Annotated in this window: 54 protein-coding genes and 3 pseudogenes (1 of these 57 cut by a window edge); 30 read left to right on the forward strand and 27 right to left on the reverse strand. The window is 60.9% G+C overall.

Going from position 1 to position 56,683, the window contains the following annotated elements:
- The coding region (locus GR197_RS26045; protein WP_164014835.1) for an IS4 family transposase at positions 1–739 on the forward strand (739 nt) is incomplete at its 5' end.
- Positions 740–890: 151 nt separating this feature from the next.
- Here GR197_RS26045 and fhuB read toward each other — a convergent pair.
- From fhuB to GR197_RS26060, 3 genes are read right to left on the reverse strand one after another with little or no spacing between them, the layout of a single operon-like run.
- Positions 891–2,858, reverse strand: a complete 1,968-nt coding sequence (gene fhuB, locus GR197_RS26050) for a Fe(3+)-hydroxamate ABC transporter permease FhuB (protein ID WP_164015011.1) — start codon at positions 2,856–2,858, stop codon at positions 891–893.
- Positions 2,858–3,688, reverse strand: coding sequence for an ABC transporter substrate-binding protein (locus GR197_RS26055; protein ID WP_164015012.1), 831 nt, complete (start codon positions 3,686–3,688; stop codon positions 2,858–2,860). Before GR197_RS26055 ends, fhuB begins: the two co-directional genes overlap by 1 nt.
- Positions 3,689–3,720: 32 nt before the next feature.
- A complete protein-coding gene (locus GR197_RS26060) occupies positions 3,721–4,212 on the reverse strand; it encodes a GNAT family N-acetyltransferase (protein WP_164014837.1) in 492 nt (163 codons plus the stop codon).
- A gap of 164 nt (positions 4,213–4,376) precedes the next feature.
- On the opposite strand from GR197_RS26060, the gene GR197_RS26065 reads away from it, so the two are divergent.
- Positions 4,377–5,036, forward strand: a complete 660-nt coding sequence (locus tag GR197_RS26065) for a sigma-70 family RNA polymerase sigma factor (protein WP_164014839.1) — start codon at positions 4,377–4,379, stop codon at positions 5,034–5,036.
- On the opposite strand, the gene GR197_RS26070 is transcribed toward GR197_RS26065, so the two are convergent.
- The 3 genes from GR197_RS26070 to GR197_RS26080 are packed head-to-tail and all read right to left on the reverse strand — an operon-like array spanning position 4,927 to position 8,517.
- A complete protein-coding gene (locus GR197_RS26070; protein ID WP_164014841.1) occupies positions 4,927–6,114 on the reverse strand; it encodes a PLP-dependent transferase in 1,188 nt (395 codons plus the stop codon). The two genes, GR197_RS26065 and GR197_RS26070, sit on opposite strands and share 110 nt — an antisense overlap.
- A 10-nt stretch (positions 6,115–6,124) precedes the next feature.
- The gene (locus GR197_RS26075) at positions 6,125–7,531 is read right to left on the reverse strand and encodes an MATE family efflux transporter (protein WP_164014843.1); all 1,407 of its coding nucleotides are present in this window, start codon (positions 7,529–7,531) and stop codon (positions 6,125–6,127) included.
- Positions 7,528–8,517, reverse strand: a complete 990-nt coding sequence (locus tag GR197_RS26080) for a GNAT family N-acetyltransferase (protein ID WP_204330399.1) — start codon at positions 8,515–8,517, stop codon at positions 7,528–7,530. Before GR197_RS26080 ends, GR197_RS26075 begins: the two co-directional genes overlap by 4 nt.
- 194 nt (positions 8,518–8,711) lie before the next feature.
- On the opposite strand from GR197_RS26080, the gene GR197_RS26085 reads away from it, so the two are divergent.
- From GR197_RS26085 to GR197_RS26095, 3 genes are read left to right on the forward strand one after another with little or no spacing between them, the layout of a single operon-like run.
- The gene (locus GR197_RS26085) at positions 8,712–8,930 is read left to right on the forward strand and encodes an MbtH family protein (protein ID WP_164014847.1); all 219 of its coding nucleotides are present in this window, start codon (positions 8,712–8,714) and stop codon (positions 8,928–8,930) included.
- A 20-nt stretch (positions 8,931–8,950) separates the two neighbouring features.
- Complete coding sequence (locus tag GR197_RS26090) at positions 8,951–12,940, forward strand: non-ribosomal peptide synthetase (RefSeq protein WP_164014849.1); 3,990 nt, start codon at positions 8,951–8,953, stop codon at positions 12,938–12,940.
- A complete protein-coding gene (locus GR197_RS26095) occupies positions 12,937–14,295 on the forward strand; it encodes a lysine N(6)-hydroxylase/L-ornithine N(5)-oxygenase family protein (protein WP_164014851.1) in 1,359 nt (452 codons plus the stop codon). The genes GR197_RS26090 and GR197_RS26095 overlap by 4 nt, the downstream gene beginning before the upstream one ends.
- On the opposite strand, the gene GR197_RS26100 is transcribed toward GR197_RS26095, so the two are convergent.
- Entirely contained in the window at positions 14,268–14,987 is a 720-nt protein-coding gene (locus tag GR197_RS26100; protein WP_164014853.1) for a 4'-phosphopantetheinyl transferase family protein, read from the reverse strand. The two genes, GR197_RS26095 and GR197_RS26100, sit on opposite strands and share 28 nt — an antisense overlap.
- A gap of 323 nt (positions 14,988–15,310) precedes the next feature.
- Between GR197_RS26100 and GR197_RS26105 the strand changes: the two genes are divergently transcribed.
- A complete protein-coding gene (locus tag GR197_RS26105; RefSeq protein ID WP_164014855.1) occupies positions 15,311–17,188 on the forward strand; it encodes a HAMP domain-containing methyl-accepting chemotaxis protein in 1,878 nt (625 codons plus the stop codon).
- A 163-nt stretch (positions 17,189–17,351) separates the two neighbouring features.
- Here the strand turns inward: GR197_RS26105 and GR197_RS26110 are convergent, their stop codons facing one another.
- A complete protein-coding gene (locus GR197_RS26110; protein ID WP_164014857.1) occupies positions 17,352–17,996 on the reverse strand; it encodes an NrsF family protein in 645 nt (214 codons plus the stop codon).
- A complete protein-coding gene (locus GR197_RS26115; protein WP_164014859.1) occupies positions 17,993–18,541 on the reverse strand; it encodes a sigma-70 family RNA polymerase sigma factor in 549 nt (182 codons plus the stop codon). Before GR197_RS26115 ends, GR197_RS26110 begins: the two co-directional genes overlap by 4 nt.
- 185 nt (positions 18,542–18,726) lie before the next feature.
- On the opposite strand from GR197_RS26115, the gene GR197_RS26120 reads away from it, so the two are divergent.
- The 8 genes from GR197_RS26120 (at position 18,727) to GR197_RS26155 (ending at position 26,146) form a co-directional block, all read left to right on the forward strand.
- Positions 18,727–18,975, forward strand: a complete 249-nt coding sequence (locus tag GR197_RS26120) for a pentapeptide MXKDX repeat protein (RefSeq protein ID WP_164014861.1) — start codon at positions 18,727–18,729, stop codon at positions 18,973–18,975.
- A gap of 146 nt (positions 18,976–19,121) precedes the next feature.
- Entirely contained in the window at positions 19,122–19,964 is an 843-nt protein-coding gene (locus tag GR197_RS26125) for a cytochrome b/b6 domain-containing protein (protein WP_164014863.1), read from the forward strand.
- Entirely contained in the window at positions 19,961–20,737 is a 777-nt protein-coding gene (locus tag GR197_RS26130) for a molybdopterin-binding protein (protein WP_164014865.1), read from the forward strand. The genes GR197_RS26125 and GR197_RS26130 overlap by 4 nt, the downstream gene beginning before the upstream one ends.
- Before the next feature lie 388 nt (positions 20,738–21,125).
- On the forward strand, positions 21,126–21,884 hold the full coding sequence (locus GR197_RS26135; RefSeq protein WP_164014867.1) for a FadR/GntR family transcriptional regulator: 759 nt from the start codon (positions 21,126–21,128) through the stop codon (positions 21,882–21,884).
- 28 nt (positions 21,885–21,912) lie between these two features.
- Complete coding sequence (locus GR197_RS26140) at positions 21,913–22,887, forward strand: sialic acid TRAP transporter substrate-binding protein SiaP (RefSeq protein ID WP_164014868.1); 975 nt, start codon at positions 21,913–21,915, stop codon at positions 22,885–22,887.
- Between the two features lie 230 nt (positions 22,888–23,117).
- Entirely contained in the window at positions 23,118–23,690 is a 573-nt protein-coding gene (locus tag GR197_RS26145; RefSeq protein ID WP_164014870.1) for a TRAP transporter small permease, read from the forward strand.
- A gap of 4 nt (positions 23,691–23,694) precedes the next feature.
- Complete coding sequence (locus GR197_RS26150; protein WP_164014872.1) at positions 23,695–25,101, forward strand: TRAP transporter large permease; 1,407 nt, start codon at positions 23,695–23,697, stop codon at positions 25,099–25,101.
- 10 nt (positions 25,102–25,111) lie between these two features.
- Entirely contained in the window at positions 25,112–26,146 is a 1,035-nt protein-coding gene (locus GR197_RS26155; RefSeq protein WP_164014875.1) for an L-idonate 5-dehydrogenase, read from the forward strand.
- A 21-nt stretch (positions 26,147–26,167) separates the two neighbouring features.
- On the opposite strand, the pseudogene GR197_RS26160 reads toward GR197_RS26155, so the two are convergent.
- Positions 26,168–26,419: pseudogene (locus GR197_RS26160) on the reverse strand (FAD-dependent oxidoreductase); the annotation flags it as partial.
- A 139-nt stretch (positions 26,420–26,558) separates the two neighbouring features.
- Here GR197_RS26160 and GR197_RS26165 point away from each other — a divergent pair.
- Positions 26,559–26,759 carry a hypothetical protein gene (locus tag GR197_RS26165; protein WP_164014876.1) on the forward strand — a complete coding sequence of 67 codons (201 nt, stop codon included), beginning with the start codon at positions 26,559–26,561 and terminating at the stop codon, positions 26,757–26,759.
- Between the two features lie 34 nt (positions 26,760–26,793).
- Here the strand turns inward: GR197_RS26165 and GR197_RS26170 are convergent, their stop codons facing one another.
- Positions 26,794–28,095: a GGDEF domain-containing protein gene (locus tag GR197_RS26170; protein WP_164014879.1), complete on the reverse strand. Its 1,302-nt coding sequence runs from the start codon at positions 28,093–28,095 to the stop codon at positions 26,794–26,796.
- Positions 28,096–28,236: 141 nt separating this feature from the next.
- On the opposite strand from GR197_RS26170, the gene GR197_RS26175 reads away from it, so the two are divergent.
- The gene (locus GR197_RS26175) at positions 28,237–29,883 is read left to right on the forward strand and encodes a sensor histidine kinase (RefSeq protein WP_164014881.1); all 1,647 of its coding nucleotides are present in this window, start codon (positions 28,237–28,239) and stop codon (positions 29,881–29,883) included.
- 349 nt (positions 29,884–30,232) lie between these two features.
- A complete protein-coding gene (locus tag GR197_RS32895; RefSeq protein ID WP_204330397.1) occupies positions 30,233–30,553 on the forward strand; it encodes a hypothetical protein in 321 nt (106 codons plus the stop codon).
- A 175-nt stretch (positions 30,554–30,728) separates the two neighbouring features.
- On the opposite strand, the gene GR197_RS26185 is transcribed toward GR197_RS32895, so the two are convergent.
- Positions 30,729–31,193 (reverse strand): Lrp/AsnC family transcriptional regulator, encoded by a 465-nt coding sequence (locus GR197_RS26185; RefSeq protein ID WP_164014883.1) that lies wholly within the window; start codon positions 31,191–31,193, stop codon positions 30,729–30,731.
- A 130-nt stretch (positions 31,194–31,323) separates the two neighbouring features.
- Here GR197_RS26185 and alr point away from each other — a divergent pair, with 130 nt between their 5' ends.
- The 3 genes from alr to GR197_RS26200 are packed head-to-tail and all read left to right on the forward strand — an operon-like array spanning position 31,324 to position 34,792.
- Positions 31,324–32,457 carry an alanine racemase gene (gene alr / locus GR197_RS26190; RefSeq protein WP_164014885.1) on the forward strand — a complete coding sequence of 378 codons (1,134 nt, stop codon included), beginning with the start codon at positions 31,324–31,326 and terminating at the stop codon, positions 32,455–32,457.
- Positions 32,458–32,487: 30 nt separating this feature from the next.
- Positions 32,488–33,738, forward strand: a complete 1,251-nt coding sequence (locus tag GR197_RS26195) for a D-amino acid dehydrogenase (protein ID WP_164014887.1) — start codon at positions 32,488–32,490, stop codon at positions 33,736–33,738.
- 34 nt (positions 33,739–33,772) lie between these two features.
- Positions 33,773–34,792, forward strand: coding sequence for an AraC family transcriptional regulator (locus GR197_RS26200; protein WP_164014889.1), 1,020 nt, complete (start codon positions 33,773–33,775; stop codon positions 34,790–34,792).
- 69 nt (positions 34,793–34,861) lie between these two features.
- On the opposite strand, the gene GR197_RS26205 is transcribed toward GR197_RS26200, so the two are convergent.
- Entirely contained in the window at positions 34,862–36,196 is a 1,335-nt protein-coding gene (locus tag GR197_RS26205; protein ID WP_164014891.1) for an aspartate aminotransferase family protein, read from the reverse strand.
- Between the two features lie 142 nt (positions 36,197–36,338).
- Here GR197_RS26205 and GR197_RS26210 point away from each other — a divergent pair, with 142 nt between their 5' ends.
- Positions 36,339–36,887 (forward strand): cupin domain-containing protein, encoded by a 549-nt coding sequence (locus tag GR197_RS26210; RefSeq protein ID WP_164014893.1) that lies wholly within the window; start codon positions 36,339–36,341, stop codon positions 36,885–36,887.
- 13 nt (positions 36,888–36,900) lie between these two features.
- Here the strand turns inward: GR197_RS26210 and GR197_RS26215 are convergent, their stop codons facing one another.
- The 10 genes and pseudogenes from GR197_RS26215 to GR197_RS26260 form a co-directional block, all read right to left on the reverse strand.
- On the reverse strand, positions 36,901–37,350 hold the full coding sequence (locus GR197_RS26215) for a DUF5086 family protein (protein WP_164014895.1): 450 nt from the start codon (positions 37,348–37,350) through the stop codon (positions 36,901–36,903).
- A 5-nt stretch (positions 37,351–37,355) separates the two neighbouring features.
- Positions 37,356–38,141 (reverse strand): pyrroline-5-carboxylate reductase, encoded by a 786-nt coding sequence (locus tag GR197_RS26220; RefSeq protein ID WP_164014897.1) that lies wholly within the window; start codon positions 38,139–38,141, stop codon positions 37,356–37,358.
- A gap of 345 nt (positions 38,142–38,486) precedes the next feature.
- Positions 38,487–39,488, reverse strand: a complete 1,002-nt coding sequence (locus tag GR197_RS26225; protein WP_164014899.1) for an Ldh family oxidoreductase — start codon at positions 39,486–39,488, stop codon at positions 38,487–38,489.
- Between the two features lie 374 nt (positions 39,489–39,862).
- Positions 39,863–40,447 (reverse strand): TadE/TadG family type IV pilus assembly protein, encoded by a 585-nt coding sequence (locus GR197_RS26230; RefSeq protein ID WP_164014901.1) that lies wholly within the window; start codon positions 40,445–40,447, stop codon positions 39,863–39,865.
- A gap of 1 nt (position 40,448) precedes the next feature.
- The gene (locus GR197_RS26235; protein ID WP_164014903.1) at positions 40,449–40,979 is read right to left on the reverse strand and encodes a TadE/TadG family type IV pilus assembly protein; all 531 of its coding nucleotides are present in this window, start codon (positions 40,977–40,979) and stop codon (positions 40,449–40,451) included.
- Positions 40,976–42,337, reverse strand: a complete 1,362-nt coding sequence (locus GR197_RS26240; RefSeq protein ID WP_164014905.1) for a TadE/TadG family type IV pilus assembly protein — start codon at positions 42,335–42,337, stop codon at positions 40,976–40,978. The genes GR197_RS26235 and GR197_RS26240 overlap by 4 nt, the downstream gene beginning before the upstream one ends.
- A gap of 334 nt (positions 42,338–42,671) precedes the next feature.
- Entirely contained in the window at positions 42,672–43,838 is a 1,167-nt protein-coding gene (locus GR197_RS26245) for an ABC transporter substrate-binding protein (protein ID WP_164014907.1), read from the reverse strand.
- Positions 43,839–43,880: 42 nt separating this feature from the next.
- Entirely contained in the window at positions 43,881–44,546 is a 666-nt protein-coding gene (locus GR197_RS26250; protein ID WP_164014909.1) for a class I SAM-dependent methyltransferase, read from the reverse strand.
- A gap of 198 nt (positions 44,547–44,744) precedes the next feature.
- Positions 44,745–45,104, reverse strand: a pseudogene (locus tag GR197_RS26255) (SDR family NAD(P)-dependent oxidoreductase); the annotation flags it as partial.
- A 15-nt stretch (positions 45,105–45,119) separates the two neighbouring features.
- Positions 45,120–46,013, reverse strand: a complete 894-nt coding sequence (locus GR197_RS26260; RefSeq protein WP_164014911.1) for an NAD(P)/FAD-dependent oxidoreductase — start codon at positions 46,011–46,013, stop codon at positions 45,120–45,122.
- Between the two features lie 200 nt (positions 46,014–46,213).
- On the opposite strand from GR197_RS26260, the gene GR197_RS26265 reads away from it, so the two are divergent.
- The 4 genes and pseudogenes from GR197_RS26265 (at position 46,214) to GR197_RS26280 (ending at position 50,196) form a co-directional block, all read left to right on the forward strand.
- Positions 46,214–46,891: a TetR/AcrR family transcriptional regulator C-terminal domain-containing protein gene (locus tag GR197_RS26265; RefSeq protein ID WP_164014912.1), complete on the forward strand. Its 678-nt coding sequence runs from the start codon at positions 46,214–46,216 to the stop codon at positions 46,889–46,891.
- Between the two features lie 443 nt (positions 46,892–47,334).
- Positions 47,335–49,491, forward strand: a complete 2,157-nt coding sequence (locus GR197_RS26270; RefSeq protein WP_164014914.1) for a putative bifunctional diguanylate cyclase/phosphodiesterase — start codon at positions 47,335–47,337, stop codon at positions 49,489–49,491.
- A gap of 104 nt (positions 49,492–49,595) precedes the next feature.
- Positions 49,596–49,815 (forward strand): annotated as a pseudogene (locus GR197_RS26275) (DoxX family protein); the annotation flags it as partial.
- Between the two features lie 195 nt (positions 49,816–50,010).
- Positions 50,011–50,196: a hypothetical protein gene (locus GR197_RS26280; RefSeq protein ID WP_246724695.1), complete on the forward strand. Its 186-nt coding sequence runs from the start codon at positions 50,011–50,013 to the stop codon at positions 50,194–50,196.
- Here GR197_RS26280 and GR197_RS26285 read toward each other — a convergent pair.
- From GR197_RS26285 to GR197_RS26295, 3 genes are read right to left on the reverse strand one after another with little or no spacing between them, the layout of a single operon-like run.
- Positions 50,191–50,898 carry an RNA polymerase sigma factor gene (locus GR197_RS26285; RefSeq protein ID WP_164014918.1) on the reverse strand — a complete coding sequence of 236 codons (708 nt, stop codon included), beginning with the start codon at positions 50,896–50,898 and terminating at the stop codon, positions 50,191–50,193. The genes GR197_RS26280 and GR197_RS26285 overlap by 6 nt on opposite strands.
- Before the next feature lie 39 nt (positions 50,899–50,937).
- The gene (locus GR197_RS26290; protein WP_164014920.1) at positions 50,938–51,258 is read right to left on the reverse strand and encodes a cupredoxin domain-containing protein; all 321 of its coding nucleotides are present in this window, start codon (positions 51,256–51,258) and stop codon (positions 50,938–50,940) included.
- A 7-nt stretch (positions 51,259–51,265) separates the two neighbouring features.
- Positions 51,266–51,787, reverse strand: coding sequence for a DUF4142 domain-containing protein (locus GR197_RS26295; protein ID WP_164014922.1), 522 nt, complete (start codon positions 51,785–51,787; stop codon positions 51,266–51,268).
- A gap of 277 nt (positions 51,788–52,064) precedes the next feature.
- Here GR197_RS26295 and GR197_RS26300 point away from each other — a divergent pair, with 277 nt between their 5' ends.
- The 5 genes from GR197_RS26300 to GR197_RS26320 all read left to right on the forward strand — a co-directional run bounded on the left by GR197_RS26300 (position 52,065) and on the right by GR197_RS26320 (position 56,119).
- Complete coding sequence (locus tag GR197_RS26300; protein WP_164014924.1) at positions 52,065–53,132, forward strand: ABC transporter substrate-binding protein; 1,068 nt, start codon at positions 52,065–52,067, stop codon at positions 53,130–53,132.
- A gap of 112 nt (positions 53,133–53,244) precedes the next feature.
- Positions 53,245–53,649 (forward strand): iron chelate uptake ABC transporter family permease subunit, encoded by a 405-nt coding sequence (locus GR197_RS26305; RefSeq protein ID WP_246724696.1) that lies wholly within the window; start codon positions 53,245–53,247, stop codon positions 53,647–53,649.
- Positions 53,600–53,959, forward strand: coding sequence for an ABC transporter ATP-binding protein (locus GR197_RS26310; protein ID WP_246724697.1), 360 nt, complete (start codon positions 53,600–53,602; stop codon positions 53,957–53,959). Before GR197_RS26305 ends, GR197_RS26310 begins: the two co-directional genes overlap by 50 nt.
- Positions 53,952–55,250 carry a hypothetical protein gene (locus GR197_RS26315; RefSeq protein WP_164014926.1) on the forward strand — a complete coding sequence of 433 codons (1,299 nt, stop codon included), beginning with the start codon at positions 53,952–53,954 and terminating at the stop codon, positions 55,248–55,250. Before GR197_RS26310 ends, GR197_RS26315 begins: the two co-directional genes overlap by 8 nt.
- Positions 55,251–55,543: 293 nt before the next feature.
- Positions 55,544–56,119, forward strand: a complete 576-nt coding sequence (locus GR197_RS26320; RefSeq protein ID WP_164014928.1) for a methyl-accepting chemotaxis protein — start codon at positions 55,544–55,546, stop codon at positions 56,117–56,119.
- Positions 56,120–56,174: 55 nt separating this feature from the next.
- Here GR197_RS26320 and GR197_RS26325 read toward each other — a convergent pair whose 3' ends face one another.
- Positions 56,175–56,683, reverse strand: the final stretch of a protein-coding gene (locus tag GR197_RS26325; protein ID WP_164014930.1) for an aldehyde dehydrogenase. Its footprint extends 937 nt past the window's final position; only the last 509 of its 1,446 coding nucleotides appear in the window; its start codon lies off the right edge, out of view; its stop codon occupies positions 56,175–56,177.

Raw genomic sequence — 56,683 nt, forward strand, 5'->3', positions numbered from 1 at the left:
TGGCATGAAGCTGCACATCGTCTACGATCCCAAGGCTGATTGCCCGCGTGTCCTCGACATTACCGACGCCAATGTCAACGACGCCCAGATCGGCCGCACCATCGCCATCGAAGCCGGCGCCACCTACGTGTTCGACAAGGGCTATTGCCATTATGGCTGGTGGACGGCGATCGCCAAAGCTGACGCCATCTTCGTCACCCGGCCCAAGACCTCCATGGTGCTGGCCGTGCGCGCCACCCGGACGCTCGAAGCGCCCAAGGGCGATGGCTTCCTGATCCTGGAAGACTGCGAAGTCAGCCTTGCCAGTAAGGGCGATTCCAAGCTGCCGGTGCCGCTGCGCCGGCTGGTCCTCAAGCGCGACCAAGGCGACACGATCACGCTGCTGACCAACGATCTCGACCGTTCCGCCGTCGAGATCGGCCAGCTCTACAAGGACCGCTGGCAGATCGAACTCCTCTTCCGCTGGATCAAGCAGCACCTCAAGATCCGCAGGTTCCTCGGCTACAACGACAACGCCATCCGATTGCAGATCTTCGCCGCCATGATCGCTTATGCGCTGCTGCGCATCGCCACCCGCGCCAATGCCATCACCATTCCCATCCTGCGCTTCACCGACCTCGTCATCCAATGCCTGTTCCAGCGTAAGAGCATCGCAGCCATCGACAAGCCGCCCCCCGTCAATCTGAGCCGACCAAAACCAAAAATATCACCAGACCAGATGGTCTTCTCTTATGCCTAAATTTCCCCGGACAGCCCTGCGTTTACGGAGGTCCGAAGGACGGGTCGAGACGAGTGGCTCGACCCCGGTCGGTTAGGGTGAGGGGCTTTCATCGGCACGAGTCAAACGGCCGAAAATAAACCCGCTGGAGCCGCTGATTGCCGACCACCCTTCATGCCCGCCGGCGCAGGACGAGCAGCAGCATCGGGGTTCCCACAAGAGCCGAGATCAATCCAGCTGGGATCTGATAGGGAAAAGCGATCATGCGCCCCGTCCAGTCGGCGATGACGAGAAGGGCCGCGCCAATGAGGGCAGCGGCGAGGAGCTGGGCGGCGGGCCGGCGAAGACCGAGCCCGTGGGCAAGGTGCGGCGCCATCAAGCCGACGAAGCTCAAGGGGCCGACAATGAGCGTCGCCGCCGCCGTCATGATCGCCGCGAGCCCGAACAGCACCGCGCGTGCGGGAGCGATCCTGAGGCCGAGTTCGCTTGCCGTCTCGGTTCCGAGTTGCAGCAGGGCAAGCCAGCGGCTGGCGAGAAAGGCGGCGGCCAGGCAGCCGAGCGCAATGAGAAGAGCGCTTGCCGCCACCGCATTGTCGACGAAATAGGTCGAGCCCGCCATCCAGCGGATGAGCGCCACACCGCGCGGATCGCCGCTTGCGGCAAGGACGCCGATCCCGGCGTCGAGGATCGCGCCGAGGGCGATTCCCGCCAGCAGCACACGGTTCGGGCCGAAGCCGGAACGCGCGCTCAACAGGAAGATCAGGGTCAGCACAACAAGGGCGCCGCCGCCGGCAAAGGCAAGCTGGATCGTCAGGCCGGGTGCCGCAAAGGCGAACATGGCGGCCGCAACGCCGAGCGTTGCCCCCGCCGATACGCCGAGCACCTCGGGGCTTGCCATTTCGTTTCCGGTCAGCCGCTGCAGAATTAGGCCCGTCACGCCGAGCACGGTGCCGGCGCCGAATGCGGCGGCGACCCGTGGCAGCCGAAGCGGAAGAATATCGTCCCATGAGGCGGCCGGCAGCCAGGCCCAGGCTCCATCGGGCGAGCGGCCGAAGAAGATCGCGGCAATTGCTAGGACGATGACGCCGGCGAGCAGAGCAGCAAAGGATACGGTTCTGTTGTTGATTGCATGCTGTGGTGACGCCACGCCGGGCAGCGCGCGCGAGCCCGTGGCGAGGCGTGGCAGAAGCGCGATCAGGATCGGGCCGCCGAGCAGTGCCGTCACTGCCCCCGTCGGCACGAAGTCGCCTGGAGCAACAAGCTTGATCGCCTGATCCGTCAGGAGCAGAAGGCCGGCGCCGGCAATGGGTGACCAGATCAACTGGCTGAGGATGCGCCTGGCGCCTGCGAGCCGCACGATCTGCGGCGCGACCAGCCCGATGAAGCCGATGACGCCGACGGCGCTGGTGACGAGGGCGCTGAGCGCGATGGCAATCGCCAGCATCACACTCCGCGCCCATTTGATCGGCAGGCCGAGGCTTGTTGCGCCGGCATCGCCCAACTGGCTCAGTGCCAGCGGTCTTGTGGCGAGAAGGGCAAGTGCCGCCAGCAGCGCGACTTTCGGCAGCAGCGACGTCGGGATCGCCCAGCTCTGCTGCGACAGCGATCCGGCGCCCCAGATGAAGATCCCTGAGAGATATTGGTCGTTCATCAGCACCAGGACGGCCGCCGCCGCTCCGCACCAGAGGCCGACGATCATGCCTGACAGGATGAGAGAAAAAGGCGAAAACCCGTGCCGGGCGCTGATCGAAAAGATGGCGAAGGCGGCAGCGGCACTTCCGGCAAGCGCGACCGCGTCCCGGCCCCATCCCGTCAATGAGGGAACAGCGAGCATGACGGACACCAGCGCCAGATTGGCGCCGGTGGAAATGCCGAGCGTCGTCGGCGAAGCCAGCGGATTGCGCAGCACCTGCTGCAGGATCATGCCGGAGAGAGCGAGTGCGGCGCCGGCAATCAGCGCCGTCGCCATGCGCGGCAGCGTCGAATAGAGGAGGAGAAGGCGCTCGGCATCATAACCGCCGGACGCCGCCTCGAGATGCGGCAGTGCCGCCCAGATCTCTCGCACGGCAAGGCCAAGTCCTGAAAAGAGCAGCAGCGCCGCAAGTGCGGGCGCCCCGAAACGAGAAAGATCAGCCTTCATCACGCCGCCTTTTCCAGGACATCGACGACGAGCGTCGAAAACCGCAGCGCCTCCTGGACCATTCCGAACATCAGAACGCCTGGTATGACCGAGATCCGCTGCCGCTTGACGAAGGGAAGGCTGGTCCAGAGCGGGCTTTCGGAAAGTTGCGTCAGGATGTCGGATGGAAGCAGCGGCGACACGACAATCAGGTGCGCCTGTTCGTCGAGTTCGGCGAGCTGTTCCAGGCCGATCGTTTGAAATCCCCAGTAACTGGCGTCACCCTTCCAGGCATTCTCAAGGCCGATGCGCCTCATGGCGCCGCTGAAAAGCCCAGGGCCGCCATAGATGCGCGCATGCCTGTTGTCGATGAAGTTGATGACGGCAACCGGCGGCACAGCCAGGCTTCTTGTCCGCCCCCGCAACCGATCAAAAGTGGCATCGGCATGGGACAGAAATGCCTTTGCTTCCTCTGCCCGTCCGATCATCGTGCTGAGCCGTAGCGTTTCGGCGTAGGAACGGTCGAGCGCCTCGTTGTGCTCGGCGTAGATGGTGAACCTCTCGACAGGCGCGATCCGCGACAGTTTTTCGTCCAGTGCCGCCAGGAAAGCGGTGCTGAGAATCAGTGACGGCTGGATGCTGGTGAGGACCTCGAGATTGAGCTCCGACGTGGTGCCGAGATCGACGACGCCTGCCGGCATCGTCGGCACGACCACCCATTCCGCCCAGTTTCTCAAGGAAACGACGGCGCGTGGCGTCTGGCCGAGCGCAAGCATCGTCGACGCCAGTCCGTAGTCGAGCGAAACGACCCCGTCGTCCCCGGCGCGCACGGTTGCGGGTGCGCCGGTCATCGCCAGCGCGCCAAGCAGAAAGTCTCGTCGTCTCAAAGCGTCGTCGCACCTGCCTGTACGCCGGCGAGTGGCTTGACCATGAACAGGCACGGGTGATCTTCGTGCCATAGTTTTGCAAAGACCTCCGCGCGCACGAAGCCGTTCCGGTCATAGAAGCGCCGCGTCGCCTCGAATTGCGGCTCCTCGCGGTCGCGCGGGGCGAGCGTCTTGACCGTCAGCAGCCGGGCACCCGCCTCATGGCTGAAACGTTCGGCTTCGTCGATGAGCCGACGTCCGGCGCCGCGACCGTGATGTTCGGGTCGTGTCGCGATCAGTGCGATTTCGACGGCATCAGGCAGGTGCGGCTTCAGGGCCATCAACGCGGTCACGACATCGGCCTCGATATAGCCGAACACCGGCAGGTCTTCGATCGCCTGGGCACTCGCCTCGATGACCTCCGGTTCTGAAAACCAATCGGGCAAAGCCCCCATGATCGATCGGCAGAGCTCCGCCTTGCCCGTCAGGATCTCAACTGTCCTTCCCATTTTTTCTCGCTTTCACTCCGTCGATTTAAACTTGACTCATGTTATCAGCTTAAAATAGACACTGCAATCAAATCGTGCACTTCCGCTCAAAAAAGGAGCGCCAAGACCGAGCCGACCAGCAACGACAGAGCCTGATTTTCCATTTGTAAAAAGGGTGCAGGACAATGCGAGCATCGCATCGTGATGTGAACGGAAATGCCGTGGTCAACGCTATGATCGAGAACAAGGACAAGCTCCTTAAAACGATTGAAAGCGTTGTCAAATCAAGGTCATATTCAGAGGATATCTTCCAGGATGGGGTGATTAAAGCCTACGGGGTCAAAACCGACGGCATTCGTTGCCCGATCGGTTATGCCTTTCGGATGGTCTACAATCTTGCACTCGACGAGAGCCGCCGCCGCCGTCAGCAGATGAACAACTATAGGTCGATAGACCAGGTTCAGGAGATCACGGCTCCCATCCCCACCGTGCTCGACCAGCTTGTCGCTGCCGAGACCCTGCGCGATGTGCTTGCCTCGCTCGAGGCGCTGCCGAAGCGCACCAACGATGCCTTCATTCGCCACCGCCTCAACGGCGTGCCGCAGAAGGATATTGCCGCCGAACTCGGCGTCTCAAGGACCCTCGTCAACTTCATGATCAAGGCGGCGGAGGAGCATTGCCATCTGGCGATGGCCGAACCCCTCCTTCGCCCCGATCATGCGCACCGGCAGGTTGTTAGCGTCTCGCCGCGTGCAGCGCCTGCTGCAAATCGTTCCACAGCAATTCCGGCTCTTCCAGTCCAACGGCGAAACGAACCGTCTGCTCGCTCACGCCGAACCGGATGAAAGAGGTCATCCGGTCTGGGATTTGCAGCGCCACCTTGGCGGGGACCACCAGCGTTTCGGGTCCCCCCCAGCTGACGCCGAGGCGGATGTCGCGAAGGCTATTCACAAAACGCGCGACATCGATATCGGGATTGAGGTCGAAGGCAAACAGTCCGGCATAACCCGTCAGCGTTGCCCGGCCGGGATGATCCTGAAAGGCCGGGTGACGGACGCGCGCGATTGCCTGATGCTGTTTTAGCCGATCGGCCAGCAGAAGCCCGCTGCGTTCATGCTCCTTGAGCCGCACACGCAGGGTGCGCATGCCGCGCAGCAGCAGCCAGGCCTCGAACGGAGCAAGCTTGGCCCCGACATAGGGATATGAGGTCGAGTTGATCCTGGCGATGGCCTCCTTCGAGCCGACCACGACACCGGCGACCGTATCGCTGTGGCCGCCGAGATATTTCGAGGCGGCGTGAATGACGATATCGACGCCGTGCTGGATCGGCTTCTGAAACAGCGGCGTTGCCCAGGAATTGTCGATGATGGTGGTAACGCCCGCCTCCTTCGCCATGGCCGACAGCGCCGCAATGTCCTGCAGCTCGAAGACGAAGGATGTCGGGTTTTCGAGGTAGAGCAGCTTGGCGCCGGAGAGCGCCTTGCGGACCTCGTCATGGTCGGCCGGGTCGACGAAGTCCACCCCGACGCCGAGCCGACCGAGCAGTTTGACCAGAAGGCGGTAGACATCATTATAGAGATGGCGGACCGCAACGACCCGGTCACCGGCCTCTACGAGGCTCAGAATTGTCGAGGTAATGGCGGCCGTTCCGCTCGAGAAGGCGCGCCCATCCTCCGCGCCCTCGAGGCGGGCGACCAGGAGTTCGAATTCGCGGACGGTCGGATTGTCGCCGCGCGAATAGATGTAGTTGCGCGTACGGCCTGCGAAAACATCCTCCATCGCCTCGTAACTGTCATAGGTGAAGAGCGATGTCTGGAAGATCGGCGGCGACACGGCGTTGAATGCTGCCGGATCGACGGGAGTGAAGAGATCGTCGGCGACCGCATGGGCGCCAAGGTCGTGCGGATTGATCGACTGGTTCATGGTCATCCTCTCATGGACAAAAGCTGGGATAGGGACGGATGGAGGTCGGATGGCCGGCCGTGCGCTGCCGGAGTGCACTGAGCGACCTCAGCAGGCAGACGGCCGACAGCAGGCCGGTCAAGGTGGAGGCCAGGAACATGGCGGCGAGCAGGCCCGAAAAACCGAAGAAGTGCGGCAGGAGCGCAAGCAGCGGTAGGAGCAGATAGCCGTTTTGCGCCAGGCCGATGGCAATCGCCACTTTCGCTCTGCCTTGCGCCTGGAAGAGGATCAGCACCGTCTGCCGCAGGCCGAACAGCAGGAGGGGAAGATGGGTGGCGATGATCGCCTGGCCCGCGATCGCAATCACTGCCGCATCGTCCGTGAAGAACGAGGCAAGCTCTTGCGAGAAGGCCAGCGCGATCAGCCCGTAGGCGCCGCTCACCGCACTCGTGGCCGCTGTCAGGATGCGGGTTGCCGACAGCACCCTGGCCATATCGCCGCCGCCCCAGGCAAAACTTAAAATGGACTGGGCCCCAAGTGAGATGCCGATGACGGGAAGTGTTCCGACAGCCAGCAGCCGCAAGGCAATCCCGATGCCGGCAATGCCCGCTTCTCCGTGATAGGCGCCGGCAAGCGACACCATGATCGCAATCGTCCCTGCCGTCGTCAGGCTGGTCAGCGTCGTCGGCGCGCCAATTGTAAGGACGGGCCTGAGATAGCGGATATCTGCCAACCGCCAGTCAAGCGTCAGCCGGACTATTCCAAGCCGCTTGGCGTGGTAAGTGCCATAGATGGAAAGCGCGACGAGCTGAGACAGAATGGTGGCGATTGCCACGCCCTGCAGGCCGAGGCCAAAGCCGAAAATCATGATCGGGTCGAGGATCATGTTCAAGGCAAAGCAGGCGATCAGCGTCCACATGCTGAAACGGGCATTGCCCTCGGCGATCGCCAGAAAATCCAGAATGATCTGCGCCATCGTCAGCGGTATCGAGATCGCGATGATGAGCAGGTAATGCTGCGCAAGCGGCTCGATCGCGGGCGTGGCGCCGAACAGCAGCAGATCCGGAAACAAGACGAGTGTGAGCGCGCTTGCCGCGCCGAAAGCGACGCCGGCAGCAAGGCTGATCGAAGCAATGACGCCGGCCCGCGAGCGGTTGCCGGCGCCGAGCATCCGCCCGACCTCGGTTGCGACGCCGACGCCGATGCCTTCGCCAAAGGCGGCGATCAGCATGAGGATCGGCAGGACGATCATGATCGCGGCGATCTGGTCTTCGCCAATCATGCCGACGAAGACCATGTTGATGGTGTGATGCGCGGCATTAATCGACAGGCCGAACATGGCAGGCAGCCCGAGCCGCAACAGCAGCCTGAGAAGATGGGGGCTGGCAAGATCCTCAGGGGCGAGGCGCCGTTTGCGGAGGCTGCTCATCTCGCTCATGATGCGGGTACCCAGAGATGGTCGCCGAAGAAACGCTCGCGGGTCAGCATGACGAGCAGCGCCCGCTTGTGCGGAAAATTGAAATGCTTGACCTTGGCAAAACCCGAGCGATCGAGGTTGCGGATCTGCTGTTCGTGACTGGCGCGTGGCTCGCCGACGATGCGCTTCGTGCGCGGATCATCGAGAAAGATGAAATGCATCAGCGAGGGAAGCCATGCGCTGATCCATTTCTTGCCGCGGTAATCGGGCTCGCCGATCGCCACATGCCAGCCGCGATCATAGTCGTCGGCATCGTAGAAGGGACCGAGCCGGTTTTCCTTGGCCCAGTAGACTTCGAAATAACCGAAGGGAATGTCGGCGAAACTGCCGATCAGCGGCAGGACATGCGGATCGGCGATCCGTTCCTCCATGATCTCCCGATGCCTGTCGAGCGAGCCCGCATCCTCCCAGATCGTGTTGACCTGTTCGTCGTTCATCCAGCGGTGAAAGGCGGCAAGATCGGTCTCGGGATCGGCCACCCGGAAGCTGATGTCGCGCTCCAGCCAGGGGATGAACCGCTGGTAGACCGTGCCCCTCGGCTTTACCGGCCGGCGTGGATGATAGCGGCCCGCCGTCATCTCCTGCACGGGTGGCAGCGGATAGGCGAGCTGCGGCAGCCAGAGCGACGGCCATTGCCAGAGGATCTCTGCATCCAGCCTGCCGCCGGCGCCTGAAATATGCGGCGGGAGGCTTGCCTGATGCCCTTCGAAGACGATCGATCTGATTGAGCGATCTTCCGCCGTCACAGCTTCGGCGGCCGCCATCAGAAGCTCCGCCGATCGCGCGGGATCACCATGGTAGAAGGTCAGCGTTGCGGTGCCGGCTTCGACCTCGAATGCGGCCTCGTGGTGCCCATGCGCGGTCTTCAGATGGATGATATTGGGTGCGAGGCTGATGTAGCTGCGCGACTGCAGATCGCGCCTTTGTTTGGCGGCGTCGAAATCCATGATGTTCTCCTTGACCGACAGGGCTTCTGATGTGGCGAGCATGAAGCCCGCTCGTGTGCCGATTTGGTAGAATGACTATCCATCTCTGGGCGGATTTAGGGGTAAACGAAGAAAAAAATTCTCAGCAATTTTCTAAACCGCAGCCAGCGGGATCCGTCATTTGCGCATGACATCAATCACCGCAGGAGCTTTCGATGGACAGTTTGAAGCCTCGCGACGATCTCTGGATCGCCGTCATCGACACCGAGCGTCACTACTCGGTCTGGCCGCAGGACAAGCGGATCCCCATGGGCTGGGAGCCGGCCGGCTTTGCCGGTTCACGTCAGGAATGCTTGGCGCATATCCGTGACGTCTGGACGGACCCGCGCCCCCTCTCGCTGCGCTCGGCAATATCAGGCGATGCGCGTCTCTGAATAACGTCCGGATTCCCAAGATGAACAAGCAAATCACAAATTTCGCCGATGCTTCCCCGACCGATGCTGCCATGGATGCTGTCTTTGAGAGCTTTCCGCTGACGATCGCGCAGAAGCGGATCTGGTCACTGGAGCAGATCGGCAATTACACCGTCTTTCCCGACCAGGTCATCGGGCTGCGATTGAGCCCGGCGGTCGACGCCGAGACGCTTGCTGCGGCCTGCCAGGCACTCGTGGCGCAAAATCCGTCGCTTGCCATCCGCTTCCGCCGGCTGGCGGGCGGTCGGATCGAGCAATATCGCGGCGCATCGAACGCCGTGCCGATCGAGATCCTCGGCAGAGACGGCGCGGCCCTTTCCGAGCCGGATGGGTTGGCTGCCAGGAAAGCCTTCCGCGACAAGCGCTTCGATCTGCTGGAGGGCCCCGGTGCGCGCATGCAGGTCATCCTGCTTGTCGACGGGCAGTCGCTGCTGACGATCGCGCTGCATCCGATCGTCTGCGACGATCATGAAAAATCCGCTCTCGCCGGGTCGCTGGCACGAATTCTCGATGGCGAGCCCGTTGGCAACATGCATCCGGTAGAAATCTCGGCCGGGACGCGAGAGGCCGATTGGCTGGAGACGGACGAGGCGCGGGAAGCACTTGCCTATTGGCGCGATGCGATCGGTCCCGACTATGCCGCCTCGACCTTTCCCACCCGCTTCAACAGCGGCGGGCTGGCAGGCGTGGCGCGCGCGCAGCATCGATTTTCGATCGAACCCGACCTCTGGAGCAAACTCGAACGGCATGCGGGGCTTAAGGGAGAGCATGTCGAACGCGTGCTTCACGCCGGCTTCTGCGCGCTGCTGGCCCGCTACAGCGGCAACTACGTTTTGCTGACCGGCCTCCTGGTCGCGCGGCCTGACAAGCAGCATTTTGCCAGCCGCGGCCGTGCCGAGCAGGTGCTCCCGCTCATTCTGTCGCTGACATCGAGACATTCTCTCGACGATGTCATCGCGGCGATCTCGTCGGCGAGCGAGGAGGGGCAACGCCGGCTTCTGCCGCTGGAACGCATCACCCAGGAACTGGTCGTCGACGAAGCCGCTGCCCAGGAAGCCGTGGTCAAGGCGCTGTTCGAATTCCGCGGACCTTATGCGCTACCCAGCCACGCCACAAATCTGGAGCCGCCGGGTGCCCGTGCCGACAGCGAACTTTCGCTGGTGGTCGAGGCGCATTCGGATGGTGCATCCGCGCTGATCGACTACGCGCAGGATCTCTATGACGGCGCCCTGGTTGCGCGCATCGCCAGGCATTTCGGCCTCGTGCTCGAACAGATGGTCGCGCAGCCGAGTGTGAGGATCAAGGATATCGAACTGGTGGGGAGCGAAGAGCTCGACTGGTTGTCGGCGCCTTACGAGGATGATGCCGTCAACGACGACAGGCCGGTGCATGAGCTGATCGCGGCCCATTCGCGCCGCACGCCTGAGAAGACCGCGATCGTCTACGGCGACGAGGAGTGGAGCCACGGCTGGCTGGAGGCGAGCACCAACCGCCTCGGACATCGGCTGCGGCAGCTTGGCGTTCGCGCCGAGGTGACGGTCGCCATCTTCATCAAGCGTTCGCCGGAGGCCATTGTCGGCATCCTCGCGACGCTGAAGGCCGGCGGCGCCTATATTCCGGTCGAACCCGATCATCCGCCGGTGCGCAACCACCACATCCTCCGCGACGGCGGCGTGAAAATCGTCCTGACCCATAGCTGGCTGCGCCATCGGTTGCCAGAAGAGCTCGACACAATCGTCCTCGAACTCGACAAGCTCGATCTCGACGGCGAGCCGGATACGCCGCTCTATATTCCCACCCACAAGGATCAGCTCGCCTATGTCATGTATACGTCAGGATCGACCGGATTGCCGAAGGGCGTCGCCGTCGAACACGGGCCGCTGACGCACCATCTGCAAAATACCTCGCGTGTCTACGGCATGAGTTCGGAATCCCGCGAGCTGCCGTTCCTGCCCTTCAGCTCGGATGGCGGCCATGAGCGGTGGATGAACCCGCTGATGGAAGGCGGCAGCATCATCCTTCCCGATCAGCCGCTCTGGACGCCGGAAGAGACATTGACGGCGATGCGCAAACACGGCGCCAACAATGCCAGCATTCCCACAACCTATCTGCAGCAGCTGGCGGAATGGGCTGACATCACCGACGGCGCGCCGCCGATGCGGCTTTACTCCTTCGGCGGCGAGGGGCTTGCACAACCGACCTTCGATCTGCTGTCGCGGGCGCTGAAATCGGAATGGCTGATCAACGGTTACGGACCGACGGAAACCATCATGACGCCGATGGTCTGGAAGGTGAGGGCCGGGACGAAGTTCCAGGGCGTCTATGCGCCGCTCGGCCGTGCGGTCGGGCTGCGGCGCGTCTATGTGCTCGATCCCGATCTCAATCTTTGCCCGATCGGCGTCACCGGCGAACTCTATATCGGCGGCGAGGGCATCGCGCGCGGCTATCTCGGCAAGCCGGATACGACGGCGGATCGCTTCATTCCAGACCCATTCTCGAAGGAAGGCGGCAGGCTTTATCGCTCCGGCGATCTGACGCGTTGGCGTGATGACGGAACCGTCGAATTTGTCGGCCGCGTCGACCATCAGGTGAAGCTTCGTGGCTACCGCATCGAACTCGGCGAGATCGAAGCCGCCCTCCTCCAGCAGCCTGGCGTCGGCGAAGCCCTGGTCGTGTTGCGCGATGACGATGCCGGCGAGAAGGCGCTGGTCGCCTATGTCGTGCCGAAGAAGGACGAGACGTTAAACGTCGAGACCGTCCGCGCCGGCCTCGAACGCAGCCTGCCCTCTTATATGGTGCCGGCGGCGGTGGTCGAACTGGAAAAGATGCCGACCAATCCGAACAGCAAGCTCGACCGCTTTGCGCTGCCCGCACCCCAGCCGGTCCGGCGCGAAATCGTCGAACCGGCGACCACGCTCGAAGAAGAGGTGCTGGATGTCTGGCGCCAGGTTCTCAAACTGGAAGCGATCAGCGTCGAGGATAATTTCTTCACGATCGGCGGCAATTCGCTGGGTGCGATCCGCATTCTTTCGCAGCTCAGGCAGCGCCGGCCAAAAACGCCGCTCACCGTCGCCGATATTTTCAACAATCCGACCATCCGCTCTTTTGCCGGCGTGATGGAGCAGGGCGCCGAACGGGATCTGTCGGAGGTGATCGTGCTGCGCGCTTCCGGCGCTAAGCCGCGGCTCTATTGCTTCCCGGGGCTTCTCGTCAGCACCCGCGAATATGTGAAGCTCGTCGATTATCTCGGCGCCGACCAGCCGGCGACCGGCTTCATTTGCCATTCGCTGTCCGAAAAGAAGGAAGTCGGCGCGCCGATCGAAGAGATCATCGAGAGCTATGTCGATCATATCAGGACCCATAGCAAAGGCGCACCCTGCACCTTCCTCGGCTGGTCCTGGGGCGGGCTTTTGGCCTACGAGGCGGCCCGCACGCTCGGCAACGAGGTCGACGTCAGGATGATGGCGATGGTCGATGTTTGCGACCTCGGCTCGGAATTTGCTATCGGCGCCAAGCCGAGGTTCCGACCGGGTGAGCGCGACATGCTTCACCGGGACGTCGAGGCATGGCTTCAGAAAACGGCGATGCGCCCCGAATGGGACCGGTTGCTGTCGATGATGGACGCCGATACCTACGACCAGTTCCTGCGTTTCGTCGGCGACGAAAAGGACCCGCTTCCGACCGACGGGCCGGATATCAGCAGCCGCGAGCATACGTTCTGGGTGCTGATCGACAACGCCCTGATCTTCCGCAAACATAGCCTCGTTCCGCACGATGTGCCGATCTATCCCTGGGCTGCCGACGACAGCCTCAACCGCGGCCTCAACCTGATCGACTGGCGCCGCCTGTCGCCGCGGGCGCGGGCTGCCGAAATTATCACCGGCACGAACCATCTGCATATGATCGGGTCTCCGGCCTTCCACTCAAGGCTTGCCCTGCGTCTCAAGGAAACAGAGAAGGATATCGCATGACCGTCGCTTTTGCCCGCAGGGACGCCCTCAACGAGCCGCTCGATGTTGCCGGCATCGGCATCGGCCCATCCAATCTGAGCCTTGCCTGCCTGCTGGAATCCGTGCCCGAGGTCCGCAGCCGCTTCTTCGAGCGGCGAGACTCGTTCGACTGGCATCCCGGCATGATGATGCCCGGCGTCGAGCTGCAGTCGTCCTTCCTGAAAGATCTGGTCACCCCGGTCCTGCCGACCAGCAGCTGGTCGTTCGTCTCCTATCTGGTTGCCCATAAGAGGCTCTACGCCTTCCTGAACGCCAACTACGATGCTGTTCCTCGACAGGAGTTTGCACGTTATCTCGCCTGGGTCGCCAACGGCGTGGAGGATTTGCGCTTCGGAACGGAAATCCGTGACGTCGAGCACCGCGACGACCGCTTCGTCCTGCACTTCGACAACGGCCAGGAGGAAGCGCGCAACCTGGTGATCGGCACGGGATCTTCGCCCTTCGTGCCCGACTGGGCAAAACCGTATCTCGGCGCCGATTGCTTTCATAACAGCGAGGCCAAATCGCGTCTGGGCGATCTCGGCGCCGGCCGCATCGTCGTGGTCGGCGGCGGTCAAAGCGGCGGCGAGGTCGTCGAAGCTTTGCTTTCAGATCCCGGTTCCATGAGCGAGCTCACATGGATCAGCCGGCGTCACAATTTCGAGCCGATCAACGACACGCCGTTTTCGAACCAGGTTTTCTCGCCGGAATACGTGCAGGCCTATCTGAAGCTCGCCGGCGAGCAGAAACAGGCAGCTTTGAAGAACTCGGTCCTGACCAGCGACGGCTTGTCGATTTCGACGATTCACTCGATCTACCGGCGTCTCTATGCATTGCGTTATCTCGAGCCGAACACGCTCAACGCCTCTCTGGCGCCAAATCGCGATGTGATCCAGATGGAGCGGAATGGCAATGCCTATCGGCTGATCGTCAGAAATCAATTCGATGGGGGAATCGAGGTGCTTCACGCAGATGCGGTGGTGCTCGCAACCGGCTACCGGTTCCGATTGCCGGATGCTCTCGGCTCATTGGGCGACAGGATAACACTCGACAGAAACGGCTATCCCATCCTCAACGACGACTACACGATGCAGTGGGCGGGCCAGAGGGCAAACCGGCTGCTGGCGCAGAATGCCGGTCGATACTCGCATGGTATCGCCGACTCTCAGCTCAGCCTCATGGCCTGGCGTAGCGCGATTATCGTCAATACGCTTCTCGGCCGGCAGCATTTCGATGCCGAACCGGACAATGCACAACTGGCCTTCGCGACGCAGACGGCCTCCGCAATGCAGCATCAGCTCCGGGCCGGCTATTCGGACGGCATGCTGTCGTCCTGAAATATCCGTGTCGAAATGCCGGGCAGCCCGGATTGGCAGCAGGCGGCCAGCGCGACGACGTGCTGGCTGCCGCTGTCGACCAGACGATGATGCCATTGCCGATCGCGATCGCCGCCGTCGACCATGACAGGGATGCCATCCTTCCAGGAAAAAGCGAGATTGCGAGGATCCTCGCGCAGCCCGACGCCGAGCGCCTTCAGATGGCTCTCCTTGAGCGTCCAGAGTGCGACAGCCGCCTGTGCCCGTTCTCGGGCCGGCAATTCCGCGAGCCAGCGCCGCTCGTCTGCGCTGCAATAGCTCGCGACTGCCGCTTCTTCGATCTCGACGCCGATGCGTTCACAGTCTATCCCGACGTGATCACATCCTGAAGCGACGGCGACCGTCACAAGCCCGTCAGTGTTGGCGAGGCTGAATTGCGGCGTATCACGACCTTCGAGCCTCAGTCTGCCGTATTTGTCCGGAGACAATACGACCTTGCCTGGCACTGTCCCGATGGACAAGCTCAACAGCCGCCGCAAGAGATAGCGGCCGGCAATGAACGAGGCTCGGTCTCCTTCAAATCGGTAGGTCGCCGCCCGATCCCGTTCGGCCTGTGAAAGCGACTGCTCCCAGCGGTTCCAGTCGTGTTCGTTCTTGGAATATTGCCAGAGCGCGATTTCGATGGCGGCAGGTTGATTTTCTGACTGTTGCATAGATCCAGTATGTCTGCTCAGGACCGCGCGGCAAGCACGCAGTCTGCCAATCATCTAACAGCCGGCGCTGCCCCGATCGGCCGAGCGCTATTTTTCCGAGATTGAGATCCGGATTGTTGCTCGCCATGGATGCTTTTTTCTTGGAGTTTCCAGTAACTTAGGGTCGTTGTACGTTTAAATAATCGCGGAAGTGTCGGCCGGCGCAAAAGATTTCTCAAAACCGCGCCGATCCGTTGTTTAGTTAATACTAAATTTTTGAATCTGGTGCGAGATTTGCATTAACCGGCAAGCCGGTCGTCCCAGTTATCTTCGAGGAGACCCGCATGAAGCGCCCCAGTATCAAGCAAGCCCTGATCGTGAAGCTGTCGATCATCAGCCTGTTCATGGTTGGCCTGTCCTATGTCTCGCTGAGCACGATTTCGACACTTCGTGCCAATACCGAGCAGATCGGGACCTTCTGGATGCAGCGGCTCGTGACCGCGCGCGAGATCAAGGGCAACTTCCTCGACTTGAAACTGGTCTACGCTCAGTACCTTCTGGAGGATACAGCGGAGCAACGGAGTGGTGCACAGCAAAAAATCGATGCCGCCGGCACCGCAATCGACAAAGTCGTCACCGAATACGAAAACGGTGTGCGTACGGCGCGAGGGCGCGAGCTGATCAATCAGATCAAGCCTGAACTGAGTAAATATCGCGGGTTGGCAGATCAAATGATCGCGCTCGAGAACAACGGGAAGACGCCCGAAGCAGTCCGTTTCTTCAAGGAAAATATGGAACCTCAATCCCAACTGGTGGACAAGGCTGTGGGCGATCTGGTCGCTTTCATTCTGAGCCAGGCCGAGGGGTTTGTGGCCGCCAGCGATGGATCGGCGACGTCCGCTTTCATGTTGACGGCCGCAATCGCAGCGCTGGCCGTGCTGATCGCCCTGGCTGGCATCCTGTTTGCGATATTCGGCATCGCCAATCCGATCCGAAGCATCGCTTCCGCCATGAGGCGTCTGTCGGACGGTGACCTTGACAGCGACATACCCGGTGCCGGCCGTGCCGACGAAGTTGGTGAAATGGCCGGTGCCGTCGAAGTCTTCCGCCAGAATGCTCTCAATGTCGTCAGGCTTGAGAAGGAAGCGGATGCATCCCGCAGCGAAAGCGAAGCAGTGCGCGCGGCAGCCCAGCAGCGCGCCGAACGCGAGGCGGAACAATTGCGCTTTGCAACCACGACTTTGGGCGGAGGCCTCCGGCGGCTTGCAGCAGGCGACATATCCTTTCAGCTTTCGGAGCAATTTGCGGCCGAATACGAAAGCTTGCGCGAAGACTTCAACGCTTCGCTTCGGCAATTGGGAGCGACGATCGGGGCCGTGTTGCAGACGGTACACAGTATAGACAATGGTACCGGTGAGATTGCTTCTGCCGCGCAGGACCTTTCCAAGCGCACCGAACAGCAGGCTGCCTCTCTCGAGGAGACGGCTGCAGCCTTGGACGAGATCACCTCGAATGTGACGATGGCGTCCAAACGCACCGACGAAGCACGCAACGTGGCCCTCCAAGCCGATATCAGCGCTCAGCGGTCGGCAACTGTCGTGTCGGAGGCGGAGCAGGCCATGCGCCGCATCGAAGATAGTTCGGAGCAGATTTCCAACATCATTGGTGCAATCGATGAGATCGCCTTCCAGACGAACCTCCTGGCGCTGAACGCCGGCGTTGAAGCTGCCCGTGCGGGTGAGGCCGGCAAAGGTTTTGCAGTGGTCGCACAAGAAGTCCGTGAGCTTGCCCAGCGCGCCGCGCAAGCAGCCAAGGAAATCAAGGGCTTTATCCAAAAGTCGTCGACCGACGTGAAAAATGGCGTGAAACTGGTTCTCGAAACCGGTACGTCGCTCAAGTCGATCGGTGAACATGTCGTACAGATCAACCAACTCATGGATGCGATTGCCACATCGGCGCGCGAGCAGTCGACTGGCCTTGCCGAAATCAATACAGCCGTCAATCATATGGACCAGGCGACCCAGCAAAATGCCGCGATGGTCGAGCAGTCGACGGCTGCTGCCGCCTCCTTGTCCTCCGAGGCGGGCCGCCTGCGGGATCTGGTCAATCAGTTTCAATTGGACGGCGACAAAAACGCGGCGGGCGCGGAGCCCAGCGGGCGGGCCTTCGACGGCAACATGCCAATCCGGTTGGTCACGCCGCGACGCGTGACGCAAAGATGAAGCGCGACTGACGTCCGATCCGATATACGAGAGCCTGCGTCATGTGTCGCGAGGCCGATGCGCTCAGCACCGAGTTGCTCTTGCATCTCAGCGACAAAGGGCTGTCGTGCTCGACGTCGATATTGGTTTGCAGCCCTTCCAAGGTCGATGCGCCGGGAAGGATCTACCAGCGCAGCAGGCGAGGGCCGGTGAAAGCGCCGAGCGCGCCGGTGAGCAGGATTCCGAGGGAATACCAGATCAGTACGAAGGGCATGCCGTTTTCGGTGCAAAACCAGGAATAGACCCAGGCGCCCGCTGCTCCCGCGGCGATACCGGCGACGAAGCCCGTCAGCCGCAGATCCGAGGGTGCCGCACGGCGCAGTGCCCACACGGCGCCGGCATAAATAGGTATCGCGAAGCCGAGGATCAGCAGCGGGCAATGGAGCGCCGAGGAGCCGAAAATCAGCACCGGGTAAGTCTCGGCCGGAGCCATCATCAGCTGGATGGCTGCGACCGCCGCCATGGCGGCGAAGATCAAGGCAAGCCAACCGAAAAAGCGCCCCTCGGAACCATCGGGTCGGGAAAGCCGATAGACGGCGAGGAAGGCCGCTATGGCAATCAGCGCATTATAGGCCGATTTTATCCAGAAGACCGGCAGCATCAGCACGTCAGGCATATCGACCCGCGGACCGAGAACGAGCAGCATCAATAGCAGCGAGAGCCCGAGCGCCGGCATTATACCGAGCGCAAAGCGCCGCCGCAGCGCATTGCGCGGTACCGGCGTGAGGTCGCCCGCCAGGCGTTCGATGATGTCGTCCGTCTTTGTCACGATGCGCCTCGCAATCTCTCTCCGAGCGCCTTGAGCGCCCGGTGGATGCCGACCTTGACCGCCGATTCAGACTGGCCGGTGCGGCTTGCGGTGTCGGCAACCGATTGGCCTTCCAATTTCACCAGCCGGATCAACTGCTGCTGTCTCAGCGGCAAGCCGTCGAGCAACCGTTCGACGTCCATGCGGGCCGTCAAACTATCCTCGCTGAAGTCGCCTTCGATTTCCTCGCCAAGCTCGGTCTCTGCCAGCCTGCGTCCGCCGCGGCCGCGATGATGGTCGATCAGCTTGTAGCGGGCGATCGAGAAGAACCAGGCCGTGAACGGTCTTTTTCGGTCATACGTGGATCGGCGGGAATGCAGTGCCAGTAATGTCTCCTGGACCAGGTCTTCCATATCCGCTTTCGTCGCCGCAGCCATCCTGCGGCTGTAATAACCAGTAAGCAGCAGGCGTAAAGCCGCCAGCAAACGCCGATAGGCCGCCTCGTCCCCGTCAAGGGACAGAAGCATCAATGCTTTCAGGGCTTCTTCCGAATGGGCGGTTGTCATGCTGTCAGAGAGTTCATTCGCTCAAAGCGGCCAATCGGTTACAGGGAATATCAAAAAAGTAACGGCATCACAGCTCTATCACATGCTCGTGAGGCTGTAACGCATCCCGACGCTCTCTCGAATAGCTTGGTGTGAGCCATCGGCAGGCCGCCGGCGGACACGAAATCCATTTTCAGGAGAGTTCCATGACCAAGCTTTTTTCCAGCCTTGCAGCCTGCACCTTCGTCGTCGGTCTTTCTCTCGCAGGCGTCGCATCGGCTGAGGATGCCATGAAGACCGATGCGATGAAGAAGGACACTATGGAGAGCAGCAAGATGTCGAAGGATGCCATGAAGATGTCAGGCACCAAGAAGGACTGCATGCACAAGGCCGGCATGGAAAAGGACGCGATGAAAAAGACCGACATGATGAAGACCTGCGATGCGATGAAGTAGGCGTTTCGCATCTGCGCGGCCGCTGAAACTTTCTCGGCGGCCGCATCGTCTTTTTAGACACGCAAAGGACGCTGCCGCACTTTGAATTATGCAGTAGGCGGCCGCGTCTTCTTGTCCCGAAATGTCCATTCATCCGGAGAACAGTCATGGCGACGATCGATGCCGGCACGCAAACCGGCCGCACGCTCATCTACCGCCACAGCCTTGCTGTGCGCTTGTCGCATTGGGTGAACGTGCTGTGCCTCACGGTCCTGCTGTTCAGCGGCCTACAGATATTCAATGCACATCCGGCGCTCTATTGGGGCCAATATGGCGCCGACAACGACCCGTCCTTCATCTCCATGGAAGCGACCGAAGACGGCAGTCAGGTGAAGGGGTTGACGCATGTCGGCTCGTTCACCTTCGATACGACAGGCGTCCTCGGTCTTTCGAATGTCGACGGCGAGGCGACAGCGAGGGGTTTTCCAAGCTGGCTTACTCTTCCAACTTATCAGGACCTGTCGACCGGTCGGCACTGGCATTTCTTTTTTGCCTGGCTGTTCGTCCTCAACGGTCTCGCCTATCTCGCCTATGGGCTGTTCAGCCGGCATTTCCGCCGGGACCTCACCCCTGAAGGCGGGGAGCTGACACTCACGCATCTTGGCCATGAGGTCGTCAACCATGCCCGGCTGCGTTTTCCCAAAGGACCCGAGGCACGCCATTACAACACGCTGCAGAAGCTGACCTATCTCGTCGTGATCTTCCTGTTGCTGCCGTTGATGGTTGCGACGGGGTTGACCATGTCGCCGGGCTTCGATGCCGTGGCGCCCTGGCTGCTCGATATCTTCGGGGGGCGGCAATCGGCCCGCACACTGCATTTCCTCACCGCCTTCTCGCTCGTCGCCTTCGTCGTGGTGCATGTCGCCATGGTGATCCTATCGGGTGTCTTCAACAATCTGCGTTCGATGATCACCGGTTATTACGCGATCGAACAGGGAGATGAACAATGAGCCGCCTCATCAGCCGTCGCCGCTTCCTGATCGGTTCGACCCTGACTGCCTCCGCGCTGGGATTGAGCGGCTGCAACGCATTGGTCGAAAGCGACCGGACGAAATCGGTCCTGAAGATCGCCGAGGGGTTCAGCATGAAGGCGCAGCGCTTCCTGCAAGGCGACAACGCGCTGGCGCGTGAATTCGGCGAGGCGGATCTCTCGCCGGTCTTTCGCTCGAACGGCACCAGCATGCCTGACAACCCGCAATATCTCGACTGGATGAGCCAGCAGTTTTCGACCTGGAGACTTGATATCGGCGGACTGGTGGAAAAACCGGCTCAGCTGTCGCTCGCCCAGTTGAAGACGATGCCGTCGCGCACCCAGATCACCCGCCACGACTGCGTCGAAGGCTGGAGCGCGATCGGCAAATGGACGGGTCTGCCGCTCGGCGCCTTGCTGCAATCGGTCGGTCTGAAACCTGAGGCGCGCTATATCGTGTTCCACTGCGCCGATGAATACGAAAAGTCGCTTGATGGCACCGGCTGGTATTATGAGAGTATCGATCTGGTCGATGCCTTCCATCCGCAGACGATCCTTGCTTATTCGATGAACGGCCGCGACCTGGAAGTGGCGCATGGAGCGCCACTGAGGCTGAGGGTCGAGCGGCAGCTCGGTTACAAGCAGGCGAAGTATTTGACCCGCATCGAAGCGGTTGCCGATCTCGGTCGGCTTTACGGCGGCAATGGCGGATTCTGGGAGGATCGCGGCTATGAATGGTATGCCGGGATATAGCTCCCTCGGCAGGGCTCTGAAACCGAGGCGAGCCTCCCATCTATTACACCGGGTGGGGCAGTGATCTGCGAGCGCCGCTCGAAGCCGCTATGACGTTCCTGCTACAATAGGATGCGATCAGCCGTCGCCCCGCTATCCGCCATTGGCCGATCAGCTCCCAGACAGTCGGCCTGCCTGGCGTCACTTCCCCGGCAGATCCTGTTCGGTCGTCGCATTCTCCCTAGAGCCCGCGACCCTTGAAATCATCAGGGTTCCCATCTGTGATTTTCCTGTTTAACGTTTATGCGACGGATTGACGCACAACCTCGGCGATGATACCTATGCCTAAATTGGTCAGGCCAGTTGACCAGATGCGTGCTTGAGGAGAAGCGCGCCGGGGAGGCCCAAGATGTTTTCGCCTGTTGAATCACGCCGCCTCTATAGGCAGGTGGCGGACCAGATCCGTTTGATGATCGCAAGCGGCGAGCTTGCCGTCGGCCAGCGGCTGCCGGCCGAACGCGACCTGGCGGAACAGCTGTCGGTGTCACGCCCGACCGTCCGCGAAGCGCTGATCGTGCTGGAGGTCGAAGGCCTCGTCAACATCCGCATGGGATCCGGCATCTATGTGGTGCGCCAGCATGCCGCGACTGTGGCGGGGAGCGAGCGCGAGCCGGTGGAGGGGCCTTTCGAGCTGCTGCAGGCCCGCGCCATCATCGAATGCGCCATTGCCGAGGAAGCCGCAGGCTGCGCCACGACGGAAGGCATCGCCCTGCTCGATGAAGCGCTGACGCGTATGAGCGGCGGCGTCAACGATGCGAGCACGGTGCTTGCCGCCGATCGCGCCTTCCACACCGGTATTGCCGCCATCGTCGGCAATGCGACACTGATCCGGGTGACGGGCGAGATCTTCGACATGCGCATGACCCCTTATTTTGCCAAGCTTGCCAGCCACTTCGAGGGGCCGGGAACATGGCGCAGCGCCGTCGACGAACATCGGACCATTCGCGATGCGATCGCCGCCGGCGATGGGGCGGGCGCCAAGGCGGCCATGCGCGCCCATCTCACCCTATCGCAGAAGAGGTTTTCCGAGAGCTTCGGGGAGGAGCTTTCGGGAGAGGAGCAGCGCGGCCGCAGCAAGCTGCCCGCGAAAGGAACGACCAAGACTTGAGACTTAACTGAGCTCGGAGGAGAGAGCGATGAAGAGCAGACTGGCAACGATACTTTGCACCGCAGCCGCGATCATGGCGACCACGGCGGTCGCGCATGCTGAGACAGTGCTGAAATGGGCGCATGTCTACGAAACGTCCGAGCCCTTCCACACGGATTCCGTCTGGGCCGCGGAAGAGATCGCCAAGCGTACCGACGGGCGTTACAAGATCGAGGTCTATCCGGCCTCGCAGCTCGGCAAAGAAGCCGATATCAACCAGGGCCTCAAGCTCGGCACGGTCGATATCATCATCTCGGGATCGAGCTTTGCCGCACGCGACTACAAGCCGATCGGCGTCACCTATTTCCCCTATATTTTTCGCGGTCCCGATCATCTGATCGCCTACACCAAGAGCGATGTCTTCAAACGCCTTGCCAAAGGTTATGAGGACAAAACCGGCAATCACATTGCCGCCGTCAGCTACTACGGCACGCGCCACACGACATCGAACAAGCCGATCGCCAAATGCGCCGATATGCAGGCATTGAAGATCCGCGTCCCCGACGTTCCGGCCTATCTCGCCATGCCGCGCGCCTGCGGCGCCAACACCACCCCGATCGCTTTCGCCGAGGTCTATCTCGCTCTGCAGAACGGCACGGTCGAGGCACAGGAAAACCCGCTGACCACAATCGAGGCGAAGAAGTTCTACGAAGTCCAAAAGAACATCATCCTCACCGGCCACATCGTCGATCACCTCAACACCGTGATTTCGAAGACGCGGTGGGCGAGCCTGTCCGATGAGGACAAGAAGATCTTCGGCGACGTCATGCAGGAGGCAGCCGAGCGCACGAGCAAGACGATCGCCGGCAAGGAAAACAGCCTGATTGCGACCTTTAAGGAAAAGGGTCTGAACGTTGTCGAGGTGGATAAATCAGACTTCGAGAAGACCGTGATGGAGAAGGTCAAGTTCGAGGACTTCGGCTACGAGAAAGCCGATTGGGAAGCCATCCGGGCGATCCAGTAAGAGCCACGAGACGCGGCGTCTCGACGTCGGGTCTCGCGCTAACAGGCCCGACAACCCTTCCTTCCGTCATGCTCGGGCTTGTCCCGAGCATCTGCCTCCGTTCGTTAGGGCAGCAGATCCTCGGCACAAGGCCGAGGATGACGCCGAGCGAGGAGCGAGGCTCGTCATCAAGAATAGGCGCGCCGCTCAACGCCGCGCCCCTTCTTCCCCAACCGGAACAAGGCCCAGTCATGTCGCAAGAAATACACACCCAAATCACGGCCGAGGAAATCGGTCACGAGTTCGAAGGCCATGCGCCGACTGCAAACATTTCGGACTACGCCATCGAAGACTGGATCACGCTGATCGTCTTCTGGTTGATGGCGGGCTGCGTCTTTCTGCAGTTTTTCACCCGCTATGTGCTGAACGACAGTTATGCATGGACCGAGGAAATCGCGATCAACTGCCTGATCGGCGTCGTCTTTCTGGGGGCTGTCATGTGCGTGCGCACCTCGCGGCATATCCAGGTGGACGTGTTCTATCACTATATGCCGGCAGGCCTTGCCCGCGTGCTGGCGACCGTCGTCGACATCGTCCGCATCGGCTTCTTCGCCTATGGCTGCCACCTGATGTGGCGCTATGTCGAGATCGTCGCCGACGAACAGATGGTTACCGTCGAACTGCCGCGCAACATCGTCTTCTACTCCGTTCTCGTCGCCTTCGTGTTGATGCTGATCCGCGCGGTCATCGTCTTCATCGCCAATATGCGCCGCGGCTACTCCGTTCTGGAGCGCCCGGAAGAATTCCAGACTGTCGAGGATTGATCCGATGCTGCTGCTTCTTGGTTCGTTTCTGGTGCTGATGCTGATCGGGGTGCCCGTCGCCATCTCGATGGCCGTCGCATCCGTGCTTTACATCGTTCTCTACGGCGTTGCGCCCGACATCATCGTCGCCCAGCGCATGATCGCCGGTGTCGAAAGCTTCCCGCTGCTCGCCGTGCCGTTCTTCATCCTGGCCGGCAACCTGATGAATTCAGCCGGCGTCACAGGCCGCATCTATTCCTTTGCGGTTGCGCTCGTTGGTTGGATGAAGGGCGGGCTGGCGCAGGTCAATATCATCGGATCCGTCATCTTCTCCGGCATGTCGGGCACCGCACTTGCCGATGCGGCCGGTATCGGCACGATCGAGATCAAGGCAATGAAGGACCACGGCTATCCGGTCGAGGCCGCGGTCGGCGTGACGGCGGCGTCGGCAACACTTGGGCCGATCTTCCCGCCATCGCTGCCTTTCGTGATTTACGGCATGATGGCGAACGTCTCGATCGGCGCTCTTTTCATGGCCGGCATCCTGCCCGGCATCGTCATGACGTTGCTGATGATGATCACCGTCGCCGCCTTCGCCTACAAGAAGCGCTGGGGCTCCGACGCGGCCTTTGATGTAAAGCAGCTGCTGTCGGCGGGAATGGAAATCGTCGTCGTTCTGGCGGTGCCGGTAGCAATCTATCTGCTGATGCAGGCCGGCGTATCGATGAATGCCGCTGCCGGCATCGCCCTTCTGGTGCTTCTGGCGCTCGACTGGTATTTCGGCTTTTCCGCCGTCATGGCGCTGATGACACCCGTGATCCTGATCGGCGGCATGACGATGGGCTGGTTTACGCCGACGGAGGCAGCCGTCGCAGCCGTCCTCTGGTCACTGTTTCTCGGCCTCGTGCGCTACCGCACGATGACGTTCTCGACGCTTGCCAAGGCAAGCTTCGATACGATCGAGACGACGGCATCGGTTCTCTTCATCGTCACCGCCGCCTCGGTCTTCGCATGGCTGCTGACGGTGAGCCAGGCCGCAGCACTGTTGTCCGATGCGATCCTGTCGATCACCGACAATAAATGGGTGTTCCTGATCCTCGTAAACCTGCTGATGCTCTTCGTCGGCTGCTTTCTGGATACGATCGCGGCGATCACCATCCTCGTGCCGATCCTGCTGCCGATCGTCGCCAAGTTTGACATCGATCCGGTTCAGTTCGGCCTAATCATGACGCTGAACCTGATGATCGGCCTGCTGCATCCGCCGCTCGGCATGGTGCTTTTCGTGCTGTCGAGGGTCGCGAAACTCTCGGTCGAACGTACGACAATGGCGATCCTGCCCTGGCTGGTGCCGCTCTTCCTGGCGCTGATCCTGATCACCTTCGTGCCTTCCATATCGCTCTGGCTGCCGGAGCAGCTCGGGCTGCTGCGATAGGAGGGATACGATGCAGACACGTCTGGCGCGGCTTTACCAGAAGGGCGATCTCAGGATCGAAACCGACACCGTCCCGGTCCCCGGTCCAGGCGAGGTGCTTCTCAAAATGGCGGCCGCAGGCATCTGCGGCTCCGATCTGCATTATTACCAGGACGGCGGCTTCGGGCCGGTCAGGGTACGCGAGCCGATCATCCCAGGTCACGAGGCCTCGGGAATTGTGAGCCAGGCAGGCGATGGCGTCGATCTCAAGGCCGGCACGCTGGTGGCGGTCAATCCGAGCCAGCCTTGCGGACATTGCGAATATTGTGAGAAGGGCTTGCCGATCCATTGCGTGGAAATGCGCTTCATGGGCAGCGCGATGCGGCTGCCGCATGAGCAGGGCATGTTCCGCGAGTGGCTGGTGGTGCCGGCCAGGCAGTGCTTCGAAGTCGGGTCGGCGACGACCGCCGCGGAAGCGGCCTGCAGCGAGCCCCTCTCGGTCTGCCTGCACGCCGCATCGCGCGCCGGCGATATCACCGGCAAACGTGTGCTCATCACCGGCGCCGGGCCGATCGGTGCCCTGATGGTCGCCGTTGCCGCTTATCACGGTGCAGCCGAGATCGTGGTGACCGATCTTGCGGACGCGGCGCTGGAGAGGGCCAGGGCGATGGGCGCCAGCCGGACGATCAACGTTTCCCGGGATGCCGCAGCGCTTGCGGAATTCGAGGCGGGCAAGGGCTATTTCGATCTCGTTTTCGAATGCTCGGCCGCCGCACCGGCGATCCGCAGCGCCATCGGCGCGATCAGGCCGCGGGGCACGATCGTGCAGGTCGGCGTCACGGGAGAGATTCCGATCCCTCTCAACGCCATTGTCGGCAAGGAGCTTCACATCCACGGCACGCAGCGCTTCCACGAGGAATTCGCCACCGCCGTCGACCTGATTGCGAGCCGCACGATCGATGTACGTCCGATCATCAGCCACAGCCTGCCACTCGAACAGGCCACGGCAGCTTTCGTTCTTGCCGGTGACCGCAGCGCCGCCTGTAAGGTGCAACTTACGTTTTAGCAGTGTGGCGCCGGCAGGCTCTCATTCCGCTCCGGCACGCCATTCGCGATAGGCCAGATGAATCCTGGTGCCGATCGTCGTCAGCGGCTGCAGCGGCAGCGAAACCGGTTCGGCCAGTCGGCTAAAGACGCGACCGAGTTCAGATTGATGCCCAAGCACGCGTTCGGCCGCAGCGATGCCGGCGGCAGTCGAGTTCGACGCCCCGAGGCCGTTGCAGCCGCAGGCTGCGAAGACACCCCGTTCGATTTCCCCGAAGGCCGGCACATGGTTGTGGTTTGCGCCCAATCCTGCCGCCTCAGGGCGCTCACGACAAAGTGCGATACCGCACGGAAACAAAAACGGACCCCGCGTTGTTACCGGTCAACCCGAGCAGCATTTCCCTGCCGGGCGTGCATCCGCATTGGAGCAGGACATGGATACAGCAACGCAATGGGCGCTTCTTCTCGGTGCCCTGACATTGGCGAGCTGGATCGCAGGCGGTTTGACGGCCGTCTTCGGGAACGTGGAACCCGGTCATCCCCGACAAAAAGCGGCGGAATATCTGATGTTCGGGCTCAACGCCGCGGGCCTCGCCTCGGCAGTCGCCATGGTTGCGATCCTGGTGGTTCGATGACGTCGGTCAGCCGGTGGCCGCCGGGGTTCCCGTTCTAGCGTCGAGCGGCGATCTGCTCCGACGGCGCAGCCTGTTGCGGCAGGCGAAAGACGCAGACCTGATTGCGTCCGGCTTCCTTGGCGCGATAAAGCGCCATATCGGCCTGGTGCTGGAGATTGGCCAGCGAAATGTCGGTGTCGAGAGCCGATCTCAAGGCCACTCCGACGCTCAGCGTCACGGAAGGGCCGACACCGGAGGAGGGGTTTGGAAGGGCGGCGGCTTCCACGCTCTCGCGTATTCGCTTCGCAACCGCGACTGCCTCTTCTTCTTCGACATCCGGAAGCACGATTAAAAACTCCTCGCCGCCATGACGCGAGACGAGGTCTCGATCGGCCCGCACGCAGCTCTGAATGATGCCGGCAACCTTGACGAGGCAGCGATCGCCCTCCCCATGGCCGAGCTTATCATTGAGCGCCTTGAAGTGATCGATGTCACACATGAGCATGGCTGCGACGACGCCGGTTTCACGACCGTTGCGCCACAGGTCCTCGAGCGTTTCCATCATCCAGCGGCGGTTGGCGATCCCCGTCAGCGGATCGGTTCTGGCCAGCCGCTCCAGAAGGGCGTTCGCATCAGCCAGTTCCGCAACCCGGCGCTGATCCCTGCAGTCCAGCAGAAATGTCTTCTGCGCCAGGATGTTCATCGTGCGCCGGGCAACCACGGTGGCGATGATCCCGCAGGAAAAGAACAGCGTTGCGGCGACAACACTGCCTGCTTCCAGCATCGGGTTGTGCCATTGCAGGATGAAATAGAGGCAGAGGGCATAACAGGCGATGGCAACCGTCCACGCCAGCGGTACGCTGAAGATGGTGATTGCGCTCGTTGCGACGAACAGCATGATGTTCAAATGCCGCTCGTAAAGTTCCCCGCCGGCAAAGACTCCGACGAGTGCGACCGAGAGAAGAATAAGGCACATTCCCACAAGCAGCGATGCGCGCTGAACCGCCGCCGCGCGCGGCTTGCTCCAGACGACCGCTGTTAAAATCGCCGCCGGCGGTAAAAGGCAGGCGGGAGCAACCATCGACAGGACGACTGGGTGGGGAAGCAGAATAGCGTTCAGCGCCAGCGTCAGGATATCGACGAACGCTACCCATATCATCCATGAACAGATGACCTTCGCCGTCTGCCGCCATGACCTTTCATCGAATCGACGGCGCAGATCTGCTGACAGGCGGATATCACGGGTTCGGCCGGATAAAAGACGTTCGACCTCATCCGCCATCGCACCAGTCAGCGGCCGCGACGAGAAGGACCCGGCTGCGGAGCCTTCGGAGGGCGTGCTTTTGGCATCATTCATCCTTGGATTATGTAGCCGCGATCGAAGGCTCGGCAAGGACGTCCGGATTCGTGCGTTGATATTTTGTAAACAAGTTAGCCCGCCTGATCTGGGCCAGATCGTCTCGATCATGCTACGAACCCTCGTCCGAGAGGGAACAGGATGAGACTCAAGCTGGTTGCAGTTGCGGTCGCGGCGCTGGCGCCCGTGGTCGCGATGCTCGCCTACAACGAAGTCGCGCTCCGCCATCAGCGCAACGAAGAGGTGCGCGCATCCGCAGCGCAGGCGGCCAGGCAAGCATCGTCGGAAGTCGAACGGATCGTGGAGGGCCTGCATGCGCTTCTGGTGTCCGTGTCCGCCATGCCGTCGGTCCGGCACCTTGACGTCCAGGCGTGCAACGAGGCTCTCAAATCGGTTGCCGAAAGCATTCCGAACATCCGCACCATCTTCGTCGTCGGCCTCGACGGGCGGCCGGTCTGCGGGAGCATGGCTTTTCCAGACGGCGTGGTGTTCTCCGATCGCGATTACTTCAAGCAGACGCTTGAGACCAAAGACTTTTCCGTCGGCACCTATACGCAGAGCCGCCTTTCCGACCGCCCCGTCCTGCCGCTCGCAATGCCTTTGATGGAAGGCGAGGCCGTCAAGGCCGTCATCGTCAGCGGCATCCGGCTGGACTGGCTGCAGAACCGCATCACCGAGCGCGGCGTCGCCCCTGGTAACGCGGTGACGATCGCCGACAGCAAGGGAACCATCGTCGCGCGCGTTCCCCTTCCGGAACAGTTCGTCGGCACTGTCATACCCGACGAATACCAGCACCTGATCCACGCTGAACAGCCCGATGTGATCGAGGCGACGAGCCAGGACGGAACCGCGCGCATCCTCGGCTATCGACCCATAGCACTGCCGTCCAGCCCCCTCTATGTCAGCGCCGGCTTTTCGAAACCGGAGGCTTTCGCGCCGATCAACCGGGCGACGTTGATGAATACGCTCGCCATCATCGGCGGCGCGCTTTTCGCCTTCCTCGCCGCGATCTTCATCGGCAACCGCTTCATCCTTGTGCCGATCTCCAGGATCGCAGAGGTGATGGAGAAGTGGCGCAGCGGTCAGACGACGGCCCGCACCGGCATGACGGGACCGGACGAGCTTGATGTCGTCGGCGCTACCTTCGATCGGCTGCTCGACGAACTCGACGAGCGCAGACGCCGGAACGAGCAGGCGGAGGAGGAGCGCACCCTGCTCGTCCGCGAAATGGCGCACCGGGTCAAGAATGGCTTCGCCCTCGTTCAGGCGATCGCCCGGCAGACCTTCTCGCGCTCCAATCCGGAAAGCTACAACGCCTTTGCCGAAAGGCTCGCCGCACTTGCCGGCACATATGATCTCATCCTGTCGCGGGAGGGATCGGCCGCGCCCATCCGGGAGATCATCTCCGCCGCCTTGCGGGCGCATATCGCCTCGGAGGAACGTATTCGTCTCGATGGCCCCGACGTGGTTCTTCCCGCCGACCTCGCCCTGCCGCTTTCCCTCGTACTCCACGAGTTGGCGACCAATGCAACGAAGTATGGAAGCCTCGGAAGCGAGCCGGGAACCGTCGCCATCGAGTGGAAGCACGATGATGGGCGCGTCCTTCTCGTCTGGACGGAAACCGGCGGGCCGGCGGTCACAGCGCCGACGAAAAGAGGCTTCGGCTCCGTCCTGATAGAGCGGGCATTTTCCTCCAAGGCGCAGGCGCAATCCAGGTCGGACTACAGGCCCGAAGGGCTCGTCTTCGAAGTTGTCTTCTCAACCGGGGAACCTGCAGGCGGAAGGTAAAGTCCAGACAGGGATATCATTCGAGCAGATATGCCGCGAAGCATGAGCGGGCTAAAGCTGACCACGCAACTACTCCCGCCTGCCTCCCTATCTTCCCGCTGAAGTAGGACGTTGCAGATCGATGCGGCTCGTCACCACGGACTGACCTGACGCCGGGTCTCGATCCACCGTCTGCAGTCGGAGCCTATCCTGTCCGACTTCTCGATCATCAATATTGCGTTCCGGTCGCCATTGACCACGCGAGCCCAGGTCACGCGAAGATTAAGCGCGTCGCCCTCCCACCAATTGGGATGGCTGTCCCGATGGTTCGATGTAGCTGCCGGTGTAACGCTGTCCCGATACCTTTACATTGGTCGAGAAAGCTCTTGTGAAAACCGCAAGGCCGCGACATTTCCCGTTCATCGAGACCGTGGATTCACTGGCGTCGGATCGGAGCGTGCAGGAGACATTGAAGTTTGCGCCGCCGATCTTGGTGAGCACCATCCCGGTCCCGCGCCAATTGCCTGCCAAGGATCGCAAAAACCCTGTCTCCGACGCCTTTGCGGTGTCAGGCAGGCAGGACAGCGAGAATATGGCGGCGATCAGAGCAACACGCATGAAAGCCTTCCCGGTTATGCGCTCTCTTGAACCGATGATGGGGCCGATTGTTCCGACAAGCCTCAGCCGTTGAATGGGCCTGCCACGCTGGCGGTGGAGGTCGTGGGCCTTGCCATATAGCGGCGTTGATCGGGTCTCCTTCTTTGGTGAAATGATAAATTGGGTCATGCCGGCTGTCGAGAACCCGCAAACCGTTGAGTAAGACGGAGAGGGGGGTGCGTTGCGCATTTCGACCAGCGCGGTGTGATTCAACGCCTGCCCCTCGTGCGCGTCGCCAGAACATTGCGGATCGAGAAACTGGAATGAATCCTGAGAACGCCTGGCAGGGTCGATAGTATTTCCTTGTGGATCCGCTCGAACTCGCCCGGACTGGCGACCTCCACGCGCAGCAGATAGTCGGAACCGCCGGTCATCAGAAAACATTCCCGGATCTCCGGATGCCGACGGACCGCTGCCTCGAAGCGGTCAAGATGGTCCTCCGTCTGCCGTTCGAGGGTGATGTTGATGATCACGGCGATCATCTCATCCGCATTGCCGGTGTCCACCAGCGCCGTATAGCCGCGGATCACCGCTGATTTCTCCATGATCTTGATGCGCCTGAGGCAGGCCGATGGAGAAAGGCCGATCTCTGCTGCGAGCTTGGCATTGCTCATGCGGGCATCGAGGCGCAGCAGTCTCAGAATATTGCGATCGGTGGTATCGAGAGCGGGCATGAGCGATCATTCCAATTTTTCGCTGATTATGCGGATAATAGATAAAAAGTGCAATAATCTGCGACAAAATGATGGGCAATTTCGCTCATTATTTCATAGACTCCGGGTTAGCAATGGAGAAGGGGTCGATATGGATAGCGACATTTTGGTTTCTCGCACTCGCACCGCAACGGCCATGCAGGGTGCGACGGGCTATCTGACGATCGATCTGGCGGCGCTCGGCCGCAACTACCGCAAGCTCGTATCGGTGCTGGCGCCCGTTCGTTCGGGAGCCGTCGTCAAGGCCGACGCCTACGGTCTCGGCGCCGAGCGCGTCGCGACAACGCTCTACGGCGAAGGCTGCCGGCATTTCTTCGTCGCCCAGTTCGTCGAGGCCGTCAGGTTGCGGCCGACCCTTGCGCGCGACGCCCAGATTTTCGTGCTGAACGGCTTGCAGCCCGGCAACGAGATCGCCTGCGCCGAGATGGGCATCGTCCCGGTTCTCAACTCGCTGGCCCAGTGGCGGCAATGGGCGGCGACGGCGCGCATGCTGAAGCGCTGCCTGCCTGCCGTGCTGCAATTCGACACCGGAATGTCGCGGCTCGGTTTTCCCGCGGAAGAGCGAAGCGAGCTGGCGGTTGCCCTTGGCGAAGCCAGCAGCGTCGAAATCCTGTTCATCATGAGCCATCTGGCTTCGGCCGACGACGTGGGGAGCGAGCAGAACGGCGAGCAGATTGCCGAAATGGCGCGCATTGCCGACGAATTTCCGGGCTTCGATATCTCCTTCGCCAATTCCGGCGGCGCGTTCCTGGGCAAGGCCTGTCACGGCGTGCTCGCTCGCCCCGGCATCGCCCTTTATGGCGGCGCTCCGAACGCCGGCGTCAAGAACCCGATGGAACCGGTCGTCGGCCTTGAAGTCGCTGTCGTGCAGACGCGCATCGTACCATCCGGTGCCAAGGTCGGTTATGGCGGCGCGCATGTCACGCGAGGGGAAATGCGTCTCGCCACCATTGCCTCGGGCTATGCCGACGGCCTGCCGCGCAGCCTTGGCGATCGCGGCGCCGTCTATTTCAACGGCATCCGCCTGCCGATCGTCGGCCGCGTGTCGATGGACAGCGCGACCATCGACATATCGGCATTGCCGGAAGGCGCGCTGAGCCTCGGCAGCCTTGTCGAAGTGCTAGGCCGCAACCAGTCGCTCGAGGACATCGCCGGCGACGCCGGCACTATATCTTACGAAATCCTAACCGGTCTGGGCGATCGTTATCACAGGCAATATCGCTGAGAGCCCGCCGGCTGCATCATTGGGAAGATCATGAAAGTCATCGTTCTGGGGGCCGGCATCGTCGGCATCACATCCGCTTATCAGCTGGCTAAATCAGGCCATGAGGTCACGGTCATCGACCGGCAGCAAGGCCCGGCGCTGGAAACGAGCTTTGCCAATGCCGGCGAAGTCTCCTTTGGTTATTGCTCGCCATGGGCGGCGCCCGGCATTCCAGCGAAGGCCATGAAGTGGCTGTTCATGAAGCATGCGCCGCTGATCCTGCGCCCGAAACTCGACATGGCCATGCTCTCTTGGATGTCAAGGATGCTGTCGAACTGCACCTCCGAGCGCTACGCGACCAACAAAAGCCGCATGCTGCGCCTTGCCGATTACAGCCGCATCGCGCTGGCCGAGCTTCGCGCCGAGACCGGCATCGCCTATGATGAACGCATGCAGGGCACCCTGCAACTGTTCCGCACGCAGCAGCAGCTGGATGCTTCGGCAAAGGACGTCAAGGCACTGGCGGCCGACGGCATTCCCTATGAGGTGCTGGACCGGGACGGCTGCATCCGCTTCGAACCGGCATTGAAGCACGTGCGCGACAAGATCGTCGGCGGCCTGCTGACGCCGAAGGACGAGACCGGCGACTGCTTCAAATTCACCAATGCGCTGGCCGCCAAAGCCGAGGCGCTCGGCGTCCGCTTTGCCTATGATACGACGATCAAGGCGCTGGATGTCGAGGCCGGTCGCGTGCGCGGCGTTATCACCGATCGCGAACGGATGAGTTCGGATGCGGTGGTGGTTGCCCTCGGCAGCTATTCGCCGCTGCTGCTCAAGCCCTTCGGTATCAAATTGCCGGTCTATCCCGTCAAGGGCTATTCGCTCACCATCCCGATCACGGATGCGTCGCGCGCCCCGGAATCGACCGTCATGGACGAGACTTACAAGATTGCGATCACCCGGCTCGGCGACCGGATCCGGGTTGGCGGCATGGCTGAAATCTCAGGCTATACCAACGATCTCGGCCTGGCCCGCCGCAGCACTCTGGAGCATTCCGTCACCGACCTTTTCCCCGGCGGCGATGTTTCCAAGGCGTCCTTCTGGTCCGGCCTGCGCCCGATGACGCCGGATGGCACACCGGTCATCGGCCCGACAAAGATCATCGGCCTCTTCCTCAATACCGGTCACGGCACGCTCGGCTGGACGATGAGCACCGGTTCGGCGCGATTGATCAGCGATCTGGTCGGCGGCCGCGCGCCTGAGATCGACGCGCGGTATCTCGCAATCAATCGATACGGCTGAAACCTGATCAGACGGCAAAATGCAAAGGTCATGAATGTCCTGTCGTTCCCATATGCCCGTCAATGGCAGTTCCCTCCACGATCCGGCGAGGCATAGCCCGCCGTTTTGGGAGACGGCGTTCAGCGGCACGGATCCGGACGCACTCTCGGAAATATTGTCGACGCCGAACTCCCCGATCAAGGCTGAGGCGAAAGCCGACGCGCCGATCGCCTACCGCTGCAATTTCGTCGCGACGGAAGAGCTGGCCATCGCCGACTGCGCCTACGAAGGCACGATCTCGATCAGGCGGGAGGCGCCCAGCGGCAAGGTGATCATATTCCTACCGATGGAGGGGGACGCTGTCTTCGATGCGGGCAAGGGGCAAATCCATTCCGTTCCCGGCCGCGGCGCCATTCTCGGGGCGGGCCGCGTCTCGGGTGCCCGCCTGCTCGGCCCGCGCCGTCATCTCGGCCTGTTCATCGATCAAGCGAGGATCAACAGGCACCTCACGCAGATGTTCGAGCGAACGATTATCGGCGACACAGATTTTCGTCCCTCTATCGATCTGACAACCGGTCCAGGGCTCCTGTTGCAGCAACTCGCCGCGAACCTCCATTATGGGCTCAGCGGCGACGGGCCGCTGCTTCAGTCGCCGCTGGCTCTGAGCGCGCTCTGCGACGCGACGATCTATCTGCTTCTGGAGACCTGTCCTCATCGGTATTCGGAGGCGCTTGCGCTTCCCGCCCCGGCCCCGGCTCCTCGCCATGTGAAATGGGCGATCGAATTCATGCAGGAATATATCGCCGAGCCGATCTCGCTTAATGACATCGCGACCGCAGCCAAGGTCAGCATCCGGACCTTGCAACAAGGTTTCCGGCAGTTCAGAGATACGACGCCGATGGCCTACCTGCATGAACTCCGGATGCTTGCCGCCCATCGCGATCTGCTCGAATCCGGCACGCGACAGGCCATCGCCGACATCGCGCTCAGATGGGGATTTACCCATCTCGGACGATTTTCAGCCGAATATCGGAAGCGTTTCGGTCAACTGCCGTCACAGGCCCTGAAGCGCTGAACGCCATGCCGGCCGCCGAGTGGTTGCGTCGGCGATTCAAATCGCCGACGCGGGACGCAGATGCAGGGTCTATGCCGCGCACTTCAGCGCATCGGCGATCGTCGAGACGATCGTGTCGATCTGGCTCTTCTCGATGATGAGCGGTGGCGAGAGCGCGATGATGTCGCCGGTCACGCGGATCAGCAGGCCCTTGTTGAAGCAGTCGACGAAAATGTCGTAGGCGCGGGTTCCCGGTGCCCCGTCACGCGGCGTCAGTTCGATCGCGCCGACCAGGCCGAGATTGCGGATATCGACGACATGAGACTGGCCTTTCAGCGAATGGAGGCCCTCCTGCCAGTATTCGGCAAGCTCGGATGCGCGCGTCAGCAGCCCCTCCTCCTCGTAGATGTCGAGGGTGGCGAGCCCGGCTGCGCAGGCGACCGGATGGCCGGAATAGGTGTAGCCGTGGAACAGCTCGATCGCGTTTTCCGGTCCGACCATCAGGCCATCATAGATCTTGCGGCTGGCAAAGACCGCGCCCATGGGGATCGCGCCGTTGGTGAGGCCCTTTGCCGTGGTGACGAGATCGGGCACGACGCCGAAATAATCCACCGCGAAAGGCGTGCCGAGGCGGCCGAAGCCGGTAATAACCTCATCGAAGATCAGCAGGATGCCGTGCTTGTCGGCAGTTGCACGGAGCTTTTCCAGATAATCCTTCGGGGGCAGGACGACGCCCGCCGATCCCGACATCGGTTCAACGATGACGGCGGCGATGGTTTCGGCGCCGTGCAGTTGCACCAGGCGTTCCAGATCGTCGGCGAGTTCCACGCCGTGGGCGGGCAGGCCCTTCGAAAACGCATTGCGCTCGACGTCGAGCGTATGGCGCATATGGTCGGCCGGTATTTGCGGAAAGACGCGCCGGTTGTTGACGAGGCCGCCGACAGAAATGCCGCCGAAGCCGACGCCGTGATATCCCTTTTCGCGCCCGATGATCCGCGTGCGCGTACCCTGGCCGATCGCACGCTGGTAAGCGATGGCGATCTTCAGCGCCGTATCGACCGATTCCGAGCCAGAGCCGGTGAAGAAGACCCTGTCGAGCTTGGCTTCCGGGCCGCCCGGTGCGATCGCAGCCAGCTTCGTGGCGAAGTCGAAGGCGATCGGATGGCCCATCTGGAAGGTCGGGGCATAATCCAAAGTCGAAAGCTGCCGCTCGACCGCTTGGGCGATCTTCTTGCGGCCGTGACCGGCATTGCAGCACCAGAGCCCGGCGGTGCCGTCAAGCACCCGGTTGCCATCGACATCGGTGTAATACATGCCCTCCGCGGCTGCCAGAAGGCGCGGCGTCGCCTTGAATTGCCGGTTCGCGGTGAACGGCATCCAGAAATTTTCGAGTACGGGCGCGTTGGTTTTGCGGATTTGGTCCATGCTGGCCTCCTGTCATTGGCGCCGAGAATGGCAATTTCTTCCTGTCAAACAAGTCCTTTTCTTGATCGGTTCAAGTCATTGAATTTAAATAGACGAGGAGGTAATCTTTTCGATATTCTGAACAACATAAACAGACCGGATCATGTCAGTCGATATCGGCAGCCGCCTTCGCCATCTCCGTATCGCCCATAAGCTTTCGCAGCGTGAACTCGCCAAACGCACCGGCGTGCCGAATTCGACGATCTCGCTGATCGAATCGAACGCCTCCAACCCATCGGTCGGGGCCTTGAAGCGAATTCTGGACGGCATCCCGATCGGTCTGGCGGAATTCTTCGCCTTCGAGCCCGAGCGTCCAAGGAAGGCCTTCTATGCGGCCGAGGAACTGGTGGAGATCGGCAAAGGGGCTATCTCCTACAAGCAGGTGGGGGAAAGCCTGTTCGGGCGCAGCCTGCAAATGCTCAAGGAATGTTACCAGCCGGGCGCCGACACCGGAAAGATTCCGCTTGTTCACGAGGGAGAGGAGGGCGGGATCGTGCTCTCCGGAAGGCTTGAGGTGACCGTCGATGACGAGCGGCGTATCCTCGGGCCGGGGGATGCCTATTATTTCGAAAGCCGGCGACCGCATCGGTTCCGCTGCGTCGGACCGGTGCCCTGCGAGGTCATCAGCGCCTGCACGCCGCCGACGTTCTGAAGCGCGTCGCATCTTACTCTGAGTCGGATTTGATGCATTCGAGAATTGCCGTGCGGCAAACCACGGCTTCCCTTTGCGCCGGAGATTGTTCACGCCAGGCCTGGTAGGCGATCCGGAACTCGATGTCCTTGTAAAAATAGGTCTTGGCTTTCTGTTTGAGGCGGCTCCTGTCCAATGCCTCTGACGTCACGACGAGATGGGTGGCAAACCGTTTGAATTGCCAGGGCGGCGTATGCCGCTCCTTCTCGATCACCTCGACATGGTAATAAGGATCGCGCTCGGCGAGATCGGGAACCTTGTAGACGGTGGCCCAACGAACGGTCCGTGGTGAGAGGGAGAGAATGGCGGTGGAAACGGCCGGTCGGTTTGCCGCCTCGGCATGCACAAAGACGGTTCCACCGAGAAGGGCCGCGGTGGCCGGAAGGACGGCGCCAAGACCTATTCGCAGCCATGTCGATGCCATCCGCCTCAGCTCCTGCGGCCCTCGATGCGGGCAAGCACGCCATCGAGGGCGCCGTTGAGTGCGGCAAGACCGCCCTGCTTGTCGAAGTCTGAAAGCACCTGCTCGTTCAAGCCGCCCTTGGTGGCAAATTCGCGGCTCAGCGCGCTGAACGGCTCGTTGCCGGGACTGTTGGCTTTCTGCGCCAGGCTTGCGAAGAGCGGGGCAATATAGGCTTGGCCTTTCGCCCTTTCGAGGCCGCTTTTTTCCAGCCAGCCGGTGATCGACTCCATGACGCCGAAATAGGTCGACATGACAGCGCTTGCGGCTGCGAGGAGATCGTACTCCTTCCTCGACTGACACTGCACGGCCGTTCCTAACGTGTCGAACAGCGCCGCAATAGTGGCATTGGCGGGATAGATGGCGGTGACGCCTTGCCGCTGTGCGACGAAGGGCAGGGGGATGGCCTGGACGAGATCGATATCGGCGCCGATCCAATCGAGCAGAGCCTGGCGCTCCGTCGCCGCAACGAGGCTGACGACCGTCTGATCATTCCTGAATGAAAGCTCGCGCACGACTTCCTCGGCGACCTGCGGCCGTATCGCCAGAAACACCATGTCGCTACGATCGACGACATCCTGGTTGTCGCGGGCGATTTTCACGGAGGCGAATTCGGCTGCCAGGGTCGCGGCGATATGAGCGCTTCTCGGAGATACGTGGATCTCGGAGGCGTAGGCCGGTTCGGCCAGAAGCCCGCGAACCATCGCTTCGGTGATGGCGCCGGTGCCGACGAATCCGATGCTATCGATTTTCATGCGATTACTCCGCAGTTCGCAACGGCCGAGCCGGGTAAGGGCTTCGCGCACCGGCGAGCGCGATATGTCGAAGCGTCGGCGAGCGTCATCGCGTCGAGAAGCTAGACTCCGATCCCATTGCGAAAACACCCCTGTCGCCAATGTAATTTTCCCGCGCGACTTTGTCGACACGCTGTTGAGATATTTCCAGTCGACACGAAGCCGACAAGAAAAGCGAGGAACGGCTACCGCCGACCGGCGCGCAAGCCGTGGCGTGAAAGCGCCGACCGGCTTTGCATCCGGATCGTTTCTGGAAGATCTGCCCGCAAAAAAGCGCCGCCGTGGTCAACGATCGGCAGGGACCCGTCAGGCGCCCGCAATCTTCACGATGGCTTCGAATACCGCGCGCGGCATTTTCAGCCCTTCCGACCCTGGCCTGGGATATTCGATGCCGCTGACACCGGGCATGAACACGCCGTGCTCTTGGAGGCGGGCTGTCTGGCGACGTGCGCGTTCGACAAGGCCATCATCAGCGCGCCCGGGCATCATCGCCACGACCGTCAAGCCCACTGCGGGGCTGGCGCTTCCCTCTCTGAAAGACGGCGTGTCCAATGACCAGGGGCCGCCGGAGAGGCCGGCCGACAGCATTTCCACCATCAGCGCCACATTGGCGCCCTTGCGCCCGCCGAAGGGAAGCAGGGCTCCGCCCAGCGCTTTTGCGGCCTCCGAGGTGTCCTTTCCCGTTTCGTCGACGGCCCATCCCTCGGGGATGCTGCGCCCCTCGGCTGCTGCTGCGACGATGTTGACATAGGCGGTGGCGCTGGAGGCCTGATCGATGATGAGAGGCGGTAACCCTTCGCCAAGCGGGAAGCCGAAGGCCAGCGGGTTGGTGCTGTAGACGGCCGGGCCGCCTGCTTTGGCGACCACCATGGCATTGGCGTTGGTGGCGGCGATGCCGACAATCCCTTCGTCGGCAAGCCGGCGAACATAATAGCCCAGTTCTCCTGCCGTATAGCTGTTCGTCTGTGTGAAGACGGCGAGCCCGAAATTACGCACCGCTGCTGTGAGATCGTCGAACGCAAGATCGAAACCGAGCTGGGCGATGCCCTGATCGGCATCGGCGACGAAGAAGGCCGGATAGGGACGCTCCCAAGTCGGCGCAGGATCGCAGTTGATGCGGCCCTCGCGAAAGCTATCGAGGTAATCCACCATGTGCGGAAATCCGAGTGTCGAAGGTCCATACAGCGCGGCCGATAAGGTGGCGTCCACAAGGGAGCGGGCAGTGGCTTCCCGAGCGCCGGCTGCCAGGCAAGCTCGCATCGCTAAAGCCTCGGCTTCCGCCTGATGGACTACGACCTCATCCGACATGTCAAAACTCCGCTCTGTCAGGCACCCGGTGCGATCGGTGCCGTGGTTCGACCGTCCTAGCAAAAGCAGGGGACCGCCAACAGCGAAATGTACAATAGTGTCAGCAAGTAAGACGAGTGCGTGATTTCACCATCGGATTGAGAGACTGCCGGCTCGCTCGCCGTCCGGCGGGGCCAGACACAGATCCAAGGGTGGACCCGCTGGTCAGGCAGCTATTGCCATGAATTTTCAGCGGCCGCCGGGATCTTGAGGTCGTTGCCGATCTCGGGATGCCGCGACGACATATGCGAACGCAGCGTGGTCGGCAGAACGAGGCGCGCCGCGGCCGGCCGTCGTCTGCTGCTCTTCTGAACCATGCACTCGTCACTTACTGTCTATTTATAGGTGATCGTATCGCTGGTCCGCGGTCGATTGAAGAAATGCTGATCGAAGCTGTAGCCGTTCTGCCCGGTAAAGCTTGAAAAGAACGCCGAGACGGGTGTCGTCAATTTGTATTGCACCCGCGTCAGCACGACCTGAACGCCTTGATCCTGGATTTGCGACGGGATTTCGATCGCGCTCGCGGTGCCGGATTTGAGCGGGGTGGTGTTGAATGCGGCAGACCAATTGACCGTCGCGCTGCCGGTCTTGCCGATATCGTTGACGGTGACCGTTATTGTGAGACCCGTCGTGTCATAGGGCTGCAGGATGAAGCTCGCGCCGGAAAGAAGCTTGGCGACGTCAGACGTCGACCAGGTGTTCTGCTGCGAGATCATGTCGCCTGTTGTGGAGGCGATTTCGTCTATCTTGCGGCTGACTGTGAGCGCATGGCCTAGGTCGACAGTGCCGAACAGCAGCATCACCAGGAGCGGCAACACGAGCGCGAATTCGACCCCCGACGCGGCTGTGCGGTCGCGCGTAAGACGGAGGATGCTGGATGGCACGCATCGGAAAAGGGAGATGTTCCGCTTTATCATCATCTCAGAAAGGCTCGTTACGAAACAGCACGGAAGATCCGATGAGATAGCGGCCGTCGGAAAGCTTGGCGCTCGAAAGACTGAGGAAATTGACGACGGCCGTCCAGGGCAGGAAGGTCTGGACCAGGATGTAGTCGCTGCCCTTGCCGATATTGTAAGTCTCGGTGACGGCCAGTTTGCCGCTCGTGTCGATCGGATTGCCGCTGGCCGCTGACGACAGATCGGAAAGCACACTCACCTTGACCAGGAGATCACTGGAGCAGTTGAACGAGAGCAGCATGTCATTGCAAATTCGGGCTTTGAAATCGGCCAATGTGACCTTCGAAGACGCAACCTCGCCGGTGCGGATCATCCGGGAGATCTTGTGCACCGAAGCATCAAGCGCGGCGTTGACGAAGAACATCAGCGACACTTCGATAATGCCGAATATGATGATGAAGAGCGGCAGCGCCAGGATCGCAAATTCGATTGCGGCGACGCCATCGCGATCACCCAAGAGGCGGCGCAGTGAGACAAACGATTTCCTTCGCCTCATTGGGTCAGCCGAACGGAAGAGAGATATTGTGTAAAGAGTGCCGACAGGCCTGCCGTGATCTCTGTGGACGACGCTGCTGAAATGAACAGGCTCTTGGAGGATGCGCAGTCCGAGAGCGCATAGGGAATGTAGTCGCGTCTCGTGATGCTGGTTGACACGCCGCTCTGCATGGTGCCGCCCCAGGTATTCTTCCAGTTGGCGCTTGCCATGGTCGAGCCGACGGTCGCATTGTACCCCCAATCCGAGGTGAGCGGCAGGTATTCGGTGTAAAGCACCGCCATCGTATCGGATTGATCTTTCAGATAGGCACACCAGGCGGGATTGAGCGGCGCGACCTTATTCCAATATGCCCCAGATGTGGCATTTCCGTTTTTGTCCCAAGTCACCTTGTCGGTCACCCATTCGCGCTGCGACTGGACGCCATCCGTCAACAGCAGAACGAGCTTTAGCGGCGTGCCTGAGGTGGTTCCGTCCCCTCCGCTGCCGACCTTCTGCTTCAGCGTCGCCAGCGACACGTCGAAATAGGTGGCCGCCTTCGAGGTCGCGCTGGTCAGGCCGTAGCTCGAATCCGCGAGGCGGCTGCGCGCCGTGTCTGTGCTCAGCGTTGGGGCCAGAACCTCCGTCAGTGTATCGCCCAGGCTATATAATCCGACCTTGATTCGTTGATGATTGCTGTCGGCCGTGTCGACCAAGGCAAGCACGTCCTTGACGGCGTCACCGGCGACATCGGCGCGCAGCTTTATGTTTTTTGCCGTACTGTATTCATAGTTGTTGGCGTATGTCTTGTTGCCGATAGTGTGGGAATCGCCCGTGTGGCAGGCGAACTGGCATTTGATGCCGGAATACATGGTCGCCTGACCTGCAGTCGTTGCCGCCAGAAGCATCGAAGGCGACGTATCGATGACGATATAGACGTTGAGGTAGGAAGTGGCCGGCCCTTTGACGGCGCTGCCGATGCTGATGGGAACGGTGTTGATATTGGCAATCTTCATCAACGTCGTCGGAACGGTGCCGCTTGCCGTCGCGGTTATCTTGTGGTTGGAGGTATCGATATTGATGTCACCAAGCGTATAGCTGCTTTCCACCTGCGCGCCGAACCAGTCGGACACTTTCTGTTTGAGGGCGGTACTATCGTCGGTGTCGATTTCTTTGACAGCGGCAATCAGGGCAGTGTCAAGATCGCTCTGCATCCTCTGTCGGATATTGTAGGTGCGAATGTAGTCGAAGCTCGCGCCGACCGCGATGATCATCGGCACCAGGGTGAGCGCGACGACGATCGCGACGTTGCCGCCTCTGTCTCTTCCGAGACTGCGAAGGCTACGGAAACATCGACCCAAAAATGAAAGACCTGACTTCAAAAAAACCACCGTCGCACAGCATGAAAAAATACCAATGCAAGATGTATCCAGGAAGCTTAAGTCTTTGTTAAATCTTGCAAGTTCTGGCTGGAAGTCGGCTGCCTACGTATCGTTTGCTGCGCGTATCGGATAAGTCTGCGAATTTTGGATATTCGCACAACGCCACGTCACCATCTTTCACGGCGTTGATCTCTTCGGGCGGGCACGATGTCTACACCTATTCAACCATTGTGTTTCAGCGCGTGGCTAAAACAGGATGACACTCACGCCGGGTCGGCCTAAGTGTCATCCTTCTCAAGATTAAAGAATTGGGGCATGATGTCGTCGCGGGGCTTCAACGCTGCATCAGGAGGTCATGCAAGCGTTTTTGAACGTCTTGCGGAGACATATTCCGATTGTTGAAGAAGTCGCCCACCACGGCAATCCAGCCTTCCGACATCTGGGTTGGCATGGCCTGGGATTGGGCGCTCACTTCACCCTTCTTTGCCTTGATCATCTCCAACCCAAGCTTGCCGCAACGATCAAGTCCGGACGGATCGACATCGGTGCGCACCGGCAAGGACCCCTTGATCCGGCTGAATGCAACCTGATTGTCTCGATCGAGCACCATGCGTGCGAAAGCCTGTTGGGCCTTCGCCGTGCCGTCCCGATTGGTCAGCGGAAAGGCAAAGGCATCGATCACCATGAAATAGGCGATCGACGTGCCGGGAACGAGGCTGCAATCGAAATCCTTGTCGACGTTGTAGCCGCGCGCCACAAGCTCGCCCTTGGCCCAGTCGCCCATGAATTGCATGCCGGCCTTGCCCTGGCCCACCGCCGCGGCGGCATCGGCCCATGTCTTGTCCTTGCGCTGCTCGATCGGTTCCACATAGTTGGACAGCCGCAACAGTAGTTCCAGGGCTTCGATCATGCGCGAGTCCTGCACCAGGGCGGCATCGCCGCTCATGAGACGGGCATAACCTTCCGGGCCGAACTTGTAATAGATGATGTCATTAAAAATGAGCGACACTTCCCATCGCGTGCCGCCGAGCGCGATCGGCACACGTCCTGTCGCCTTGATCTTCTCGGCCGCATCGAAGAGTTCCTCCCAGGACTGCGGCGTCTTTACGCCAGCTTCAGCCAATGCCGCCTTGCTTGTCCAGAGCCAGTTTTCGGCATGGATATTGGTCGGCGCAAAATAGACCTTTCCCTTGTAGGAGATCCGGTCAAGAACTGTGGCGGGAATGACGTCCTGCCAATGATCCGCCTTCGCGACATCGTCTATATCCAGCACGATGCCCATTTCCGGCAGTTCACGCGATCCCTCGTTTGCATTCCACTGCATCACCGCCGGTGCATATCCGTTGGCAATACGATCGCTCACCACCCGCTGGACGGCGACCTTGTTTTCTGCCGGCATGTCGACCCACTGGTTGCCGGCGGCCGACCAGGCCTTGCGAAAGACGTCGAGCGCCGCAGCCTCGCTTTTCGACACCCAGAAATGCACGACGTCCACCGCCATGCCTTCCTCCGCCGAGTGGGGCGTCTGCGCTGCTAGTCCCTGTCAGCTTGCCGGATTGCGCGCGGTGACGATCCACGCCGCACCGTCGATGATCACCGACCGCTCCCCGGGGCCGTCCGCGAAGGCGGCACGAACCGCGGCCGAGGCGCGGGCGCGTATGTCGTCGGGCTGATCAGCGAGCGCGCGCGACAGCGGGCCGACCTCGAGCGCCATCCTCACCGCGTCGTCGATCGCCGCGTCCCGCGTCGTGCCTTCACCAAACGGGACGGAAGCATCGAAGGGCGCGATAGCGATATCGGTGAAGCCGGCCGCCGTCAGGATGCGAGCAACCCGCCCCCGGTCGCCGAAGCGCGAGAACAGGGTGTCGAACGCGCCCTCGGGCAGCTCGGTGCTGCTGGCGTCGGCCACTCGGAACAGGACCGGCGTATCCTGTGGCGCAAGCGCGCGCGCCCGGTCGATCAGCGGTTCGGATATGTCCACGCCCAGCACTTGGCCCTCTGCGCCGACGCGGGCGGCCAGTGCCAGACTGGATGTGCCCGCGCCGCGGCCGACGTCCAGCACGCGCTCGCCCGTCGCGGGTGCGGCGGCTTCAATCGCGGCCTGGCCGAACACCGCAAGCATGGCGTCGAGCCGAGCCTGGTGGGCGACACAGCGCTCCCCGCTTTGGTCATTCCAATCGGCGACCTGCTTGTCATTTTGCTCTGCCATGATCTATCCTTGTTCTCTTTTGTTCTTAGCTAAGCTATTGATGCCAAAGCGCGCGTCGGTCGGAGTTTCTGTTCGTGAAGCCTGAGCGCACAAACGACGCTGGGCGTAATAGGCCGAAGCACGAGGCTGTCAGCGGCTGCAGTAAGAGCCCCCGCTTGTTAGATGAGCCCGACGCGCCAGCGCTCCAGGAGTTAAGCGTCCACTAGTTCTTTTCATTGTGGCCCTTTGCATTGATCTCGGCGTCAGACGATTTGAAAAGGCTACCAGCGCGTTCGACAGGCCCTCGATCACCATAACCTTTCCTTGCAACAACGCTCGAATACCGCTGTCGGCGACCGGACGTGGCTTCATGGTGAGGAGGCGCAGCAAGGCCGATGTGGTTGCGCCGGCCGCCTCATCGAAGCCCGTCGCGGTGTGCCCCGGGCAGAGCGTGGTAACAACCACACCATGCAGGCGGAGTTCGTTGTGCAGGGCCTCGCCAAGGGCGAGTACATATGCCTTGGTCGCCGCATAGGCCGCATAGGCCGCGTAGCTCGGAACGGCTTGGAAGGCCATGAGATGGAATCGGCGCTCTCAAACCAGCATCGACTGCTGGGCGGAGATGCCCGCAATTGCGCCTTGCCATGATGCCGTGGTGACCGAGGGCATGCCGGGGTTGGCGAGGTCGCCGGCGGCGTAGATTCCGGGCATGCTGGTTTCGCGGCGCTCGTCCGCCTTGAGAGCAATGCCGAGGGGTGTATCGACCGTGGCGAGACCCAGTGATTCATGCAGGCCTGCGGACGGCTTGTTGCGCGGATGCGCGAACAGGATGTCGACAGTGACATCGGGGCCGGTATCGAGATTGAGGGTGGGATTATGGCCCCCATGACGGTCGATTTCAGTGATCCGGCCATCGACGACAGGTATGTTGCGGCGCGCCACATCCGCCCGGATATCGGGCGGGATGTCGTGACCATCGGCGAAGACCGTCAACCTGTCGGTCCAATCGTGGAACAGCCTGACCTGATTGTGCGACTGCAGGCCGGACCAGACGAGGCCCCAATGCTGGCCGGCGACTTCAAAGCCGTCGCAATAGGGACAGGGCACGATGGACGTGCCCCAGCCTTCGGCAAAGCCCGGCACAGCAGGCATCTGGTCGGTGATGCCATAGCTCAGGATCAGGCGGCGCGCCCCAAGGCTTTCGCCATTGCCAGTGAGGACGGAGAAATCGTCGATGCCGCCGGACACGCTGTTGGCCCGGGCATTGACCAAATTGACCGTGGGATAACGCGTCAGCTGCCGCCGCGCCTCGGCCAGGATGTCCAGCGGCGGCTTGTGATCGTGACCGAGCAGGCCATGCGAGTGGCCGGCGAAGCGGTTGCGCGGCAGGCCGGTATCGAGAACGGTGACCTTGCGACGGGCACGGCCGAGTTGCAGAGCGGCTGCGAGGCCGGCAAAGCTGCCGCCGATGATGACGACGTCATCCATGGTGATAAGCTCCGTGTTGCGGATGGAGGGGGGTGGGTTGGGCCTGGCGCGCAATATCGTCCAGCGATGCGCATTCGATATCGGTGGGCGGCCAAGGGACACTTATTTTGGAGGACACGATAAAATTCACCCTTGGAATTGCAGATACTGAGTAGTATCGTAATTCAAGAATAAAGATACTGTCAAGGATCGGAATTGTCGTGACCGAAAATAGCCAGGGCCGGCGCGGCCGGCCCACCAACCAGGCGCTTGGCCAAACCATAGTCGACGCCGCGGGCGAACTCTTTGCGGAATTGGGTTTCCAAGCGACGACATTGGACAAGGTCGCCCAGCGAGCGAAGATATCCAAGCTCAGCATCTATCGCCACTTCGAGAACAAGGAGGCGCTGTTTGGCGCGGCGTTTGCGGCCCGCTGCTATCAGTTAATACCACAGGCCCTTTTTGAAGGCGTCGACGGTTCGGCCGAAGATCAGCTCATGGCGGTGGGATCATCACTGCTTCGCACGCTGTTGCGCCCGGACGTGCGCAGTGTGGAAGCCATGGTCATGGCCGACTTCACGAGTCAAAAGTCGCTGAGCAAGGTCCACTACGAAGCCGGCCCCGCCCATATCATCGCCCAAATCGAGGCCCTGTTGCGTCAATTGCACGCGAAGGCGGTTCTGAATGTGCCCGATCCTCTCCGGTCCGCCCGCTTGTTTGCCGCGCTTTTCAAAGGCTCCGATCTCCTGATTATCACACGCTTCGATCAGGCGAGAGCAGAGGACGACAACGAGATCGAATCCTATTGCCGGTCGGCCGTCGCCATGTTCATCGCCGCGCACGGTGGCAGCGACCACGCGGGCGGATATCCGGGACGAAGCCGCGAAGTACTTGCTTGATATTTTGGATGCTCGCACTGACATCAACGCGACTATCGGTGTCCGCTTTGGGCCAGATTCCGCCTTCCAGTGCTTGAAAATATGCCGAGCTTACCAGGCGGCTTTACCTGAAATCCCGTGCTTTAGGAAACGGGCCCGGCATGTATCTGGCTCGGGATAAACGCCTTTATGCCGAACTCGGCATAAAGGTATATCCACATTGCGCACTCCGATCCGTATCGCGCGTTGAAAGTTCTTGTCGGCCGGAACTGCAGTAATCCCTTAATTTTCTAACCGCAGAATCCAAGGCCAAGCCGATATGCTCGATTGCAGCGGACCGGTGCCGTTGCGACGACATCCTCGCACCATCGTTTCGCTTCAAATGACTTGGGCGGCCTTTCTTAGAAAATTCTCGATTGGATGAATGATGCGTCCGGTTGATGCCCATGGTGAGAAGATTCGTCATGACGTTGTCCCAATCGTTTCCGGAGCCGGCCGTTATCGTCGACATTGCCGAACACAAACAGACGGAGCGGGAGCTCAAGAAGGCGCTTGAATTCGCCGAGGGGATCATCACCGCCATTCCGGATGTTCTGTTCGAGGTGGACGAAGACGGCCGTTATCTTCAGGTCTGGACGCGAAACCCCGAACTGCTGGCTCACCAGAAGGAGATGCTGCTTGGCAGGACGGTCAATGACGTCCTTGCGCCCGATCAGGCGGCTATCGCGATGGAGGCTCTGCGCGCGGCCGGCAAAGAGGGAGTTGCCTATGGCCGATGCATTTGCGTCTCGTTGCCGAACGGTGAGACGCGATGGTTCGAGCTGTCCGTAGCCAAACGGCCGAGCGCCGATTCGGCCACCACACTGCTTGCGCTTTCGCGCGACATTACCGAGCGCAAACAGGCGGAAGAAGCCATCAACTCCGTACGGATACAGCTTCTCAGCGTGCTTCAGACCATGCCTGATATGGTCTGGGTGAAGGACACGGATGGCGTTTATCTCTTGTGCAACCACGCCTACGAGCGACTGACCGGGAAGACGGAGGCCGACGTTGTCGGAAAGACGGATTTCGACCTGTTCGAGACAGAAAGGGCTCGGACCTTTCGAGAGTCGGACAAAGCGGCGATTGAGGCTGGTGGCATCCTCGTCAGCGAGGAATGGGTCGTTTCCCGGGAGAACGGTCAATCTGTTCTTCTTGAAACACGCAAGGTTCCGGTATTGGCCCCAGGGGGAGAAGTTGCCGGTGTTCTGGGTGTGTCGCGCGACGTTACCGAGTTGAACGCCTCGCGTCAGAAGATCCATCAGATGGCCTTTTACGATCCTTTGACATCGCTGCCGAACCGATCGCTGTTCAATGATCGGCTTCGGCAGATGATTACTTCAGCCGTTTCCCGTGGCCAGCGGGCAGGTGTGATGTTGATCGACATCGATCATTTCAAGGTGGTCAACGATACGATGGGCCATCCTGTCGGCGACGAATTGCTCTGTCAGGCGGCGGCTCGCCTCAATGCGAGCGTTCGGGACTACGACACCGTCGCCCGTCTCGGTGGCGACGAATTCGCGATCCTGCTGCCGGATATCAGCCAAGGCGACGGTCTAGGCCGGATTGCCAATAATATCCTCGAGAAGTTCAGGGAACGCTTCCTGCTGGATGGCCAGGAGGTGTTTATTTCATGCAGCGTCGGCATCGCGCTCTATCCCGATGACAGCGCCGATGCCAACGACCTTGTAAAATACGCCGACTCGGCGATGTATCTCGCCAAACGCTCCGGACGAAGCAATTTTCGCTTCTATTCGAAGGACCTGACGGCAAGCGCCGAAGAGCGGATGCGACTGGAGTCGGAATTGCGCCGTGCGATCGAGCGCGGTGAACTGGAACTGCACTACCAGCCGAAGGTACTTCTCACCAGCGGCGCAATGATCGGCTGCGAAGCCTTGCTGAGATGGCGCCACCCCGAAATGGGCATGATTCCTCCCGCACGGTTCATTCCGGTTGCGGAAGACACGGGGCTGATCGTGGAACTCGGGCAATGGGTGCTGCGCGAGGCATGCCAGACCGCAGCCGAGTTCAATGCCGATAGCGATTCACCGCACAAGGTGGCGGTCAACCTGTCGGTCAAGCAATTCCAATCCCCAGGATTGGTAAGGTCGATCGCAGAGATTCTCGACGAGACCGGCTGCCGCTCGGAATGGGTGGAAATCGAAATAACGGAGAGCCTTCTTCTGGATCAGAAGGATGAAACGCTGGAGATGCTCTCTGAACTTCGAAGCATGGGATTTTCGATCGCCATCGATGATTTCGGCACCGGCTATTCGGCATTGAACTATCTGGCGCGCTTTCCGATCGACACGCTGAAGATCGATCGGTCGTTCATCAACAGCGTCGATAGACGGAACGAGGAACTCGTGAAGGCGATCCTCTCCATCGCGCGTTGTCTCGGACAGAATGTGGTGGCGGAAGGCGTCGAAACCGCCGAGCAGGCAGCCTTCCTGGCTGCAAATGGATGCGGCTCGGCGCAAGGATTTCTTTACAGCAAAGCTGTGCCAAAAGCCGAGATTATCGCCATTCGGCTGCGTTCTCCGGCTGGTGACCTCAACCCAAGAGAGCGGCTTTGCGGGTGAATTCCGTCTTAAGAATACCCGTCGAACTGAGTGCAGTTCGTTCAATGGACGTCCTTTTGATCTCCCTCGTCTTTGTCAGTGCCTGAAAGCCGGGCCTGAAATTCGGCGGAGTGGGCGTGCTGCTGCCGACCCCGACCCGGATTCAACGGCGCCTGACCGTTCTGGCTGCGCTCGGCTGCGTGCTGCTGCAGATCGCTGCCATGATCTTTCATCTATCCCCGCGGCGAAGTCCCCGCCCTGCCGCTCAATGTCATCCTGCTTGCCCTTTCAGCTTTCATCCTATGGGACCGCAGCAAGAGGGCGCCGATCATGCCGCGCCAATGACGGATCGGGAACCACGCGTTTTTCGCATCTTTGTCCGTTTGGCGCGACAAAGCCGCGAAGTCAGCTACCGCGCGCGCTGAAGTAGGAATTTGTTAAGGACGACGAGGCGTTTACTGCCAAGCGGACAAAGCAACCCATCGCAATGAATGCGGTTTCCTATGCTCCCCATAAAACACAACAAAATAAAGAATGCTCATGGCTGAAATCATTCCGTTTCCAAATCCTGTCTCCAACGCTTCGATAGACGTTCAGCACCTCAAAAACGCAGACGGGTCGTACGGCAACCTGGAGATGGATAAAATGCTGCAGGCGCGTGCTCGGATCCAACAGGTTTTGGACGACCTCGACCGATTAAGCTTCGAGTCGCATAGGCAGTCATGACGTCTTGTGGGTAAGGGCGGCGACGACGCGATCGGCCATGAAGGCGCAGCGGGCACCGTCAAACGGGAACAGCGCCGAGAATGCGCCGGAGAGCTGTTTTTCGATCGACTGGCGCATCATCTTCCGCGCCCGGTGGAGCCGCGTCTTCGCGGTTTCGGCTCTTATGCCGAGGTAGGATGCGGCCTCGTTGGTGCTCATACCCTCGACATCACGCAGCACAAAAATGGTGCGAAAATCATCGGGAAGTTCGTCGACCGCTTGTTCGAGGAGATGCCGCGCCTGGCTCCGCGACAGCTCGGTTTCAGGATCTGTCGTGGAAGACGGAAACTGGACTATCTGCCCACTCGCCGACGTTGCCTGCATGTCGATTTCCTCCAGCCCGGTGGTGTTCTTCCGAGCCCGTACCCGGCCCAACGCCTCGTTGAGCGTAATTCGGGTCAGCCATGTCGAAAGCTCCGCCTCACCCCGGAACGTCGCCAGGTTGATGAAGGCCTTGATGTAAGACGCCTGAACGACGTCTTCCGCTTCCGCATCATTGCGGATTACGGCGCGCGCGGTGCGGAACAGGCGCTGATTGTGACGCTGGATGATGGCGCGGATGGCGGGCTCGTCGCCGATTTTTGCAAGGGGCATGAGGTCGGCGTCGGAAAGGGTCGACTGAAGCGGCCGGCGTCGCGCGACCGGAACCGGAATGGCTGTCATGGAAATCTCCGCTACCCCGTCTTTCCGAGGAGCCCGGCCTTATGGCCGGACGTCCAGTTTGCCCGTCATGGCGGGATGAAAGCGGCAGTAGAAATCGACCGCTCCCGCTCGGCTGATTATCATGCGGCCTTCCGATTTCGGCGGCAGATCGATGTCGAAGCTTTTGTCGCGCGCCGTCGCCGTATGCCGGAATATATCATCATTCCGCCAGACGATCACATCGCCGACATGCAGTTCGGCAGGCGGCGCGCTGAATTTCATTCCCGCAATGGTCACCTGATAATCCGCCGCAACGGCAAACCCGCTGCCTGTCCAGAGCAGCACAAACAGCAGCGGCAGCGATTTCATCAGTAAGCGCATCGCAAGCCTACTTCATCATCGAGGCAAGATGCTCGGCATGCATCTGGTGCTGCTTGAACAGGGTCAGGCCGGTTTCCAGGAGCGACTTGAGCTCTTTATTCTTAGCCGAGGGGATCAGCACATCGGCAAGCGCTGAGTTGACCGACTTGTGATAGGCGACTTCGTTTTCGACATAGGCCTTGTCGAAGGCCGCACCGTCGAGAGCGCCGAGCGTCGTCAGTTCCTTGCTCGCCTCTGCCGACAGCGACTGGCTGACGGCATTGTCTTCAGGCGTCACCTTCAACTTCTTGACGAGGGCGAGCGCCTGATCGTTGACGGCCTTGTGGTCGCGCTCCATGGTCTTGGCGAATTCGATGACTTCGGCATTCTTGCTTTTCTTCAGCGCCTGTTCTGCGGCGGTGACGTCGATTTGCCCGGCCGTATAGGCGATATGAGCGATCTGAGGGTCGGTCGGCTTGGCATCGGCGGCGATCGAAACCGTGCCGAGCGAGGCCGCTATCAGCGCTGCACCGAAAATTCGTTTCAACATGATCTGTCTCCCTAGTGTCCATGTGACGGAATGCTCCGCGGCGGTGGTGCGCCTTTGGAAGCAGGCATTGGATGCAGATCGGTCGAAAAGGTTCCCGGAATTTTTTGCGACGGTCGACGCATTCTTTTCGAGTTCCTGCTCACCCACAGTTTGAAACACCGGCGTCAACTTGTGCTCGACAGCGGTAAATAACATGACTAGAGAACTCATGTTATTTACCGCTATCGCCGCCGCTCCAAGCGCCAAGGAGCCGGGGTGCCAGTCAAAGGAGTGGTCCATGTCCCGCCGCCGCAAGGCTTTTTCTGCCTTGGCAATGTCCCTATCGCTTTTCCTGCCGGCAACGCTGCATGCCGAGAGTTCGTTTCTCGATCACCGCGGCAAGACGATCACCTTCGAGAAGCCGCCGGAACGGGTGGTGACGATCGTGCGGTCGGCGCCGATCATCTATCGCGCCATAGACGGGACGGCGGGTCATATCGCCGGCATGAACAAGGATTCGCTGGTGCGTTACTTCACCAAGGGCATCTACGCCGAGATGCTGCCCGAGATGGCGAAGATCAATGCCAGCGCCGCCCAGGATGGTTTCGTACCGAATGTCGAGGCAATCCTGGCTGAGAAGCCTGATGCCGTGATCCAGTGGACCCATGATCAAAAGCTCATCGAGCCGCTAGAGCGCGTCGGCCTGACCGTTGTCGGCTGGCAGTGCTGCACGGAACAGGATCGCCTCGATTACATCTCGCTGACCGGGTATATGACCGGCCACAACGACCGCGCCCAGGCGATCCTGAAGGCGCAGGCCGAAACGTTGAAGGCGCTCGACGGCAAAGTCGCCAAGCTTGACAAAGCAGCGCTTCCCTCCGTCCTGCACATCGACAAGGTGGCTGACCAGATCCAGGTCATTGCCAACGGTTCGCAGGACCTCTCGCTCAGCGGAGTGACCAACCCGGCCGCCGACAAGACAGGGGAATGGTGGCGCACCGTCGATTTCGAACAGCTGCTGGTCTGGAACCCCGACATCATCATCATTCCGGCCTATGCGAGCGACCTCAATCCCAAGGATTTCTTCGACAATCCGCTCCTTGCCAATCTCAAGGCGGTCAAGGAGAAGCGCGTCTACAAGCAGCCGGTTTTCGCCCGCACGCCCGATGCGCCGGAAATCTTTCTGACCTCTGAATGGCTGGCGGCCGTCGCCCATGGCACCGACTTTGCGCCGGATTTCAGAAAGCAGATTCGCGATGTCTACAAGCTGATCTACGGTGCAGATCTGACGGACGATCAACTGAAGGCGATCCTCGAATCCGAAAGCAACACTCCGACGGACAAATATGTCCAGCTCTTCGGTTAACCCACGCGCTAGCGAAGCTGCGCGTCGGGCAGGTGAACCTGCGCGGTCGGCTAGCGAACCTGCGCAGCCAGCAAGCGAAGCTGCGCAGCCGGCAAGCGCAACTGTTCCCGGCTTGGCAGGGCGGAAACTGGCTTCGGTTTCCGTCCTTCCGGCCCTGATCGGCCTCCTCGTCGCCGCCATCCTCTATTCGGTGACGATCGGCCGCTACGACCTGTCGATGCGGGATGTCGCCTATATCCTGATCGACAACGTCCACCCGTTGGTCACGCCCTATTGGGATCCGGTGCAGGAGGTCGTCGTCGAGCAGGTCCGGCTGCCGCGCATCATGGCGGCTGTTATCGTCGGCTTCGGCCTGGCGATCTCGGGGGCGGCGCTGCAAGGGCTCTTCCGCAATCCGCTGGTCGATCCCGGCATCATCGGCGTGACATCGGGCGCCGGTTTCGGCGGGACGCCAGCGCCAGCTGGTGATGATCGCCCAGGCGCTGGCATCGGAATGCGAACTCCTGGTTCTCGATGAACCCTGCGCCGCGCTCGATTACAAGAACCAGGACAAGGTCCTGCGCCTGCTCGCGCATTTGAGGGATCGGCACGCCATGACGATCGCCTTTTCCACTCACATGCCGCAGCACGCGGTGGAGATTGCGAGCGACGTTCTGCTGATGACCAGCGGTAGCCGCTATGTCTTGGGATCGACCGCGGAAGCGCTGAGCGCCGAAAACCTGACCGATCTCTACGACCTGCCGATCGCGCGCGCGGATTTCGACGGATTAGCCAAACACACTTACGCGCCCGTCTTTCGTCATGAAGGAGCCCGTTTCGATGGCTGACGCCGCTACGCCGGGAAAAGGCATCGCCTATATCCATTGGGGCAATAGCTGGCAGCTGCGAAGCTTCCAGGATTTTCGTCACTATATCGACGCTCTCATCTATATCCACGACCTGCCGAAGGTCGATCTGTCTCCTTACGCCGCGGTCGTCATGCCGGATGCGATGGATACAGCCGCAGCGCTTCCGCATGCGCCGCAGCTCAACGCTTATCTCAAAGACGGCGGTTTTCTCGTCGTCTGCCTGCAGGGCCATGCCGATTGGCTCGACATTCCGGGACTTGAGTGGACGCCCGGAAACTGCCGCGACTGGCTGTGGTGGACGAAGGGCGAAAAGCTGGAGGTCAGGCTCTCCGAGCCGCACCATCCGATCACCGAAAGCCTGCCGCTTTCGCATATGAGCTGGCATTGGGGCGGCTCCTACAATGTTCCGGAAGGCGCGCGCTCCATTCTTGAGATCGACGGTGGAAGTGGCAGCCTGTTTCTCGATTTTCCGTCGCTGCCGGGCGGCGGACGCCTGCTGCTCGCGACGCTGGACCCGCATTCGCACAATGGCCAGCGCTTTATGCCGGCGACCACGCGTTTCCTCCGGTCCTTCTATCCCTGGCTGAACCGCGAGCTCGGGATTGAGCGGCCGGCCGGAAACCGGTTCACCTATCTGCAATGCTCACATGTCCCGTCGGAATGGCATCCGGACGGATTGGAGGACAGCCTCGGAGGCGCCGGCTTCGAAACCTCCTTCGCTCCGCTTCATCAGCTCGACCCCGAACTGCTTGGAAAGACTGACACGCTCTACATTCCAAGCAGCCACGACGAGTTTTTCCTCAAGAGCCAGGCCGAGAATCTCATCCGGTTTCTCTCTCAAGGCGGAAATCTGATCATCGCCGCGGAGCCATGCCAGCCATGGCTGCCCTTCATGGCGCCGTTTCACGCCGTTCCCCCGCGTCCTTTCACCAATATCAAGGTTCGCATACGCGACGACCGCTTCGGGATCTTTTCCGATCTCGGGGAGGGCTTCGACGGCTGGAAAGGCGTTTTCGGCCAGTATGTGCGCGGATGGACCGATCCGCCTCCCGGCGCGATCTGGCTGACCGATATCGGCTCCGAGCATGATCCGAAGCCGGCCGACTGGATCTGGCAGTATCCGACCCCGACGGGCCGCGGCGGATATGTCTTCATGCACAATGGCGACAACATGACCCGCTATCCCGATCATGGCCCGAAAAAGGAAGCGCTGCTCGCCAATATCGCCGTCGCGTTGAGAAAGCTCTCCACCGGCGAATTGTTGTTTTAGCCTTTCTCCAAGCCCCTCGGATCAGCCGCCACTTTGGAAACGCGTGGCGGCCGCCCAATCATAATCGAAAATACGTCGATGCTATCCGTTTTGCGCGCAAACCATTTGGGCGGGGCGGCGCCGAAGCACTTTTTTAAGCGTTGCCGCCTTGGATGGGATCGCGGTTGTCACCGGGACAGCGGCACAATTGGTCCGCTGGGATACGGGAATATGACATGGTCCATAGCAGTTGTGCATTTATCATCCGCCGCCGGTCTTACGGCTGCGGTGCATTGCGCTGAGGCTCGGTGTCCATGGTCGAGACAACGAACGGCCCGGGTTTGAACGGGGTGTATCAGGGTCGAGTTTCTGAAGATCCGGACAGCATTGAAGCGAGAACCGATCTCAATGATCAGAAAGCCAGATTCTCAGCCGAGATCGCGGCATTGGCGACGGCTGTCCAGGGCGGAGATCTGACGCAGCGGATGAAAGCCGACTATGCCGATACGGATCTCTCCCGTTCGGCCGCTATCCTCAATGAGCTGATCATGTCAATTGGCGATAATCTGTCCGATTTCAACGACGCGATGGCTGCTCTCGCCCACGGGGATCTCCATGGAGGCATGCGAGACAAACCTCGCGGCGCCTTCGGACAATTGCAGAAGAACTTCAATCTCGCCCTAGCGACGATCCGCACGGTGCTGGGGGAGCGGGGTTCAGACCAGTTTGCCGACAAGGCGACGAGATTTCGCCGGATGCTGGCGGGCTTCAGATCAAACGGGGTCGCTTCCGAAATCCGGGTCTCCGATGAAGAATCGCGGCCAATTCCTTCGCCTCCCCATGATCTCTGGCTGAAGCTTGCCGATGCGCTGGATGGTTTCTCGGCCTGAACATGACCGCGCCACAACCGCAATCGCCGTTGTGGCGCGCCAATGTGTTTCGTCGTCAGAAGGGGTAATGCTGAGCGGAATCCTCGATCGTGATCCAACGCAGATCGGTGAATTCGGCGATTGCCGCCTTGCCGCCGAAACGGCCGTAACCGCTGCCCTTGACGCCGCCGAAAGGCATTTGCGCCTCGTCGTGCACGGTCGGGCCATTGATATGGCAGATGCCGGATTCGATGCGTGCGGCAACCGCCATCGCCCGCTGGATGTTGCGGCTGAAGACCGCGGAAGACAGGCCGTATTCGGTGTCGTTGGCGATGCGGATCGCTTCTTCCTCGCCGGAGACGCGAATGATCGGCTTGACCGGGCCGAAGGATTCTTCCGCATAGACGCGCATGTCGGATGTGACGTGATCGAGCAGCGTCGCCTCGACCACGGTGCCGGAGCGCTTGCCGCCGGCCACAAGTTTTGCCCCCTTGGCCGTCGCATCGGCGATCAACTCCTCCATTTTCTTGGCGGCGTCGAGGCTGATCAGCGAGCCGAGCACGACGTGGCCGCGCGGATCGCCGG

Source organism: Rhizobium phaseoli (assembly GCF_010668805.1).
GTDB lineage: Bacteria > Pseudomonadota > Alphaproteobacteria > Rhizobiales > Rhizobiaceae > Rhizobium > Rhizobium phaseoli_A.

Coding starts and splice junctions, on each gene's coding strand:
- GR197_RS26135 (WP_164014867.1), top strand. CDS start 21,126: ATGTTTTCGCCTGTTGAATCACGCCGCCTCTATAGGCAGGTGGCGGAC.
- GR197_RS26060 (WP_164014837.1), bottom strand. CDS start 4,212: ATGGGAAGGACAGTTGAGATCCTGACGGGCAAGGCGGAGCTCTGCCGA.
- GR197_RS26270 (WP_164014914.1), top strand. CDS start 47,335: ATGACGTTGTCCCAATCGTTTCCGGAGCCGGCCGTTATCGTCGACATT.
- GR197_RS26200 (WP_164014889.1), top strand. CDS start 33,773: ATGTCCTGTCGTTCCCATATGCCCGTCAATGGCAGTTCCCTCCACGAT.
- GR197_RS26250 (WP_164014909.1), bottom strand. CDS start 44,546: ATGGCAGAGCAAAATGACAAGCAGGTCGCCGATTGGAATGACCAAAGC.
- GR197_RS26280 (WP_246724695.1), top strand. CDS start 50,011: ATGGCTGAAATCATTCCGTTTCCAAATCCTGTCTCCAACGCTTCGATA.
- GR197_RS26130 (WP_164014865.1), top strand. CDS start 19,961: ATGAGCCGCCTCATCAGCCGTCGCCGCTTCCTGATCGGTTCGACCCTG.
- GR197_RS26175 (WP_164014881.1), top strand. CDS start 28,237: ATGAGACTCAAGCTGGTTGCAGTTGCGGTCGCGGCGCTGGCGCCCGTG.
- GR197_RS26225 (WP_164014899.1), bottom strand. CDS start 39,488: ATGTCGGATGAGGTCGTAGTCCATCAGGCGGAAGCCGAGGCTTTAGCG.
- GR197_RS26055 (WP_164015012.1), bottom strand. CDS start 3,688: ATGACCGGCGCACCCGCAACCGTGCGCGCCGGGGACGACGGGGTCGTT.
- GR197_RS26090 (WP_164014849.1), top strand. CDS start 8,951: ATGAACAAGCAAATCACAAATTTCGCCGATGCTTCCCCGACCGATGCT.
- GR197_RS26230 (WP_164014901.1), bottom strand. CDS start 40,447: ATGATGATAAAGCGGAACATCTCCCTTTTCCGATGCGTGCCATCCAGC.
- GR197_RS26170 (WP_164014879.1), bottom strand. CDS start 28,095: ATGAATGATGCCAAAAGCACGCCCTCCGAAGGCTCCGCAGCCGGGTCC.
- GR197_RS26095 (WP_164014851.1), top strand. CDS start 12,937: ATGACCGTCGCTTTTGCCCGCAGGGACGCCCTCAACGAGCCGCTCGAT.
- GR197_RS26290 (WP_164014920.1), bottom strand. CDS start 51,258: ATGCGCTTACTGATGAAATCGCTGCCGCTGCTGTTTGTGCTGCTCTGG.
- alr (WP_164014885.1), top strand. CDS start 31,324: ATGGATAGCGACATTTTGGTTTCTCGCACTCGCACCGCAACGGCCATG.
- GR197_RS26235 (WP_164014903.1), bottom strand. CDS start 40,979: ATGAGGCGAAGGAAATCGTTTGTCTCACTGCGCCGCCTCTTGGGTGAT.
- GR197_RS26065 (WP_164014839.1), top strand. CDS start 4,377: ATGCGAGCATCGCATCGTGATGTGAACGGAAATGCCGTGGTCAACGCT.
- GR197_RS26295 (WP_164014922.1), bottom strand. CDS start 51,787: ATGTTGAAACGAATTTTCGGTGCAGCGCTGATAGCGGCCTCGCTCGGC.
- GR197_RS26085 (WP_164014847.1), top strand. CDS start 8,712: ATGGACAGTTTGAAGCCTCGCGACGATCTCTGGATCGCCGTCATCGAC.
- GR197_RS26300 (WP_164014924.1), top strand. CDS start 52,065: ATGTCCCGCCGCCGCAAGGCTTTTTCTGCCTTGGCAATGTCCCTATCG.
- GR197_RS26195 (WP_164014887.1), top strand. CDS start 32,488: ATGAAAGTCATCGTTCTGGGGGCCGGCATCGTCGGCATCACATCCGCT.
- GR197_RS26105 (WP_164014855.1), top strand. CDS start 15,311: ATGAAGCGCCCCAGTATCAAGCAAGCCCTGATCGTGAAGCTGTCGATC.
- GR197_RS26070 (WP_164014841.1), bottom strand. CDS start 6,114: ATGAACCAGTCGATCAATCCGCACGACCTTGGCGCCCATGCGGTCGCC.
- GR197_RS26125 (WP_164014863.1), top strand. CDS start 19,122: ATGGCGACGATCGATGCCGGCACGCAAACCGGCCGCACGCTCATCTAC.
- GR197_RS26310 (WP_246724697.1), top strand. CDS start 53,600: ATGATCGCCCAGGCGCTGGCATCGGAATGCGAACTCCTGGTTCTCGAT.
- GR197_RS26165 (WP_164014876.1), top strand. CDS start 26,559: ATGGATACAGCAACGCAATGGGCGCTTCTTCTCGGTGCCCTGACATTG.
- GR197_RS26150 (WP_164014872.1), top strand. CDS start 23,695: ATGCTGCTGCTTCTTGGTTCGTTTCTGGTGCTGATGCTGATCGGGGTG.
- GR197_RS26215 (WP_164014895.1), bottom strand. CDS start 37,350: ATGGCATCGACATGGCTGCGAATAGGTCTTGGCGCCGTCCTTCCGGCC.
- GR197_RS26260 (WP_164014911.1), bottom strand. CDS start 46,013: ATGGATGACGTCGTCATCATCGGCGGCAGCTTTGCCGGCCTCGCAGCC.
- GR197_RS26210 (WP_164014893.1), top strand. CDS start 36,339: ATGTCAGTCGATATCGGCAGCCGCCTTCGCCATCTCCGTATCGCCCAT.
- GR197_RS26100 (WP_164014853.1), bottom strand. CDS start 14,987: ATGCAACAGTCAGAAAATCAACCTGCCGCCATCGAAATCGCGCTCTGG.
- GR197_RS26185 (WP_164014883.1), bottom strand. CDS start 31,193: ATGCCCGCTCTCGATACCACCGATCGCAATATTCTGAGACTGCTGCGC.
- GR197_RS26285 (WP_164014918.1), bottom strand. CDS start 50,898: ATGACAGCCATTCCGGTTCCGGTCGCGCGACGCCGGCCGCTTCAGTCG.
- GR197_RS26205 (WP_164014891.1), bottom strand. CDS start 36,196: ATGGACCAAATCCGCAAAACCAACGCGCCCGTACTCGAAAATTTCTGG.
- GR197_RS26220 (WP_164014897.1), bottom strand. CDS start 38,141: ATGAAAATCGATAGCATCGGATTCGTCGGCACCGGCGCCATCACCGAA.
- GR197_RS26075 (WP_164014843.1), bottom strand. CDS start 7,531: ATGAGCGAGATGAGCAGCCTCCGCAAACGGCGCCTCGCCCCTGAGGAT.
- GR197_RS26315 (WP_164014926.1), top strand. CDS start 53,952: ATGGCTGACGCCGCTACGCCGGGAAAAGGCATCGCCTATATCCATTGG.
- GR197_RS26145 (WP_164014870.1), top strand. CDS start 23,118: ATGTCGCAAGAAATACACACCCAAATCACGGCCGAGGAAATCGGTCAC.
- GR197_RS26245 (WP_164014907.1), bottom strand. CDS start 43,838: ATGGCGGTGGACGTCGTGCATTTCTGGGTGTCGAAAAGCGAGGCTGCG.
- GR197_RS26140 (WP_164014868.1), top strand. CDS start 21,913: ATGAAGAGCAGACTGGCAACGATACTTTGCACCGCAGCCGCGATCATG.
- fhuB (WP_164015011.1), bottom strand. CDS start 2,858: ATGAAGGCTGATCTTTCTCGTTTCGGGGCGCCCGCACTTGCGGCGCTG.
- GR197_RS26320 (WP_164014928.1), top strand. CDS start 55,544: ATGGTCGAGACAACGAACGGCCCGGGTTTGAACGGGGTGTATCAGGGT.
- GR197_RS26080 (WP_204330399.1), bottom strand. CDS start 8,517: ATGGATTTCGACGCCGCCAAACAAAGGCGCGATCTGCAGTCGCGCAGC.
- GR197_RS26115 (WP_164014859.1), bottom strand. CDS start 18,541: ATGACAACCGCCCATTCGGAAGAAGCCCTGAAAGCATTGATGCTTCTG.
- GR197_RS26155 (WP_164014875.1), top strand. CDS start 25,112: ATGCAGACACGTCTGGCGCGGCTTTACCAGAAGGGCGATCTCAGGATC.
- GR197_RS26120 (WP_164014861.1), top strand. CDS start 18,727: ATGACCAAGCTTTTTTCCAGCCTTGCAGCCTGCACCTTCGTCGTCGGT.